The sequence below is a fragment of the Planotetraspora phitsanulokensis genome, assembly GCF_016863295.1.
GTDB lineage: Bacteria > Actinomycetota > Actinomycetes > Streptosporangiales > Streptosporangiaceae > Planotetraspora > Planotetraspora phitsanulokensis.
The window spans coordinates 166,917-224,587 of the sequence record NZ_BOOP01000019.1 but is presented as its reverse complement, the minus strand read 5'-3'; the positions used below and the strand labels follow the sequence as shown (position 1 = coordinate 224,587).

49 protein-coding genes, 1 tRNA gene and 1 pseudogene (2 of these 51 cut by a window edge) are annotated in these 57,671 nt (G+C 69.1%); 37 read left to right on the top strand and 14 right to left on the bottom strand.

Translation table 11 applies throughout. From position 1 onward, the window contains the following. Positions 1–1,743, top strand: partial view of a chaplin family protein gene (locus Pph01_RS42865; protein WP_239116885.1) — the 3' portion only. It extends 42 nt beyond the left edge of the window; only the last 1,743 of its 1,785 coding nucleotides appear in the window; its start codon lies beyond the left edge, outside the window; its stop codon occupies positions 1,741–1,743. A 330-nt stretch (positions 1,744–2,073) separates the two neighbouring features. On the opposite strand, the gene Pph01_RS21000 is transcribed toward Pph01_RS42865, so the two are convergent. Continuing rightward, the gene (locus Pph01_RS21000; protein ID WP_204074817.1) at positions 2,074–2,259 is read right to left on the bottom strand and encodes a DUF5703 family protein; all 186 of its coding nucleotides are present in this window, start codon (positions 2,257–2,259) and stop codon (positions 2,074–2,076) included. A gap of 283 nt (positions 2,260–2,542) precedes the next feature. Between Pph01_RS21000 and topA the strand changes: the two genes are divergently transcribed. From topA to Pph01_RS20965, 7 genes are all read left to right on the top strand, one after another. Then, a complete protein-coding gene (topA, locus tag Pph01_RS20995; RefSeq protein ID WP_204074816.1) occupies positions 2,543–5,218 on the top strand; it encodes a type I DNA topoisomerase in 2,676 nt (891 codons plus the stop codon). A gap of 83 nt (positions 5,219–5,301) precedes the next feature. Continuing rightward, positions 5,302–6,648, top strand: a complete 1,347-nt coding sequence (locus Pph01_RS20990; RefSeq protein ID WP_239116884.1) for a metallophosphoesterase — start codon at positions 5,302–5,304, stop codon at positions 6,646–6,648. 181 nt (positions 6,649–6,829) lie between these two features. Beyond that, the gene (gene tmk, locus Pph01_RS20985; protein ID WP_204074815.1) at positions 6,830–8,887 is read left to right on the top strand and encodes a dTMP kinase; all 2,058 of its coding nucleotides are present in this window, start codon (positions 6,830–6,832) and stop codon (positions 8,885–8,887) included. Between the two features lie 108 nt (positions 8,888–8,995). After that, complete coding sequence (locus Pph01_RS20980; RefSeq protein ID WP_204074814.1) at positions 8,996–10,180, top strand: DNA polymerase III subunit delta'; 1,185 nt, start codon at positions 8,996–8,998, stop codon at positions 10,178–10,180. Between the two features lie 203 nt (positions 10,181–10,383). Then, a complete protein-coding gene (locus tag Pph01_RS20975; protein ID WP_204074874.1) occupies positions 10,384–11,211 on the top strand; it encodes a PSP1 domain-containing protein in 828 nt (275 codons plus the stop codon). Continuing rightward, positions 11,208–12,749 (top strand): alpha/beta hydrolase, encoded by a 1,542-nt coding sequence (locus Pph01_RS20970; RefSeq protein WP_204074813.1) that lies wholly within the window; start codon positions 11,208–11,210, stop codon positions 12,747–12,749. The genes Pph01_RS20975 and Pph01_RS20970 overlap by 4 nt, the downstream gene beginning before the upstream one ends. Before the next feature lie 90 nt (positions 12,750–12,839). Further along, positions 12,840–12,916: transfer RNA gene (locus Pph01_RS20965), tRNA-Thr, on the top strand. 67 nt (positions 12,917–12,983) lie between these two features. Here Pph01_RS20965 and Pph01_RS20960 read toward each other — a convergent pair. Further along, the gene (locus tag Pph01_RS20960; RefSeq protein WP_204074812.1) at positions 12,984–13,127 is read right to left on the bottom strand and encodes a hypothetical protein; all 144 of its coding nucleotides are present in this window, start codon (positions 13,125–13,127) and stop codon (positions 12,984–12,986) included. Positions 13,128–13,862: 735 nt separating this feature from the next. Here Pph01_RS20960 and Pph01_RS20955 point away from each other — a divergent pair. The 3 genes from Pph01_RS20955 (at position 13,863) to Pph01_RS20945 (ending at position 17,244) form a co-directional block, all read left to right on the top strand. After that, complete coding sequence (locus Pph01_RS20955; RefSeq protein ID WP_204074811.1) at positions 13,863–14,198, top strand: hypothetical protein; 336 nt, start codon at positions 13,863–13,865, stop codon at positions 14,196–14,198. 718 nt (positions 14,199–14,916) lie between these two features. Next, positions 14,917–16,539 (top strand): purple acid phosphatase family protein, encoded by a 1,623-nt coding sequence (locus Pph01_RS20950; protein WP_203958165.1) that lies wholly within the window; start codon positions 14,917–14,919, stop codon positions 16,537–16,539. Between the two features lie 372 nt (positions 16,540–16,911). Then, complete coding sequence (locus Pph01_RS20945; protein WP_204074810.1) at positions 16,912–17,244, top strand: hypothetical protein; 333 nt, start codon at positions 16,912–16,914, stop codon at positions 17,242–17,244. 978 nt (positions 17,245–18,222) lie between these two features. On the opposite strand, the gene Pph01_RS20940 is transcribed toward Pph01_RS20945, so the two are convergent. Beyond that, positions 18,223–19,155, bottom strand: coding sequence for a DUF1963 domain-containing protein (locus Pph01_RS20940; protein WP_239116883.1), 933 nt, complete (start codon positions 19,153–19,155; stop codon positions 18,223–18,225). Positions 19,156–19,214: 59 nt separating this feature from the next. Here Pph01_RS20940 and Pph01_RS20935 point away from each other — a divergent pair. After that, positions 19,215–19,423 (top strand): annotated as a pseudogene (locus Pph01_RS20935) (transposase family protein); the annotation flags it as partial. Positions 19,424–20,139: 716 nt separating this feature from the next. On the opposite strand, the gene Pph01_RS20930 reads toward Pph01_RS20935, so the two are convergent. Further along, a complete protein-coding gene (locus Pph01_RS20930; protein WP_204074809.1) occupies positions 20,140–21,627 on the bottom strand; it encodes a DUF1349 domain-containing protein in 1,488 nt (495 codons plus the stop codon). A gap of 87 nt (positions 21,628–21,714) precedes the next feature. Between Pph01_RS20930 and Pph01_RS20925 the strand changes: the two genes are divergently transcribed. Together Pph01_RS20925 and Pph01_RS20920 are read left to right on the top strand one after the other, a co-directional pair. Next, a complete protein-coding gene (locus Pph01_RS20925) occupies positions 21,715–22,863 on the top strand; it encodes a sensor histidine kinase (RefSeq protein WP_204074808.1) in 1,149 nt (382 codons plus the stop codon). Next, on the top strand, positions 22,860–23,516 hold the full coding sequence (locus Pph01_RS20920; protein WP_204074807.1) for a response regulator transcription factor: 657 nt from the start codon (positions 22,860–22,862) through the stop codon (positions 23,514–23,516). The genes Pph01_RS20925 and Pph01_RS20920 overlap by 4 nt, the downstream gene beginning before the upstream one ends. A gap of 82 nt (positions 23,517–23,598) precedes the next feature. Here Pph01_RS20920 and Pph01_RS20915 read toward each other — a convergent pair whose 3' ends face one another. Further along, positions 23,599–24,390 carry a GNAT family N-acetyltransferase gene (locus tag Pph01_RS20915; RefSeq protein ID WP_204074806.1) on the bottom strand — a complete coding sequence of 264 codons (792 nt, stop codon included), beginning with the start codon at positions 24,388–24,390 and terminating at the stop codon, positions 23,599–23,601. Positions 24,391–24,690: 300 nt separating this feature from the next. On the opposite strand from Pph01_RS20915, the gene Pph01_RS20910 reads away from it, so the two are divergent. Further along, positions 24,691–25,353 carry a DUF4097 family beta strand repeat-containing protein gene (locus Pph01_RS20910; RefSeq protein WP_204074805.1) on the top strand — a complete coding sequence of 221 codons (663 nt, stop codon included), beginning with the start codon at positions 24,691–24,693 and terminating at the stop codon, positions 25,351–25,353. Positions 25,354–25,934: 581 nt separating this feature from the next. Next, positions 25,935–26,489: an EF-hand domain-containing protein gene (locus Pph01_RS20905; RefSeq protein WP_204074804.1), complete on the top strand. Its 555-nt coding sequence runs from the start codon at positions 25,935–25,937 to the stop codon at positions 26,487–26,489. Positions 26,490–26,564: 75 nt separating this feature from the next. On the opposite strand, the gene Pph01_RS20900 is transcribed toward Pph01_RS20905, so the two are convergent. From Pph01_RS20900 to Pph01_RS20880, 5 genes are all read right to left on the bottom strand, one after another. After that, positions 26,565–26,831 (bottom strand): Rossmann-fold NAD(P)-binding domain-containing protein, encoded by a 267-nt coding sequence (locus Pph01_RS20900; RefSeq protein ID WP_204074803.1) that lies wholly within the window; start codon positions 26,829–26,831, stop codon positions 26,565–26,567. Positions 26,832–26,849: 18 nt separating this feature from the next. Then, the gene (locus tag Pph01_RS20895) at positions 26,850–29,297 is read right to left on the bottom strand and encodes a DUF8508 domain-containing protein (RefSeq protein ID WP_239116882.1); all 2,448 of its coding nucleotides are present in this window, start codon (positions 29,295–29,297) and stop codon (positions 26,850–26,852) included. A gap of 353 nt (positions 29,298–29,650) precedes the next feature. Then, positions 29,651–30,166, bottom strand: coding sequence for a hypothetical protein (locus Pph01_RS20890; protein ID WP_204074802.1), 516 nt, complete (start codon positions 30,164–30,166; stop codon positions 29,651–29,653). A 431-nt stretch (positions 30,167–30,597) separates the two neighbouring features. After that, positions 30,598–31,398 (bottom strand): N-formylglutamate amidohydrolase, encoded by an 801-nt coding sequence (locus Pph01_RS20885; protein WP_204074801.1) that lies wholly within the window; start codon positions 31,396–31,398, stop codon positions 30,598–30,600. Between the two features lie 156 nt (positions 31,399–31,554). Beyond that, positions 31,555–32,478 (bottom strand): LysR family transcriptional regulator, encoded by a 924-nt coding sequence (locus Pph01_RS20880; protein ID WP_204074800.1) that lies wholly within the window; start codon positions 32,476–32,478, stop codon positions 31,555–31,557. Between the two features lie 71 nt (positions 32,479–32,549). On the opposite strand from Pph01_RS20880, the gene Pph01_RS20875 reads away from it, so the two are divergent. Then, complete coding sequence (locus Pph01_RS20875) at positions 32,550–33,437, top strand: SDR family NAD(P)-dependent oxidoreductase (protein WP_204074799.1); 888 nt, start codon at positions 32,550–32,552, stop codon at positions 33,435–33,437. A gap of 129 nt (positions 33,438–33,566) precedes the next feature. On the opposite strand, the gene Pph01_RS20870 is transcribed toward Pph01_RS20875, so the two are convergent. Beyond that, positions 33,567–34,571, bottom strand: coding sequence for a DUF2278 family protein (locus Pph01_RS20870; protein ID WP_204074798.1), 1,005 nt, complete (start codon positions 34,569–34,571; stop codon positions 33,567–33,569). A gap of 217 nt (positions 34,572–34,788) precedes the next feature. Between Pph01_RS20870 and Pph01_RS20865 the strand changes: the two genes are divergently transcribed. From Pph01_RS20865 to Pph01_RS20855, 3 genes are all read left to right on the top strand, one after another. Then, positions 34,789–35,079: a YiaA/YiaB family inner membrane protein gene (locus Pph01_RS20865; RefSeq protein ID WP_204074797.1), complete on the top strand. Its 291-nt coding sequence runs from the start codon at positions 34,789–34,791 to the stop codon at positions 35,077–35,079. A gap of 183 nt (positions 35,080–35,262) precedes the next feature. Further along, the gene (locus tag Pph01_RS20860; protein ID WP_204074796.1) at positions 35,263–36,225 is read left to right on the top strand and encodes a YncE family protein; all 963 of its coding nucleotides are present in this window, start codon (positions 35,263–35,265) and stop codon (positions 36,223–36,225) included. A 130-nt stretch (positions 36,226–36,355) separates the two neighbouring features. After that, positions 36,356–36,910 (top strand): DinB family protein, encoded by a 555-nt coding sequence (locus tag Pph01_RS20855; protein ID WP_204074795.1) that lies wholly within the window; start codon positions 36,356–36,358, stop codon positions 36,908–36,910. Positions 36,911–36,989: 79 nt separating this feature from the next. Here the strand turns inward: Pph01_RS20855 and Pph01_RS20850 are convergent, their stop codons facing one another. Further along, the gene (locus Pph01_RS20850) at positions 36,990–37,823 is read right to left on the bottom strand and encodes a helix-turn-helix domain-containing protein (protein WP_204074794.1); all 834 of its coding nucleotides are present in this window, start codon (positions 37,821–37,823) and stop codon (positions 36,990–36,992) included. A gap of 148 nt (positions 37,824–37,971) precedes the next feature. Here Pph01_RS20850 and Pph01_RS20845 point away from each other — a divergent pair, with 148 nt between their 5' ends. Beyond that, the gene (locus Pph01_RS20845) at positions 37,972–38,694 is read left to right on the top strand and encodes a GNAT family N-acetyltransferase (RefSeq protein WP_204074793.1); all 723 of its coding nucleotides are present in this window, start codon (positions 37,972–37,974) and stop codon (positions 38,692–38,694) included. Positions 38,695–38,716: 22 nt separating this feature from the next. Here the strand turns inward: Pph01_RS20845 and Pph01_RS20840 are convergent, their stop codons facing one another. Further along, a complete protein-coding gene (locus Pph01_RS20840) occupies positions 38,717–39,832 on the bottom strand; it encodes an alpha/beta hydrolase (protein ID WP_204074792.1) in 1,116 nt (371 codons plus the stop codon). A gap of 272 nt (positions 39,833–40,104) precedes the next feature. Here Pph01_RS20840 and Pph01_RS20835 point away from each other — a divergent pair, with 272 nt between their 5' ends. The 5 genes from Pph01_RS20835 (at position 40,105) to Pph01_RS20815 (ending at position 47,378) form a co-directional block, all read left to right on the top strand. Further along, a complete protein-coding gene (locus tag Pph01_RS20835) occupies positions 40,105–41,718 on the top strand; it encodes an ABC-F family ATP-binding cassette domain-containing protein (protein WP_239116891.1) in 1,614 nt (537 codons plus the stop codon). A 231-nt stretch (positions 41,719–41,949) separates the two neighbouring features. After that, positions 41,950–42,741, top strand: coding sequence for an FxLYD domain-containing protein (locus tag Pph01_RS20830; RefSeq protein ID WP_204074790.1), 792 nt, complete (start codon positions 41,950–41,952; stop codon positions 42,739–42,741). A gap of 85 nt (positions 42,742–42,826) precedes the next feature. Then, positions 42,827–43,930: a saccharopine dehydrogenase NADP-binding domain-containing protein gene (locus Pph01_RS20825; RefSeq protein ID WP_204074789.1), complete on the top strand. Its 1,104-nt coding sequence runs from the start codon at positions 42,827–42,829 to the stop codon at positions 43,928–43,930. A 202-nt stretch (positions 43,931–44,132) separates the two neighbouring features. Beyond that, the gene (locus Pph01_RS43390; protein ID WP_204074788.1) at positions 44,133–46,016 is read left to right on the top strand and encodes a sigma factor; all 1,884 of its coding nucleotides are present in this window, start codon (positions 44,133–44,135) and stop codon (positions 46,014–46,016) included. Positions 46,017–46,223: 207 nt separating this feature from the next. Next, a complete protein-coding gene (locus Pph01_RS20815) occupies positions 46,224–47,378 on the top strand; it encodes a C40 family peptidase (RefSeq protein ID WP_239116881.1) in 1,155 nt (384 codons plus the stop codon). An 81-nt stretch (positions 47,379–47,459) separates the two neighbouring features. Here Pph01_RS20815 and Pph01_RS20810 read toward each other — a convergent pair whose 3' ends face one another. After that, positions 47,460–47,981, bottom strand: a complete 522-nt coding sequence (locus Pph01_RS20810; protein ID WP_204074787.1) for an inorganic diphosphatase — start codon at positions 47,979–47,981, stop codon at positions 47,460–47,462. A gap of 89 nt (positions 47,982–48,070) precedes the next feature. Here Pph01_RS20810 and dacB point away from each other — a divergent pair, with 89 nt between their 5' ends. From dacB to Pph01_RS20755, 11 genes are all read left to right on the top strand, one after another. Further along, positions 48,071–49,462: a D-alanyl-D-alanine carboxypeptidase/D-alanyl-D-alanine endopeptidase gene (gene dacB / locus Pph01_RS20805; RefSeq protein ID WP_204074786.1), complete on the top strand. Its 1,392-nt coding sequence runs from the start codon at positions 48,071–48,073 to the stop codon at positions 49,460–49,462. A gap of 76 nt (positions 49,463–49,538) precedes the next feature. Continuing rightward, entirely contained in the window at positions 49,539–50,609 is a 1,071-nt protein-coding gene (locus tag Pph01_RS20800) for an Rv3626c family coenzyme F420 biosynthesis-associated protein (protein ID WP_204074785.1), read from the top strand. A gap of 189 nt (positions 50,610–50,798) precedes the next feature. Then, entirely contained in the window at positions 50,799–51,779 is a 981-nt protein-coding gene (gene tilS, locus Pph01_RS20795; RefSeq protein ID WP_204074784.1) for a tRNA lysidine(34) synthetase TilS, read from the top strand. Positions 51,780–51,791: 12 nt separating this feature from the next. Next, positions 51,792–52,349, top strand: a complete 558-nt coding sequence (hpt, locus tag Pph01_RS20790; RefSeq protein ID WP_239116880.1) for a hypoxanthine phosphoribosyltransferase — start codon at positions 51,792–51,794, stop codon at positions 52,347–52,349. Between the two features lie 267 nt (positions 52,350–52,616). Further along, a complete protein-coding gene (gene ftsH, locus Pph01_RS20785; RefSeq protein ID WP_204074783.1) occupies positions 52,617–54,620 on the top strand; it encodes an ATP-dependent zinc metalloprotease FtsH in 2,004 nt (667 codons plus the stop codon). A gap of 2 nt (positions 54,621–54,622) precedes the next feature. After that, entirely contained in the window at positions 54,623–55,207 is a 585-nt protein-coding gene (gene folE, locus Pph01_RS20780) for a GTP cyclohydrolase I FolE (protein WP_239116879.1), read from the top strand. A 153-nt stretch (positions 55,208–55,360) separates the two neighbouring features. After that, a complete protein-coding gene (gene folP, locus Pph01_RS20775) occupies positions 55,361–56,236 on the top strand; it encodes a dihydropteroate synthase (RefSeq protein ID WP_204074782.1) in 876 nt (291 codons plus the stop codon). Then, positions 56,233–56,655 carry a nuclear transport factor 2 family protein gene (locus Pph01_RS20770; RefSeq protein ID WP_204074781.1) on the top strand — a complete coding sequence of 141 codons (423 nt, stop codon included), beginning with the start codon at positions 56,233–56,235 and terminating at the stop codon, positions 56,653–56,655. The genes folP and Pph01_RS20770 overlap by 4 nt, the downstream gene beginning before the upstream one ends. Continuing rightward, positions 56,652–57,041, top strand: coding sequence for a dihydroneopterin aldolase (gene folB, locus Pph01_RS20765; protein ID WP_204074780.1), 390 nt, complete (start codon positions 56,652–56,654; stop codon positions 57,039–57,041). The genes Pph01_RS20770 and folB overlap by 4 nt, the downstream gene beginning before the upstream one ends. After that, positions 57,038–57,538 (top strand): 2-amino-4-hydroxy-6-hydroxymethyldihydropteridine diphosphokinase, encoded by a 501-nt coding sequence (gene folK, locus Pph01_RS20760; RefSeq protein ID WP_204074779.1) that lies wholly within the window; start codon positions 57,038–57,040, stop codon positions 57,536–57,538. The genes folB and folK overlap by 4 nt, the downstream gene beginning before the upstream one ends. Positions 57,539–57,551: 13 nt before the next feature. Beyond that, on the top strand, positions 57,552–57,671 hold the 5' end (the start) of the coding sequence (locus Pph01_RS20755) for a DUF3180 domain-containing protein (protein WP_204074778.1). The gene runs 330 nt beyond the window's last position; the window shows 120 of its 450 coding nt (coding positions 1–120); its start codon is at positions 57,552–57,554; its stop codon lies beyond the right edge, outside the window.

Below are 57,671 nucleotides of genomic sequence, written 5' to 3'. Positions count from 1 at the left end.
GCGGCCGGCGTCATGGCCCTCGGCAGCGGCACGGCTCACGCCGACACCGTGGGCGACGGCTCGATCGGTGGCGGCAACCAGCTCAACCTGCCGATAACCGTGCCTATCGACATCAGCGGGAACGCCGTGGCCATCGCCGGCGACGCCGACGCGTCCTCGAAGGGCGGAGCGTCGGTCCAGGGCGGGAACGGCGGAGGCATCTCGGGCCGGACCTCGGGCGCGCACAGCATCCTGGGCGGCAACCAGGTCAACGCGCCGATCACGGCGCCGATCAACGCCTGCGGCAACTCCGTGGCGATCTTCGGAAACGCCGACGCGGGCTGCAAGGGCGGCGCGTCGGTCCAGGGCTCCGGCAGGGGTGGAGCGGGTCACAACGTCACCTCGGGCCGCTCGTCGATCCTGGGCGGCAACCAGATCATCGCTCCCATCACCGCGCCGATCAACGTCTGCGGCAACTCCGTCGCGGTCCTCGGCAGGTCGTTCTCCGGCTGCCAGGGCGGCGCGTCCGTCTCCGGCGGCGGCCACGGTCACGGCGGCTACGGCGGCTGGAAGGGCGGCGGTCACGGGGGCTGGAAGGGCGGTTGGAAGGGCAACGGCGGCTCGACCGGCCGCAACGTCACCGACGGCCGTTCCTCCGTGGGCGGCGGCAACCAGGTGGTCGCGCCGATCACCGCTCCGGTGAACGTCTGCGGCAACGCGATCGGCAACGGCAGCGCGAGCTGCGGCGGCGGCGCCGGCGTCAAGTACCCCACGCCCGGCGGCTGGAGCGGTCGCAACGTCACCGACGGCCGTTCCTCCATCGGGGGCGGCAACCAGGTGGTCGCGCCGATCACCCTGCCGATCAACATCTGCGGCAACGCCGTTGCTCTGCTCGGCGACGCCTTCGGCGGCTGCAAGGGCGGCGCGTCCGTGAAGGGCGCCTGGTGGGCCCAGAGCGGGTCGGGCCACAACGTCACCTCGGGCGGCTCGTCGATCCTTGGCGGGAACCAGGTCGTGGCGCCCATCACCGCCCCCGTCAACCTCTGCGGCAACGCCGTCGCGGTGCTGGGCCGGTCGAACGCGAACTGCGCCGGCGGCGCCTCGGTGCTCGGCGGTGTCGGCGGAGGCCGCAACACCACCTCGGGTCGGTACGGAATCCTCGCGGGCAACCAGATCATCGCCCCGATCACGGCTCCGGTGAACGTGTGCGGGAACGCCGTCGCCGTTCTGGGCGACGCCGCGGCAGGCTGCCTGGGCGGCGCCCAGGTCGGCTCGAACCACGGCCGGTACGACCACCGCGGCTGGGGCCGTCCCCAGCACCAGGCCGCGTCCCGTGACGGGATGTCCGCGCTCCCCGCCGTTCCGGCCCTGTCGGGGCTGAAGGAGGCCAACGGCGTGCGGCAGATGAGCGCCGCGGCGACTCCGTCGGCGCCGGCCGTCGGCGACCTGCCGAGCATGACGGGCCTCCCGGCGCTGCCGGGCGCTCCCGACGCGCTGCCCAGCGGCAGCCTGGACAAGACGGCGCGGACCCTCACGGGCAAGAACACCGTCAGCGGCGTGACCGACACGCTGCCGACGGGCGACCTCGACGAGACGACCGACGCGCTGCCCCTCAAGAACCTCGGTCTGATGAGCGCGGAGCAGCCGGTCGGCGTGACCGGCATGAACTCCGGTTCGCTCGCCGCCCTGCTCCTTGGTGCCATGTTCGCCGCTTCGGCGAGCCTGTTCGCCGTGACCCGGCGCGTCCGCGTCGGCCGGAAGTGACGTCTGTCCGAAGCGACTCCGGCCGGGGACGACCCGGCCGGAACTGATCCCAGCCGGAACTCGTTCCGGCTGGATGTGGCGCCAAGCCCTTCACAGCTTTTCGCCGGAAGCACCCTCGGTAGAGGTCGTACTGGCGGAAAGTAACAAATATCACTCGTCCACGTCAGGGTGAGGGACGGCACATCAGCCGCCCGTTCCGCCCCTGGCGCGGACGACCAGAGACGCTCCCCCGCCGCCCAGGCGGTGGTGAGCAAAGATGCTTTGCCCGTTCCGGGGGCGCGGCCCGGGGCGGGCAAAGCGCATTTGGCCGGTCCGTCGCGTGAGTATTACTCACATGGTGCGAACTGCGCGGATGACTTTGCGCCGCAGGCGGACACGTCTGCTCCCATCGGGATACAGGCGCAGCCGGTCGATCTCCCAGCTTCCGTGCTGGGCGTGCTCTGTCAGCATCTGCCTGGCTATCTCCCGCGGGGTGCCGCGTGGCAGATAGATGTCCATGTAGGAGTAATCCAGCACAGCGATTAGTCTCCGAGGGGCGTGCTAGGGAACCCGAACGGCTCTATTCTGCGTCCTCGTGGATAACGGGTCCAGGCGGGTTAGATCCCCGGACAGAACCGGGTAGCCCGAGGGGGAAGGACTTGCGGATCCAGGTACCTTCAAATCGGCTCCCTGACCGGGGACGAACGAGGCGGCAGGCGCCGGGCCGCCCGGGGTCAGAGGGACGAAGGACGCCAGTGGTCGGGAACGCAAGGCCCGAAAGCACGGGGAACGAACAGCGAACAGCGAGGTAGGAAGCAGCGTGCCAGCCAATAACGGCAACGCCGGCGGAACCCGCCTGGTGATCGTCGAGTCGCCTGCCAAGGCGAAGACGATCGCCGGGTACCTCGGGCGCGGCTACATCGTGGAGTCCAGCATCGGGCACATCCGTGACCTTCCGGAGAAGGCCGATGACATCCCGGAGAAGTTCAAGGGTGAGGCCTGGGCGCGTCTCGGTGTCAACGTCGACCATGAGTTCGAGCCGCTGTACGTCGTCAACCCTGACAAGAGGTCTCAGGTCTCCAAGCTGAAGCAGCTGCTCAAGGAGGCCGACGAGCTCTACCTCGCCACTGACGAGGACCGCGAGGGCGAGGCCATCGCGTGGCACCTCCGCGAGGTGCTCAAGCCCAAGATCCCGGTGCACCGGATGGTCTTCCACGAGATCACCCCGCACGCCATCCAGGACGCGGTGTCCAACCCGCGCGACCTCAACCTCCGGTTGGTCGACGCCCAGGAGACCCGCCGCATCCTCGACCGTCTCTACGGCTACGAGGTCAGCCCCGTCCTGTGGAAGAAGGTCAAGCCGAAGTTGTCGGCCGGCCGGGTGCAGTCGGTGGCGACGCGGCTCGTGGTCGAGCGTGAGCGGGAGCGCATGGCGTTCACCGCCGCCAACTACTGGGACCTGCAGGCGCTGTTCGACACGGGCCGCTCGTCCGACGACCCGAGCACCTTCACGGCCTCGCTGACCGGGGTCGACGGCAAGCGCGTCGCCCAGGGCCGCGACTTCACGTCGCAGGGCACGCTGAAGGGCACGGGCGTCCTCCACCTCGACGAGGCGTCCGCCAGAGCCCTGGCGGGCAGGCTCTCCGCCACCTCCTACGCCGTCCGATCCGTCGAGCGCAAGCCGTACACGCGAAAGCCGTACGCGCCGTTCCGGACCACGACGCTGCAGCAGGAGGCGAGCCGCAAGCTGGGCTTCTCCGCGAAGTACACGATGCAGATCGCCCAGCGGCTCTACGAGAACGGCTTCATCACCTACATGCGTACCGACAGCATCACGCTGTCGGAGACGGCCGTCGCCGCCGCGCGGGGCCAGGCCATCAAGCTGTACGGCTCGGCCTACGTGCCCGACAAGCCGCGGGTCTACACGAGCAAGGTCAAGAACGCCCAGGAGGCCCACGAGGCGATCCGCCCGTCCGGCGAGGAGTTCCGCACGCCCGGTGAGACCGGGTTGTCCGGCGACATGTTCCGCCTGTACGAGCTGATCTGGCAGCGGACGGTCGCCTCCCAGATGAAGGACGCCGTCGGCGAGTCGGTGTCGGTCAAGGTCGCCGGCGCGTCCAGCACCGGGGAGAACGTCGAGTTCAGCGCCACCGGCCGGACGATCACGTTCTACGGGTTCCTCAAGGCGTACGTCGAGGGAGCCGACGACCCGTCCACCGACAGGGACGACTCGGAGAAGCGCCTGCCGAACCTGACCGAGGGCGACCGCCTGACGGCCAGGGACCTGACCGCGCTGGGCCACTCGACCAAGCCGCCCGCCCGCTACACCGAGGCGTCGCTGGTCAAGGAGCTGGAAGACCGCGAGATCGGCCGCCCGTCGACGTACGCGTCGATCATCGGGACGATCCTCGACCGGGGGTACGTCTTCAAGAAGGGCACCGCGCTGGTGCCGTCGTTCCTGGCCTTCGCCGTGGTCAACCTGCTGGAGCAGCACTTCGGCAACCTCGTCGACTACGACTTCACCGCCGACATGGAGAAGGTCCTCGACGACATCGCCAACGACCGGGCGGAGCGGGTTCCCGAGCTGCGCCGGTTCTACTACGGCGAAGAGGGCGACGAGGGACTCAAGGAGATGGTCACCGACCTCGGCGAGATCGACGCCAAGGAGATCAGCTCGTTCCCGATCAGGGGCAGCGACATCGTGATCAGGGTCGGCCGGTACGGGCCGTACCTCGACCGCGAGGGCGCCCGGGTGAACATCCCGGAGGACATGACCCCCGACGAGCTGACCGCCGACAAGGCCGAGGAGCTCTTCTCGCGTCCGAACGGCGATCGCGAGCTCGGTGTCGACCCGGCCACCGGCCGCACGATCGTGGCCAAGGACGGCCGGTTCGGCCCGTACGTCACCGAGATCCTGCCGGAGGAGCAGCCGCCCGCCGACACGAAGAAGCGGACCAGGAAGGCCGACGTCGTCAAGCCGCGCACCGGCTCGCTGTTCAAGACGATGTCCCTGGACACGATCACTCTTCAGCAGGCGCTGATGTTGCTGACGCTTCCCCGCGTGGTCGGTGAGATCGACGGCGAGGAGGTGACCGCGCAGAACGGCAGGTTCGGCCCGTACATCAAGAAGGGCACGGACTCCAGGTCTCTCGCGTCGGAGGACGACCTGCTGACGGTCACGATCGAGCAGGCCAAGGAGTTGTTCGCACAGCCGAAGCCGCGTGGGCGCGGCCGTGCGGCGGCCGCCCCGCCACTGCGGGAGCTCGGCGTGGATCCGAACTCGAAGAAGCCGGTCGTGGTGAAGGAGGGCCGCTTCGGGCCCTACGTCACCGACGGGGAGACCAACGCGTCCCTCCGCAAGGGCGACGGTGTCGAAGAGATCACGATTGAGCGTGCGGCCGAACTGCTCGCCGAGCGCAGGGAGCGGGCGCCGGCTCCGAAGCGGACCTCTACCAGGGCGAAGACGACCACGAAGAAGCCCGCCGCCAAGTCCTAGGGCGGCGGCGGGTCCGCGTGTGCGGCGCGCTTGTCGGCGGTAGCTCGTAGCATCGTCGTCAGCCGGGTCGAGGGGAGTCCGTCGTGGGGTTTGGGATCGCCATCGTGGTGGCCGTGGCGGTCGTGCACTACTACCTGTGGCGACGCGTGATCCGGCCGGCGACGGCGCCGGGATCGCGTACGCGGCGGGTGGCGGTGTGGGCCTTGTTCCTGCTGGCCGCCCCGCTGGTGCTGACCCGTGCCGGCGGCCGGATCTTCGGCACCGGATTCGAGCACTTCATCGCCTGGCCGGGATACCTGTGGCTGGCGATCATGTTCTATCTGCTGGTGTTCTCGCTGGTCCTGGAGATTCCGCGCGCCCTCGCCCTGCTGGTGGTGCGGCGGATCGAGCGCCGCGAGGCGTCTGCGGCCGGTGCGGCCGCCCCTGCCTCCCAGAACGAGTTGCCGGTGGCGGCCCTGGCGGCTTCCGGAGCGTCCACTTCAGAGGTCGCCTCGGGGGCCTCGTCTCCCGCCTCCGCTGACGTCACATCGCAGGACGGCCGCCAGGAAGACGCGGCTCCCGCCGTCCCCGCGCCCGGCCGGATCGACCGGCGGATGTTCATCGCCCGCACGGCCTCCGCGGTCGTCGGCGTGGGCGCGCTCGCCACCGTCGGATACGGCGTGGCCACCGCTCTGGGCGACCCGGTCGTCGAGCGGGTCCCGATCCGCCTGCCCCGGCTGGACCCGCGGATGAACGGGCTGCGCATCGCCGTGGTCAGCGACATCCACCTCGGCCCGCTGACGGGAATCGGCCACACCGAGCGCATCACCAGGATGATCAACGGGCTCCAGGCGGACGTGGTCACGATCGTGGGAGACCTGGTCGACGGCAGCGTCGCCGAGCTCGGCGCGCTGGCCGCCCCGCTCAAGGATCTGGAATCCCGCTACGGGGCGTATTTCGTGACCGGCAACCACGAGTACTACACCTCTGAAGGGCCCCAGGAATGGATCGAGGAGCTCGACTCCCTGGGCGTACGGTCGTTGCGCAACGAGCGAGTTGAGATCAGCCACAACGGGGCCGTGCTCGATCTCGCCGGGGTCAACGACCTCAACGGCGCGTCGTACGGAGACGGCCCCGACTTCGACAAGGCGCTGGCCGGCCGGGACGCCGCAAGGCCGGTCGTGTTGCTCGCGCACCAGCCGGTCCAGGTCGAGACGGCCGCCGGCCACGGCGTCGACCTGCAGCTTTCCGGGCACACCCACGGCGGCCAGATCGCGCCGTTCAACCTGGTCGTCAAGCTGCAGCAGCCCGTGGTGGCGGGTCTGGCGGCGTTCCCCCGGACGGGCGGTGGCGAGACTCAGGTGTACGTCACCAGGGGAGCCGGTTACTGGGGACCGCCGGTCCGTGTCGGCGCTCCGCCCGAGATCACCCTCGTCGAACTGCACGCCTGAGTCCCCGGCGGGTTAGGCCCTGGGCATATCTGTAGGAAAGGGATAGAAGAAGGTGACCGTTCCTCGCGTCCACAGTGCGGGACACGGCGGGACGTAATACCCTCAGGCGACGAGCAGGCAGGGCCTGTCCGGCCCGCTCGTCCCCCATACAGCCCAGCGAGCACCTGGATACGCTGACATCATGAGCACCCCTGGCCGGGCAGCCCAGCGACGCAAGACGTCGCACGTTCTGGCGATAGCGCCGTTCCGCAGGCTTTGGACGGCGATGGGGGTGTGCAGCCTCGGCGACTGGCTCAACATCATCGCGCTGACGGCCCTCGCGGGTAACCTCACCCAAGGCTCGGGCTTCCAGGCGCAGAGCCTGGCCGTCGGCGGCGTCTTCGTCGCCAAGATGTTGCCCGCGATCCTGCTCGGGCCGATCGCCGGGACGGTGGCCGATCGCTTCGACCGGCGCCTGACGATGGTCGTGGCCGACATCGTCAGGTTCGCCGTCGTGTTGTCGATTCCGCTGGTCGGCAGCTACCAGTGGGTGCTCATCGCCGCGTTCCTGGTGGAGTGCGTCAACCTCTTCTGGGTGCCCGCGAAGGACGCGACCATCCCCAACCTCGTGCCCAAGGAGAGGCTGGAGGAGGCCAACCAGTTCAACCTCCTGGTCACCTACGGCACCGCCCCCGTCGCCGCGGCCCTGTTTGCCGTCGTGTCGGCCCTGACGACCATGGTGGCGACCGCGTTCCCGGCCTCCGGCGTGCAGCCGACCGATCTGACGCTCGGCATCAACGCCGTCGCGTACCTGGCCTCGGCCGTCCTGATCTTCACGTTGCGGAGCATCCCCAAGGACCACACCCGCCAGGCCTCCACCGCCTCGATCCTCGGGCAGATCGTGGACGGCTGGCGCTTCGTCGGCGGCAACCGGGTCGTCAAGGGCCTGATCATCGGAATGCTCGGCGCGTTCGCCGCCGGTGGCGCGGTCGTCGGTGTCGGAAAGGCCTACGTCAGCGCCCTTCACGGGGGCGACGCGGGATACGGCGCGGTCTTCTGCGCGGTGTTCCTCGGCATGGGCCTCGGGATGTTCTTCGGGCTGCGCCTGCTCGGCGGGCTCTCCCGGCGCCGCATGTTCGGGCTGTCCATCATCGTGGCCGGGCTGACGCTCGCGGCCATCGCGTTGATCCACGACCTCGTGATCGTCGTCATGCTGACCGTGCTGCTCGGAGCGTGCGCCGGCATCGCCTGGATCATCGGTTACACGATGATCGGGCTGGAGGTCGAGGACGCCCTGCGCGGCCGGACCTTCTCGTTCCTGCAGTCGCTGGCCCGCGTCGTGCTGCTGGTGGTCGTGGCCGTGGCCTCGGGTCTGGCCGCGGTCTTCGGCATGCACGTCATCACCGTCGGCGGGATCAGCTACCAGTTCGACGGCTCCAACGTGGTGCTCCTGCTCTCCGCCCTGCTGGCCGTGATCGTCGGTCTGCTCGCGTTCCGGCACATGGACGACCGCCGGGGGATCCCCATCGGCGTCGACCTCATGGCGGCGCTGAAGGGCGAGAAGTTCGTTCCCGAAGCCGAGGAGCAGCCCCGCGGGTTCTTCGTGGCGTTCGAGGGCGGCGAAGGCTCGGGCAAGACCACCCAGTCGCGCCTGCTCGCCATCTGGCTGCGCGACCAGGGCTTCGACGTCGTCCAGACCCGGGAGCCCGGTTCGACCAAGGTCGGCATGCGGCTGAGGGCCATCCTGCTCGACGCCACCCACCAGGGCCTGTCCGCCCGCTCCGAGACCCTGCTGTACGCCGCCGACCGGGCCGAGCACGTCGAGAAGGTCATCCGGCCGGCTCTTCAGCGGGGGTCCACCGTCGTGACGGACCGTTATGTCGACTCGTCCCTCGCCTACCAGGGGGCCGGCCGGGCTCTCGAGCCCGAGGAGGTCGCTCAGATCAACTCATGGGCGACGGGCGGGCTGCTGCCCGACCTGACCGTCCTGATCGATGTGCCGCCGTCGGTCGGGCTGCGCCGGATGGCCTCCCCCGCCGACCGGATCGAGGCCGAGCCCATGGAGTTCCACGAGCGGGTCCGGCGGGAGTTCCGGGCGCTGGCCGCCGCGGCCCCGGACCGGTATCTCGTGGTCGACGGAACGCTCGCGCAGTCCGAGGTGTCCCGCCTCATCCAGGATCGGGTCCGGGAGATCCTCCCCGACCCCGTCCCTCACGAGGCCGAAGCCGCCACCGGCACCATCCCCGCCATCCGCGACTGACCCCCTCCCCTTGCCAAAACCCCTCGGCCGTGATCATCCACGAACCTGTGCATGATCACGCGGGAAAGGGTGGAGGCTTGGGCAAGATCAGGAGGGTAGGTTGATGGGGTGAGTGTCTTCGGCGATCTGGTGGGGCAGGAGCGGGCTGTCGCCGTACTCCAGAAGGCGGCCGCGGCTGCGGCCGACGCCCTCGCCGGAGGACGTGGCGCCGGCATGACCCACGCCTGGTTGTTCACCGGGCCGCCCGGATCGGGACGCTCCAACGCCGCCCGAGCCTTCGCCGCCGCGCTTCTGTGCCCGGACCAGGGTTGTGGCCACTGTGACGCCTGCCATCAGGTCGACGTCGGCTCCCATCCCGACGTGACCTGGGTCCGCCCTGAGGGGCTCTCCTACAGTGCGAAGCAGACGCGCGACCTCGTGCTCAAGGGCGCCGGGGCGCCGACGCTCGGCCGCTGGCGGATCGTGCTCTTCGAGGACGCCGACCGGGCGACGGAGGCCGCGGCCAACGCGTTGCTGAAGGCCATCGAGGAGCCGCCGCCGAGGACGGTCTGGCTGCTGTGCGCCCCCTCGCCCGACGACATGATCATCACGATTCGCTCCCGCTGCCGCGTCGTGACCCTGAGCACCCCTTCGACCGAGGCCGTCGCCCACATGCTGATGACCAGGGACGACGTCTCTCCCGATACTGCTCTGTTCGCCGCGCGCGCGGCCCAGGGGCACATCGGGCGGGCGCGGCGGCTGGCCCTCGACGACGGGGTACGGCGGCGTAGGGAGGATGTGCTCTCGATCCCCCAGTCGTTGTCCGGCGTGGGGGACTGCATCGTCGCGGCGGAGCGGCTGGTGAAGACCTCGACCGCGGACGCGGACGCGGCGACGACGGCTCTGAACGAGGTCGAGACGGCCGAGTTGCGCAAGGTGTACGGCGAGGGCTCGTCCGGCAAGGGGCTCAACAAGGGCCTGGTCCGAGGAGGGGCCGGAGCGCTGAAAGAGCTCGAGACCATGCAGAAGTCGCGGGCCACCCGGATCAAGCGGGACTCTCTGGATCTCGCCCTGCTCGACCTCGTGGCGTTCTATCGCGATGTGCTGGCCGTCCAGTTCGGGGCGCAGGTCGAGTTGGCCAACGAGGACCGGCGGCACGAGGTGGAGGCGCTGGCGCGGAAGTCCTCGCCCGTCGACACGCTTCGCCGTACGGATGCGATCATGTTGTGCCGCGAGCGACTGGCGGCCAACGTGAACCCCCAGATCGCCGTGGAGGCCATGGCCCTGGCGCTCCGCGATCCCCATCTCGTCTGATTCAGGCGGATCTCCACCTCGGAATATCTGGACTGCCCGGAATCCGACTGATCGCGCGGTCGGAATCATGCGGATCTGGGAGCTTTCGCCACGATGATTCCGGAGGGAGTCGACCGGAGGCCCTGACCGGTTGTGGTGAGCGCCACGTATGGTGGGGGGCACGGCGGAAGCCGTACGAGATCGAGGAGGGCCGGCTCTTGGGCATGATCATGGCCGTGAGCTTCACCCGTTACGGTCGGCTCTACTATCTCGACCCCGGTGGCCACAGCCCCAAGGTGGGCGACAAGGTGCTGGTGCCGACCGACACCGGCCCCGAGGTGGCCGAGTGCGTGTGGGCGCCGCAATACGTGAGCGAGGACGTCGACGGCCTTCCGGTCTGCCAGGGGATCGCCGGCTCCGAGCATCTGAGCCGTGACGAGGGGAACCGCCGCCGCCGGGCCGAGGCCCGGAGCGTCTCCAAACGACTGATCAAGCGGCACGAACTGCCGATGAAGGTGGTCGGCGTCGACTATCTGGACGCCGACAACGTCTACACCGTCTACTTCTCCGCGCCGCACCGGGTCGACTTCCGGGCGCTCGTCCGTGATCTCGCCAGGAACCTGCGCGCCAGGGTGGAGTTACGCCAGATCGGCCCGCGAGACGAGGCGCGGCTCCAGGGCGGCATAGGCCCGTGCGGCCGCGATCTGTGCTGTGCGACCTTCCTGAAGGACTTCGAGCCCGTGTCGGTCCGCATGGCCAAGGATCAGGATCTTCCGGTCAATCCGCTCAGAATCGCGGGAGCGTGCGGCCGGCTGATGTGCTGTCTGAAGTACGAGCACCCGCTCTACCAGGAATTCAGGGCTTCTGCCCCACGTACCGGGCTCGCTGTGGACACGCCGGAAGGCCCGGGAACCGTCGTCGGCCACAACGTTCCGTCAGACTCGGTGATCGTACGACTGAACGACGGGGGTCGGCGCTGTGCCTGTTCCAAGGCGAGTGTCTGCGCTCCGCGCAAGGCGTATGACTCGGCCTACGGGACGGATGAGGCGTGACCAACCGAATCTTGGCCGCTGGCACAGCGGCCCTGCTGACCGCTGCGCTCCTGGGCGCGTGCTCGACGAGCCAGGAAGCTCCGGCGAAGACCGGGAACGACGCCAGGACGGCGCCGACCCCTGCTCTGCAGTCCTTCTACAGCCAGACGCCCGACTGGGCGGACTGCGGTGAGGGCTTCGAGTGCGCGAAGGTGAAGGTGCCGCTCGACTACGCGAAGCCGTCCGGGGAGCAGATCGAGATCAGTGCGATCCGGCTGCCCGCATCGGGCGAGCGCATGGGGTCGCTGTTCATCAACCCCGGCGGGCCGGGCGCGTCGGGAATCGAGTACACGCGGGCGGCCCCGTTCCTGTTCACCGACGACCTGCGCGCCCGGTTCGACATCGTCGGCTTCGACCCGCGCGGAGTGGGGGAGTCGGCCCCGGTCAGGTGCATGTCGAGCCAGGAACTGGACTCCTATGTGGGTCTGGACGGAAGTCCGGACACGCCGGGCGAGATCGCGGCTCAGGAGAAGGGCTCGAAGTCCTTCGCCGACGCCTGCCAGGCGAAATCGGGGAGCCTGCTCCCGTTCGTCGGCACGGCCAACGCGGCCAGGGACATGGACGTGCTGCGTGGGGTCGTCGGCGACACCGGGCTGACGTATCTCGGCAAGTCCTACGGCACCTACCTCGGCGCGCTGTACGCCGATCTGTTCCCGAAGAGGGTGCGAGCCCTCGTCCTGGACGGCGCCGTCGACCCGGCGGTCTCCTCGTTCTCGGCCAACAAGGTCCAGGCACAGGGGTTCGAGGTGGCGCTCAAGGCCTTCACCGAAGACTGTCTGCGGGCCAACGGGTGCCCCTTCACCAGCCGTACGGTCGACGGTGCGATGGCTGAGGTCGCGGGCCTGCTGCAGAAGGCGGACGAGCGCCCCTTGCGCAACGATCTCGGGGACGGCCGCGTGATCGGCGAGGCCTGGACGGTGCTCGGCATCGTCACCCCGCTGTACGACCACCAGCAGTGGCCGAGGCTACGGGCGGCCCTCGGGCAGGCCTTCAAGGGGAACGGTTCCGATCTTCTCCGGATGGCGGACGTCCTGGTGGACAGGGGGCCGAATGGCGTCTACTCCAACCAGACCGAGTCGAACATGGCGATCAACTGCGTGGACCATCCGTACCCGAAGGGCACGGCCACCTATGAGAAGGCCGCCGTCGACGCCGCCAAGGCGGCTCCGCATTTCGGGTCCTTCGTGATGTGGGGGTCGTTCCCCTGCTCGTTCTGGCCGGTGAAGGCGGCGGGTGCCGACGGCGCGGACAGTGTCAAGCCGCTCAAGGCCGAGGGGGCCCCGCCCATCCTCGTCGTGGGCACGGTTCGTGATCCCGCCACGCCGTACGAATGGGCGAAGGGGCTGGCCTCGGAGCTGTCCTCGGGAGTCCTGCTGGGCTACGACGGCGACGGGCACACCGCCTATCGGACGGGCTCGGCCTGCGTCGACAAGGCGGTCGACGACTATCTGATCTCGCTACAGGTGCCCAAGAAGGGCATGGTGTGCCCGGAGGCCTGATAGCTCTGAAATCCTTCGGTCGGCGGGGGCGATCAGGGTGCACGAGAACCCCCGCCGAACCTGTAGACTTGCCCTGCCGTTCTGCGGCATGCCGCCTTAGCTCAGTCGGCCAGAGCACTTCACTCGTAATGAAGGGGTCAAGGGTTCGATTCCCTTAGGCGGCTCCAGTTCAGAGGCCCTCATGATGATCATGGGGGCCTCTTGGGTGTCTATCTGAGTGACTACCCTTTTCGATCATGATTTGAAGATGCGGTCCATGACGACCGCGCCGCCCTGGAGCACGGGCCGGATCTGCTTGCGGTAGACCAACTCGGTTACGGCTGTGCTGCTGTGGCCGGCCAGCCGGGAGATCTCTTCAAGCCGCCTTCGGCGGAGCATCGGTGCGCGGAGGAGAGACGCGGTAAAGGAGGGGGCAGGCTCGACGATCCGATTGAAGGCGGCCCGCGAGGAGGACGGGCACGCCGGGAGATGGATCGGTGGAGGAGCTGTTTGGTTTGCTGCTTCCGGCAGGCACCGCGGAGGGGTCGAACGAGGAAAGCACAGCGCTGACCAGCTTGTCATCACGGCCCGCACTCACGAGATGGGCACGGACACAAGGTCTACCTGTTGGCCGCGCGCCCGCCCACCGGCTGGCTGCGGCTCTTCGGCCGGTCCCGCCGGTGGCGGCGCGCACCACGCCGACAAGCGGCGTGAGCATCAGATTGACGGCATTACGGCTTGTGCGGATGAAGGTCTCCCGACTTGGCGGACAGTCATAGCCATCGGCACGCGCAGAGCCGATGAGACCCGGAAACCGACAGGCGCCGATGAGCGAAGGGGGAGGAAGAGAGGGGCGGCGGAAGCGAGCTGGTGGCCGGGGTTCACCGAATCGTTTCGGAGCCAAATCGACGGGGACCCCTCCAAGATCAGCTTGGGGGGCATGGGAGGGAGAATCGCGGGCAGGGGCGGTGCCCCTCCCGAATTGGCTGGCCAGTGTAATTGCCCCCCCAAATTGATCTTGCCCCGCCGATTCTGCACCACCGCAACGATTCGTCAAACCCCTCACGCGCGTAGGTTCGACGCGTGACCAACTGAGTGAATTGCGGCAGCGCTGCTTTGTGTATCGTGCACGCTGTGACTCCCGGACAGCACCCGCACCTGGTGGATGTGTTTCCCGACCTCACCGCTGACATCATCGCGCTGCTGCGAGTCCAGAACGAGAACGACCCCCTGGCGGACGCGGTGGAAGACCTGCTGTTCTACGGCGTGTGCACCTGTAGCGCCACATGCACCAACCTCTTGACCGCTCCACCGGGTTCGTCGAATTCCTGGATGGTGGAGTTGGAACGCGACGGCGAGTCCGTCATCTGGCTGAGCTTGAACCCGACCGCGACGGCCATCACCGACATCGAGTTACTCGACGGACGTGACCTCGGCCCAGCGAGTCGCAGAGGGGATGTCTCTGCGTGACGAACTGCGTGACAACGCCAACGGACGACGCTGGACAGTGGCGGAAGATGATGGACGCTCAACGCAGGTTGGCAACGTAGCCGGGCAGTTCCGGCGTCCCTGTTCCCCGATAAGGAAGAGGTTCCTAGGGAGCGTTCGGCTGGCTTGGGCGGTTCCCCATCCGGCTGCCCTCTCCGGCGGGACGATCAGGCCTGTGGCCATGTCAGTTGGGGCAGCACCAGGCCTACGGGGGGAGCTGCCGGGGCATGGCCGGGGCTCCGTCCGCGCCTTGCGGTACGTGGGTGGTTGCGCAGGGCCATCCCGCCAGCCGACGACCCTGGCAAGCCGAGCAGACCCCCGCCCGGCCCGCCAGCGTCAGAACGTGCGTCAAGGTCCGCTTGACGTGGCGGACCGGGCGGCGGCCCGCTCCCCGGAGAGCGGGTCGGCGGCAGACGGGATGGCAGCCAGGTCTGCGGGTTGGGTTCGCATCCCCTCCCGCCTTATCAACGGCACGGATGTTGCGAGCGTCAGTGGCCATCGGTAATGGCCCAGGGCGTGGCCTGTGCTGCTGTCCGTTGCCGTGACTGCCATCTGTCGTTCATGCCTGCGTAGCCGTGTTAATCAGCCTGCTCCCTAGCATCTGCGACGTGCGCCGCTGGCCTCCCGCGGCCCTCTCGGGCTCGGACTGCTGCCATCCCTCGGTGCTCGATTAGCCTCCGACGACTGATAGGCCACGGGAATGTCCGAAGAACGAAAGCAGACTCGAATCTCGCGCCGCAACGCGCTCGGCGTGTTCGGGGCGGCAGCCTCTGGTGTCGCGGCCGGGCCGATGCTGCTCGGTGCACGTGCCGCCGAGGCCGAGGCGTACCCGGCCTCGTCGGCGGTACGAAGCCTCAGGAACGGCTCGGGCTCCACGCCGGTCCAGGGCCTGCACCTCCAGTTCGGTGGCGACCCGCGCAGCCAGATGGTGGTCTCGTGGATCACCGATGAGGAGGTGAAGAACCCGCGGGTCGTCTACGGCACGCTCAACGGAGGCTTCGGGTCCACGGCGTCCGCGGTCACGAAGTCCTACACCGACGGACACTCGGGCAAGACCGTCTGGGCGCACCACGCGCTGCTGAGCAAGCTCAAGTCCGACACCGACTACCTCTACGCCGCCCAGCACGACGGCGCGACGCCGGACGCGGGCACGTTCCACACAGCGCCGTCGGGTCGAGCGCCGTTCACGTTCACCAGCTTCGGCGACCAGGGTTCGCCGACGGTGACGTGGAAGAACGGTTCGAACCCGGTCGACGCCTCGGGCCGCGACTTCGAGCCCAACGCCACTCCGGCCGCCGGTGACATCGTCACGGGCGTGGAGAAGGTCGGTCCGCTGTTCCACCTGCTCAACGGCGACCTGTGCTACGCGAACAGCGGCCCCGACCGGGTTCGCACATGGAACCACTACCTGACCAACAACAGCCGCTCGGCGCGGTTCCGTCCGTGGATGCCGTGCGCCGGCAACCACGAGATCGAGGCCGGCAACGGCGTGCTCGGCTTCGACGCGTTCCAGACCTACTTCGAGCTGCCCTCGACCGAGACCGACCCCGAGCTGGACAACCTCTGGTATGCCTTCACGGTGGGCGCGGTCCGGGTCATCGCCCTGCAGAACGACGAGATCGCGCTGCAGGAGGGTGGCGACATCTACAACCGCGGCTACTCCGGCGGTCGTCAGCTCGCCTGGCTGGAGAAGGAGCTCAAGGCGGCTCGTGCCTCCAAGGACATCGACTGGATCGTTGTCTGCATGCACCAGGTGATGATCAGCTCCGCGACCGCGGCGAACGGCCCCGACCTGGCGCTGCGTGCGGCGTACGGCCCGCTGTTCGACAAGTACGGCGTCGACCTGGTCGTGTGCGGCCACGAGCACGACTACGAGCGCTCGCTGGCCGTCCGTGGTGTCGTGCCGGGCAGCGCAACCCTCACGCCCAACCCGAGCCAGAGCGCCACCGACGTCGTCGAGAGCGAGTTCGGTACCACGCACATGGTCCTCGGCGGCGGCGGCGTCTCCGGCGTCACCAACACCAGCTTCACGATGGACGACTTCGACGGCCACGGCCACCACTCGGCGTACGTCCAGACGGAGCACGTCGGCAAGTTCAACTCGGTCAAGGAGCAGGAGGCCGCGGTCTGGATCGGTGTCCGCGACGACATGCACCCCTACGGCTTCGCCGAGTTCGCCGTCGACCCGGGCCGCCACCCGGGCGACATGACCCGGATCTATGTCACCTATTACAACGTGATCACCCCGACAGGTGAGCTGAAGGTGTTCGAGCAGTTCACGCTGCAGCGCCGGCGCAGCGACGGCGGCAACCGCCACCACTAACCCCTTCGCCAGCAGCCTCAATCGTCGGACCCCCCAGGGGCCGGGACCACGTCCCGGCCCCTGCTCGACAGTCGAAGAGATCGCAGCTGACGCCCTCGTCCGGGGTGGCAGGTTCGGCGAACCGCCGGTGCGGCGTTGAACACCAGTTGGTGGCTAGCGGCGGGCTGCGTGCTGATCGAGTCGCGCAAGAAGCGGGTGACCAACTGGGTGACAATCGGGACGGACACCAGCGGACGAGCGGGGACCGTGGTGGACGGTTCCGGCAGTTCAATCCCTATGAGGTGCCAGGCCAGAGGGCTGCGTTGGTTGCCTGATAACGAAGCGGTCCGCACATGAGCATCGCCGCCCATGCGGCATAGAGTCTGGCGCATCATGACCGACCACCACACTTACGGCACCAGCGCCCACACCGCCAGCGAGCTGGTCCGGCTCGTCAGTGACCGCCTCGGGCTGGTCTTCACCGAGCGTGAGAGCGACTACCGGGGCGTCTACCTTCGCGCCGAGAGCTACGACGGGAAGATCGAAATCCAGCCCAACCCGATTCCCGGCGACGACGAAGAAGACGACCTCTATGCGCCGGAACCCGATGACCGAGGTGCTCCTGCTCACCATCAGCCCAGCCCCCGACCCGGTCCTGCAGGACCGCCTGAGCTCCATCGAAGGGCTCATTCACCTGAACCACGAGTCATGGTGAACAGCTACTGATCCACAGCTATTGACAATTGCTCGTTGTGCGGCTTGCCCAGGCACTGCTGTACAGCAGGAAAGTACAGCAACAGGGCCGCACAGCATCTCACGCTGGCATGCACCACCACACGACCGAACAGGGCGAGGAGCCCTCTACGTCGTGACTGGCGCTGGTTTGCAAGCAGGAAGTCGGGGTGCGCGAGTAGCTCCAGCGTGGATACGTGCTATCGGGCAAGGCCGGCGAGTAGCCGACTCCACCACATGTAGGCGTCCAAGCGGCGCCACCACCCGGCGTACGAAACCGAAGGCACGTCCCGTCGTTCGGTGGTGCGTCGGATCCTGCAGACCCCGCCGTACGACATCAGTTCGTAGACCGTCATCACGCACATGCAGGTGTGTTCGAGAGACCGCCCGTCGCCCGGGGAGTCGTCGCACCAGGACAGCTCAACCCGTCGAGCCTGCGGTGTGGCAGCGTGTGGCGAGACGCCTGGGCAGTCCTGCCAGTCGTCGTCCGAGCCGAAAGCGATCGCCGCGAGCCACGGGTGTGTCTTTCTCAGTTCCCGCGCGACGGCTTCCACATCCCGCCGAGGTCGGCAACGGGGTTGTCCGCGCGGAACTCGAACTTCGCCCGGCCTCGGAGGCGCGGCGCACGACGCCCATCGACGGCGCGGGTGTTCTGTGGCCGATGTGGGACATCGGGAACCGGACGCCGACAGAGGAGCCGGCATGGAACATCGCCGGCCTGTGGGTGGAAGGGCAGCCCACCCTCGAACCTGGTGGCCGTGCCACGGTGCGGCTCGTGCCGCTCACCCCTGCTCAGTGGGTGCATGTCCAAGGTGCGGCTGGACAGATCGATCGAGGATGGGTAGACAAGCACGCGTAGCTCCTGACAGACACGGGTGATCTTGGTCGACACCCCGTCTACCAGGAGCTTCGTCGTCGTGCGGGACTGTCCAACTCGCGGTCACACCGCCAGCTCGGAAAGGGCTCGGTGTTCTAATCGCTGAACGTGGTTAGGCAAAGCGCCTTGTCCACCCGAGCGGCGGCCAGGTCGTCGTGGCGGATCACAAAATGCGCGGTGTAATAGGCCGACGCGAAATCCACGGTAAAAACAGCGAGTGACATCCATTCGCTCGTCAGCCGGTGCTTCTCCTTCTCCACATGGGAATACCATTTCGCCATCGGGATGACGATCTCGCCGGCCTGCTCGCGCCCCGCGAGGGTCTGCTCCGCAATGTCGTTGATCACCTCATCGTTGACATACCCGCCGATGTGGGCACGGCCTCCGCCCGGCCAGAGGTCGTGGGCCAGGGCACGGAGTTCGTCCAGATGCGGCACGTCACGCTCCAGGTCACGGGCCAACTGCTGCTGGAAGGGCGACAGGTCGTCCCAGTCCTCGTCCTCGTCCTCGTCTTCGTCCGTCCCGAACCAGGGGGGCAGCTCGGCGCGGAGCGTGGCGCTGACGTCGTACTGCTCGCCGACGATCCCGGAGTCCGGGCATTCTGCGACCACGGTATCGGTGCCGTCCTGTACGTACACGACTCGCGCGTACCTCCCGGTATCGTCCAGATGGTCCTTCTCGTGGGCCAGGAAGAAGAGCAGCGTCCCGTCTGCCGGCAGGTCGAAGCCGTCGACTCTCGGCAGCGCCCCACAATCGACGGAAAAGACGAACGGCAACGGACAGTTTCCGGCGGACGGCCAGTTCATGCCCACCGGCAGCCGGGGCAACCCACCGAACTGCCCGACCGGAAAGCCACCGGAACCCCCGCCCAACCGGATCGTCAAACGGAGGTGCTGGCTGAACCTGCTGATCTCGTCGTCCGGGATGCCCAACTCAAGCGCTGCACGCCGAAACTGCCCCTGATGATCCATGCCCAACATGATGAGCCCTTTCCAACCTGGCTGTGCCGTCGGGGTGTTGGTGGGCATGGGCTGTGCCTGGTGGATGGGTTCTCGACCAAGATCACCGTGTCCGCCAGAAGCTTCGCGTGCGTGTCTACCCGCCGTCGATCGACCTGTCCAGCCGCACGCTGCGGCACCTGATGAGGCAACTGGCCGCACACCGCGGGAGATCGGCACGCGATGGCGGCGTCTGCCCGTCGGCCGTCAGGCCCTGCTCGCCCTGGCCCACCTGCGATGCGGCGACACGTACGCCCAGCTCGCCGCAGGGTTCGAGATCGGCATCGCGACCGTCTACACGGCAACTCCGGACAGCGACGCCGTCACTCGCCGGAGTGACCTCTTGTGGGAGTTGGCGGCTTGTGCGACCGCAGCAATCGCAGGGGTGGGCCTCGAACGCCGCGGGGTTACGGGAAGTGCGTGCCCAGCCAGCGAGGGCTTCTGTTGTCGCTCCAGGCCACAGCCCGGATCGCGCGTAGGCGACCGCAGTCGTCAGTTCGATCTCAAAGATCTCTTGCTGGGCGTCGCCGGGCTACCCGGCGACGTGTGGGGTGTTGTGCCATCGAGGGCGGTGGCGGCGTAACCGCCGAAGATCGTGAGGCCGCCTGCGCGGCATTGGCGCCCTTTTGAGGTCGTGAGCCGAACTATCGCGTAGGTCCTAACCTGGACCCGCATGCCGAGCTTGACGCTGGCGACGGTTCCACGGAAGACGGCCCTCCTGAGATGCGCGACGAGTTCCTCGAAGGATCCTGCTAACGCGATTGCTAACAACGGCCGTGGACGGTTCTGGATCCTCATGGACTCCGAAGCTGGTTCCATGCGGCTTGAGCAGGCTTTTCTGACGCCGGTGGATGGCCTTGGACGCTCGTGTTCTAACTCGTAATGAAGGGGTCAAGGGCTCGATTCCCTTAGGCGGCTCCAGGCCAGAGGCCCTCCCGGATGATCCGGGAGGGCCTTTTTCGTGGGCGTACAGCAGTTCGTACAGCAACGGGACCGGGCCCCCGGCACCGTCCACTATCGCCAGTCGGTCTTTTCGGCCTGCTTACGGTCGACGGCGATCAGCATGCTGATTACGGTGTACGCGCAGAGCAGGGTGAGCCCCGCCCACCAGGGGAGCGGGAAGTACCCGGCCGACGGCGCGTAGTGTTCCGTCACCTGCGGATACTCCACTGTCGTCTGCTTGACCGCGAATCCGGCGGCCGGCGTGAGCTGCAGCAGCCAGTCGGAGACCGCGTCGGGGAGCAGCGGGAACGCCGTGACAGCATACGGTAGAGCGATCAGCGACACTCCGATGAGGATCGCTGACCAGCCGCGGTGCAGCCGCACGCCGAGCCCGTATGCGACGACGGCGCAGAGCGCGAGCACCGCCGCGAGGCCGACGATCACCCGAGCGCCGGTCAGCACCGGCAGCGACGGCACCACGATGCCGTTGCCTTTCAGGCTCGCTATGCCCGCCGGGAGGACGATGCCGACCGCCACCAGACCGGTGACGAAGTTGGCCCCCGCGACGACGAGTGCCCGGGCGACGATCACTCGCCGGGATGCCGCCTCGCCGGCCGTGCGGGTGCCGTAGCGAGCCGCGACGATGACCACGATGATCAGCGCGACCGGCAGGCCGAGCAGCGTGTTCTCGACGCTACGCGTGCCCTCCTCACCGAGCGGCCCGATGTCGCCGGTGCCGCTGATCGTGATGACGCCGTCCTTCTCCACGGCTCCCGATGGGTTGTGGTATTTCTCCCAGTCGGTGTGGTTCATCTCGCCTACCGAGTCGCTGTCCCACTTGCCGGTGGCACCGCCCTCGACGGTGACGTTGTCGAAGACGCCGACGGCCTGGGTGAACCGGACCTCCTCGATCGCGCCGCCGAGGCCGATCTTGCGGAGCGTGAGGTCGCCGGGGGAGGTGGCGAAGAGGCCGACCTGCACGGTGTCCGGCAGCCCGTCGAGTGTCGCGGCTGCGACGGTGTGCCACTCGCTGCCGTCGGAGGACTCGGAGCCAGTGATCATGTTGCCTGAGCGGGTCAGGCGCAGCCAGCGGGGGGACTGCGCCGAGACGTCTCCAGCGCTGCCGGCGACGTCGTTCCGGTAGTCGTGCTGGAAGCGAACGCCGTGGCTACCGGTCATCATGAGTGCCGCGTACTGCGAGCCCTGCCGCACGCCGTCCTTGACGATGATCCCGGCTTTCGCCCACGGCACCAGCCCGGACACGATCTGGTCATGTTTCGGCGGTGGATAGGTGATCGTCCCGGTCATCGAGGTCATCCGGACAGTGATGCTGCCCTCGCGGCTCAGGTCACGATGCAGGAACCAGAATTCGTCACTGACGATGGAGCCGTCACCGGCGACCGGCACGGCCGGGCAAGGACCCGGGCAGGACGAGTGGCTGTTGAGCGTGAACAGCAGACCCAGTGCGATGACGGTGAGGGCAGCGGCAGCCAGGGCGATCAGGCGCCCCGGGCGGCGGAACGCGGTCCATTCCCGCCGGAGGAGTTCGGTGGTCGACATGCCGTCGGTTCTACGGATCGGTGCGTAACACGACCCGAAGCGGTGCTGTCATTCTGTTGTTAGCTTTCCCAGGGCATGCTGGGCAGCATGATCGGGCTGCGCAGTGGGACCGTGGGAGCACGGTTCACGATGTTGTACGCCGTTGTGTTCCTCCTGTCGGGTGTCGGGCTGCTGGGCCTGGTCTTCCTGCTCTCCGGCGGCAGCCTGAGCAACGTCTCCCCGGCTGGAAATCTCCCCGACCAGGGCAGCGTCACTGCGGCACAGCAGCGCGTCCGGGAGTTGGAGGACCAACTGGCCGCGGTGCATGCGCAGCAGTCCAGCCAGCTGCTGGCCGGCTCGCTGCTGGCGCTGATCGTGATGGCAGTCGTCTCGTTGCTGCTCGGCCGGGTCCTGGCCAAGCGGGTCCTGCGGCCGCTGCGGCTCATCGCGGCTGTCACCCGGCGCATCTCCGCCGACAGCCTGGGTCAGCGGCTGGCCGTCACCGGTCCGGCGGACGAGGTGAAGGACCTCGCCGACACCATCGATGAGTTGCTCGGACGGCTTGAGGCATCGTTCACCGCGCAGCGGCGCTTCGTCGCCAACGCGTCCCATGAGCTGCGTACGCCGCTGGCGACGATGCGGGCGTCGCTGGACGTCGCGGTCGCCAAGCCCGACCCTGCCGCCTCGACGGTGGCGCTCGCGGACCGTCTGCGTCGGCAACTTGACCGGGTCGATCACCTGCTCGACGGGTTCCTCGTGCTGGCCCGGGCGCAGCATGGCGCGCTGGCCGACGCCGCACCGGTCGACCTCGGCGACCTCATCGACGCCGCACTGCGGGAACGGTCCGCAGACGTGCGGCGGAAGGGGCTGAGTTTGACGGTGGACGTGCCGCCGGCAACGGCGGCCGAGGGCAGCCCGGCGCTGCTGGCGCGGCTGGTGGGCAACGTCGTCGACAACGCCGTGACCCACAACGCGAACGGCGGATGGATCGAGATCACCGGGTTCGCGAAAGCGCAGGAGACGGCGCTGATCGTCGAGACCGGCGGGCCCGTCCTCGACCAGCGGAAGGTCGACCGGTTGGCGCAGCCTTTCGAGCGGCTCGGCGGCGAACGTACCGGCTCCTCGGGTCTGGGCCTGTCGATTGTGGCGGCCGTGGCCGCCGCCCACGGCGGCCGGCTCGCCCTGCTTGCCCGGGCAGAGGGCGGCCTACGCGTGTCGATCACCCTTCCGGCCGCGAAAGTGCCAGTGGGGACGTGAGGATCCTGGTGGCCGAAGACGACGACGCCCTCGCCGAGGTCGTCGCCGAAGGGCTACGCGACCAGGGGATGGCCGTTGACCTGGCGTACGACGGGCTTACCGCCGCCGCCAAGCTGGACCTCACCGCGTACGACGTGGTGGTCCTGGACCGGGACCTGCCCAGTCTGCACGGCGATACTCTGTGCCAGATGATCACCGAGCGGCCGGACCGGCCGATGGTGCTGATGCTGACCGCGGCCAGTGCGCCCGGCGACCGGGTCAGCGGGTTGACCCTGGGCGCGGACGACTATCTCGCCAAGCCGTTCCACTTCCCGGAGCTGATCCTGCGCATCCAGGCGCTGGCCCGCCGCAAACCGGACGCGCGGCCCCGCATGCTGCACGTGGCCGGGATCGCGCTGGACCCGGTACGCCGAACCGCTGTTCGTGACGGGCGGCAGCTTGACCTCTCAGTGAAGGAGTTCGCCGTGCTCGATGCGCTGCTGCGGGCAAGCCCGGGCTTCCTGAGCACCGAAACCCTGCTCGAGCAGGTATGGGACGAAAACGCCGACAGTTTCACCAACACCGTCACGGTCACGGTAGGCCGGCTGCGGCGCAAGCTCGGCGACCCGCCGGTCATCGCGACGGCGCGAGGAGTCGGCTACCGGATCGCCTGATCACCGACTGCGGACGCCCGCGAGAGGCTGCGCCGCATCGCCTCTCCTGGTCGGATGAGCACTCCCCGGCCGCCGGACGACTTCAGGCGAGAGACGGTGACAGGACCCGGTCGGAGCCGATGATGTCGGCGACGCTCGACATGTGGTGGTCGTAGGTGTCGATCCGCCAGCGGGCTCGCAAGAGGTCCTCGACCGCCGGATGGGGGCCGGGCAGGCAGAGCCGTACCGTCGGGGCGTCGAAGACGGTGAGGGCGCTCCGCAGGGCGGCGGCGGGGTCGTGGCTGCCGGCGGTGGTCAGGTGGATCAGGTTGTCGGGCCCGGCCACTCCCGCGGCGGCGACCGCGCCGCCGTCGTCGTACACGAGCACTCCGTTCGTCCCCGGCGTGACGGCCCAGTAGGCGTAGTCGGCCGTGCGGTCCACGCCGGTGAGCAGCGACTCGGCGGCGCCCGCGTCGACGACGTCGACTCTGCGCGCGGACGGCTCCGCGCCGCGGCCTGGCGGGCCGCTGAGATAGAGCAGCGGCCATCGCGGCCGCATGCCGTGACGCAGGTACAGGGGCATCGCCCGAGGGTCCTGCGAGGCGAAGGTGAACCTCGCTCCTGAGCCAGGAAATGCCGCCTCGAGCAGGCTGCGACCCACGCCGCGGCCGTGCCGGGCGGGGTCGACGAACAGGTCGCACAACATCGTCGCCCCGGCGAACCGGCGGGTGGCGCAGTATCCGGCCACCTCGCCCCCGGTCACCGCGACCAGGAACCCGCCGTTACCGCGGAGATGGGCGACATACCGCGGATTCGCGCCGTCGCCGTCCCCGTTGGCGGTTGCGATGCGGGCGATTTCGGCGACGTCACCGTCACCGGCCAGGCGTATCTCCATCCTCGGGACGCTATCGCGGGCCACGCCGTCATCCTCCGCCGGGCCGAACGTGCGCAACCCTGTGGTGGGTGAGAGCAGGCCGGGATCATGCCCCGGGGCCGAACTCCACTTTCATCGACTGTCTGCACTACGCGGCCACGGGGTCATGCCCGGCCGGCTACTTCCCGCCGTATATCAGCGGCGGCGTCAGGACGGCGACAGCCCAGTATCAGTGCGGTCGGCGATGGTGAATGCCATGAACGGTTCAGCGACGCGGCCTCGGGGTTGCGAACTGGGCCACACCAACACAAGGAGCACATGATGCAGACGTTCGACACCCCCGCCCCGATCTTCGCCCTCCTGCACATCCCCGCGGGACGCGTCCAGTTCATCGCCGCCGACCGTACCGACACCACGGTCGAGGTCCTGCCCGCGAACGCCTCGAAGAGCCGCGACGTGAATGCGGCGGAGCAGACCACGGTCGCGTACGCCGACGGCGTCCTGCGGATCGAGACCCCGGTGAAGAACCAGTACTTCGGCCCGTCTGGGTCCATCGAGGTGACGGTCAGGCTGCCTGCCGGGTCCCGCGTCGAGGCTAAGGCGGCCAGTGCTGAACTGCGGACCGTCGGCCGCCTCGGCGACGTCGACTTCGAAGGCGCGTACAGCCAGATCACGATCGACGAGGCTGCGGGCATGCGCCTCACCGCGGTCGACGGCGATGTCGAGGTCGGCCGGTTGGGCGGCCCCGCGCAGATCAGCACCGCACGGGGCGACATCCGGATCGCCGAGGCCACGGGCGGCAAGGTCGTGCTGCGCACCCAGTCCGGCGACATCTCGGTCGGCGCCGCCGCCGGAGTCTCGGCGGCTCTGGACGCCGGTACCAGCCACGGCCGTATCGCCAACGCTCTCAAGAACGACGGCACCGCTGAACTCGAGATCCAGGCCACCACCTCGAACGGTGACATCACCGCCCGCAGCCTGTAACCCGTGGCCTCTGAAGGGAGGTACCAAGCTGGGATGTCGTCGCGACGCCGATACGCGGCCAGGATGGGGTGGTTTTGAGAGAAATCGCAGGTCAAGACGTGACCGCGACGGGACTGTAAACCGTCGGCTCAACCTACCCAGGTTCGGACCCTGGACCTGTCACACAAGCCTGAAGAGGCCCGTCACCTGCGGAAACGCGGCGGCGGGCCTCTTGCTATGTGTCCGGCTATGCATGGTCATCCCCGGCCCTCTACGGCTGCTCGCGTCGCATCCGCGTCGGCGGCGGCATCGGCGGAAAGATTCGGGATCATCGGAGATGATGTGCTGAGGCGTGGATGACGATCCACATGGCTTGACACCCATAGTCGCCCGTCCTGGTATCCGGGCGTAGAGCCTCTGGTGTCGGACTCTCTCCCTGAGGCCGGTCCTTCGTGAACACCGGCGTACTACTCGCACGCGGTCTCTCAAGGCACATTAGTGTTGCCGCGTCGCTACCACGACACCATCTGTCACTGAACGGAGCCATCCGGATACTTAGGGAGCGGTCCTGATCCACGCCGTTCGATCCGGGAGGTACTCCTGTGACCCGTTCTCTCCGTGAGTCCAACGTCGCTGCCCTGTTCGCCCTGCTTGACAGCACTGGCGACGGGCAGATCGCTGCCGATGACTTCAAGCGCATCGCGGACGGGGCATGTGCCGCGTTGGCCCTCGACCCGGGCTCGCGTCAGCATCAGGCCCTTCAGCAGTTGTGCGCGGACTGGTGGGAACACGTCCGCGAGGACGCCGACCTCGATGGCGATGCCGCGGTGAGCGAGGCGGAATTCGTCCAGGCGGTGGACCACTTGGTCGCGGGCCATCCGCAGTTCCAGCAGATGACCCTAGCGCTGTCGTGCGCCGGCTTCGACGCCGCCGACATCGACGAAGACGGTTTCATCTCGGCGCCGGAACTCGATCGCCTCTTCAGCGCGTTGGGTGTCCCCCACGGGGTGGCCGAGGGTGCTTTCGCTCAACTGGACACCGACGGCGACGGCAGGATCTCCCGCCAGGAGTACGCCGAAGGCGTCTGGGTGCTGATCACCAGTGAGGACCCTGATGCTCCTGGATCGGCGATCATGGGGCAGACGCGGGCGGGCTGAGCCGTCGTGAATCTCCCGCTGCAGGTCACGGCCTGTGAGTAAAGTCGGCCCCGGCGGTCGACCCCGGTGAGTCTCTCACCTGCCGCCCCTCGGATCGGTCATGGACAGCGCAACCGGGAAAGAGGTGCCGGTGAGCTCCTCGGAACTCTGCCAAATGCGGTTGGTGTCGTCCTCGCTGCGAAGCCGGGAGTAGACGGTCTGTTCGGCGGGCGCGCCGGACAGGTTCCCGAGACCGCTGGGACCGTAGAGGCGAGCGCCGCGTGCGTCGGGGGAGGTAGCGGCCAACAGGGCCGGCAGCACCGCCGTCGCGTGAAGACCGCGAGAAAAGCGCCCGCCCTTCATGGGCGGGCGCTTTGTGGGTTACTCGTCTACTACAGGGCTACCGGGGAGGCAGCGGGCGGGGAGCCGGTGTCCGTTGCAGCCGGCGAGGATGCGGACGATCTGGGGATCGTGGTCACTGGCCTGGTCGGAGAATTCGGCGTTGATGTGGACGACGCCGTAGGAGTAGCCCTTGATGGCGGGGCTGATGAGGATGTGGTCGAGGACCTGGGAGTTGCCATCGAAGATGTAGCTGTAGCGCTGGTCGGCGGGCAGGGTGTCGATCAGGGTCTTCAGGACGGTGCCGTTGCCGGTGAGGGTCTGGATGGCGGGGCTGAACTGGTAGTCGTTGAGATCGCCCAGCACGATGACCTGGGCGCTGCCGCCGCTCTTGTCGGACAGGTCCTTGACGAAGTTGTGGACCTCGGTTGCCTGGGCGATGCGCTGGACTTCGCTGCTGCGGACCGGGGGCTGGACGGCGGCGCTCAGCGGGGCGTCGCCGCCCTTGGAGTTGAAGTGGTTGGCGATGACGAACAGTTGCTGGTTGCCGTGGTAGCGGAACTCGCCGACGAGTGGCTTGCGGCTGGTGGCCCAGGCGTCGCTGGTCGGGTTGATCCGGCCGGGTGAGACCGACAGGGAGATCTGGTTGCCGGCCCCGTGCTTGCGGATGACGGACACGGCTGTGTCGGCGTCACCGCCGGGGCGGTCGACGAATGTCACCTGCCCGGGATTGAACAGGAACCCTTGGCGGATGTTGCCACCGGGTGCGCCGCCGTCGGTGTCGTTGTTCGGGTCGATGGAGCGCCATGCGTACGTGGGGCCGCCCGCGGCCCGGATGGCCGCGGTGAACTTCGCGATGGTCTGGTCGGCTGCGACGACGCCGTTGTCGGTGGTGCCGTTGTTGTCCTGGATTTCCTCCAGGGCGAGGATGTCGGGCGCGCCGAGGTTGGTGACGACCGCCTCGGCCAGTCGCGTGAACTTGGTGTCCGGGTCGGTGGCGGTGAGGTTCTCGACGTTGTAGGTCGCGACGGACAGGTCGTGCTTCTTCGTCGGCGGGAGCACCTTCTGGCGCTTGAGGCCGCCCTCGGTGATCGTGCCGAGCTGGGTGGCCTGCACGACGTAACCGCCGAACGACTGGTAGTCCACCGGTCCAGTGGTGCCGACGGCCAGCGTGGAGCCGACGTTGGCGGCGGGCGCGCCGTTCAGTGCGACGATCATCAGGCGGCCGCTGTTGGGATCGTCGTAGGTCTTGTAGATGGAACCACCGCGCGGGGTCGGGTTCTGGCCCGGCTTGAGGGTCACCCACAGCTCGGAGAACTCCGTGTTGACCGGGCTGACCAGGCGGGTGTCCTGGGCGATGGTGACCCGCATGCCCTCGTGGATCTCCAGCCAGTCCAGCACGTAGGAGGACGGCTCCAAAGGTTGGGCCTCGAGGCTGCCGCTCTTGGTGTAGGCGTCGGGTAAGGCGACCGGTACGGCCGCGGGCAGCGCGTTGCCGCTGCTGAGCTTGGTGGTGGTGATCGTGCCGCCGAGTTCGGTGAGGCTCTGCGCGCCGGCGGCAGGGCGGAACTCGGTGACGCGGCCGGAGACCAGGACGGAGTCCCCGATGGCCACCGCCGGCGACGTCGAGCCCATGAAGACGAACATGCCCTCGCTGGACAGGGCGTCGGCGTCGGCGCCGGGGTCCTGGAACCAGAAACCGCGCGCGTTGCCGGTCACCCGGACGGCCGTGACGATGCCCGGGACGTTCGTGACGTTCTGCCCGACGATCGGGGAGATCCGGCCCGTGCCCTGGATGTCATGGATGCGCACGGTGCCGGGGGTCGGGTCGCCTGGGCCGCCCGAGTCGTCCGCGGTGACCGTGGTACCCGCGGAGTTGGTGGCCTTCGGCACGCCGGCGGTGAAGTCGGCGGCGTTGTTGTCGGTGTCGATCAGCGCTCCGCTGCGGGCGTTGGCCGTGGTGTTCGTGAGCCCGGGCGCGGCGGCCGTCTCGACGTTCGCGGTCGCGCCGTAACCGACCAGGTCCTTGACGTTCGGAGCAGTCGCGCAGCTGATGCCGCAGCCCACCAGCAGGATTTGGGCCGTGACCAGCGCGACGACACCAGAGGTCGCGGACATGGGGATCGAGCCGATGGCGTCGGGCGTGGGCAGCGCCAGGGTGCCGCCGGCGCCCGCAGCCTCCTGGACCAGGTACCTGCCGTGCGCGGGGATGCTGCCGGTCAGATTGGTCATCTGAAAGACGGCGCCCGCGGCCGAGGCGTACTGAACGCTCCAGGCCGAGACGTCGATGGGGTGGTCGGTGGTGTTGGCCAGCTCGATGTAGTCGTTCTTGATGACGGCTTGGGCATTGCCGCCGCCGCCGTACACAGCGGAGATGACGACGTCGGATGAGAGGGCGTTCGCGGTGCCGGGTTGTAGTGCCATGGTCGCCGCGACCATCAGCGGCAGACTCGCCGCCGCGACAAGCCGACGTGTTCTGGGGATTGCCACAGGACTTTGCTCCTAGATCGAACATCAGGGGCATTGGGATCGGGGGCGCCAGGACTCTCTCTTCTGCGGGGAAGGGCCTAGGGAAAATCGCCTAAATGCCGCCACCTGTTACGTGTACGTGCAAGAGGGACACGCTGCGTTAGCGGAATGTTCAGGAGGGTGTCAGGGGTCGCCTCCCGCGACCGCCGCGATCTCACGCGGGGATGGCCTCCACCAGGTCGGCGCAGGCGGCGTTCTGGCCATCGATCTCGATCATGTGGACCGCTCTGCAAGTGGTGTCGAGGTACGGCAACGGACGCGCGTACGACTCACGACCAGCGGGAAGCCCAGGATGGATGTGCCTGAGGGGGATTTCACGGCTGTGCGGGATATGCGCGGGGGCCCGTACGGTCACAGTCCGCAGTCGGAGATCTCCCGGAGCCGCCGACCTTCATCAGGACGAGCCCCTTGTTGTCGGTCATGTCGGACGCGGCGCGCGAGCGCAGGAAGGTGGTCTTCACCTTCGGCGTCGGCTTGCCCTTGCGCGTGTTCGTGGGCGTCGGCCGTCCCCGCTCCCCGATGTCCTGCGTACGCACCTCAACCGTGTCCTTGCCGGTGTCGATGGCGCGTCTCACGGTCGCGTCGTCCAGGTCGGCTTGTTCCGTGCTGGTGAGGTTGTCGTGCTGGCGTTCCAGGGCGGTAGGGCAGTCGTGGAGCTTGACCTTCAGGCTGTCCGTGAGCAGTTGGCACGCGCCCGCGTAGTCGCGATGGCCCACTCGCTGGAAGTAGCTGGTCGCCACTCCGGTCGAAGTGTGGTCGGCCGTGCCGCTGCACGCTCCGAGGGTCGCCACCGCGAGCGACGCCACCGCCGCCGTCCATACCCACCGCATCAGATTCACCTGCTTGATCTGGCTGAGCGCCATTACCTGCCGTCACTGCTCAGCGCGATGACGAACCCTGTTGAGCCGACCCGTTCCGCAGCCACACCGCCCCAGGCCCGGTCGACGGACGGCCATTGCCGTCGTGTCAGCGCCGTGCCACCCGTACAGCGCCATGCCCCGCGTCCCGGGCGTACGGATGGAACGGTCCATACTTCCGGCCGTGTCCCACCCCGAATATCGGGATTCGGCTGATCGCGCGGATGGCAGCGGTTTTGGAGTCGGAGCTCCGCACGGAGCAGATCTTCGACGACTCCTACCGAAATGTCTAGATCGCGTATGTCCACGATGGACGATCAGAACACGGCCTGAGTGCGAGCATGACCCGAAGGGGTCGACGACAGGAGCCGGGACCATGCTGCAGTCGGGACCGTGATGATCGTCTAGGCGGACGACACCGCGTCGACGAGGTCGGCCAGTGCCCTGGCGAGGTGGTCGACGCCCTCGCGCAGTGGGCCGCCGGGTTCGCTCATGTAGGTGTCGCGGCGGATCTCGACCATGAGCGCGCTGACCGAGGGTTGCTGCCGGTAGTGCTTGAGAGGCACGTAGCAACCGGCGAAGGGGGTGTTCAGCTTGATGTCCCGGAAGCCGGAGAACGCGTCGCGGGCGGCCTGCACCAATTCGGCAGGGGTGTGGAAGGAGTCCGTGCCGAGGCAGATCGCGGGGCGCGGGCCGTCACCGTGCAACTCGTACGGCAGCGGCCGGCTGGGGTAGGAGTGGACGTCGATGATGACGGCGTGGCCGGTCGCGGCAAGTCGTGCGTCGACCAGGCCGGCCATGGCGGCGGCGTACGGCCGGTAATGCCGGGCGAGGAGAGCCTCGTCGCGGGCGTCGTCGTCGGGGCGAAGCCGCCGGCCGTGCGCGGTGCGGGTGTAGACGGCGCCCATGCCCACGGCCCGCATCTCCTCACGCTCGTCGGGGAAACGTTCGGGATCCACGACCAGCCGGGAGTAGCGGTTCTCCAGCAGCCACGGAGTCAGGGCGGAGGCGTTCGCGGCGCGGGCGGCGATGAGCCCGGTATGGGCGTCGGTCATGTGGTCCAACTCCACGGCCAGGGCGTCGTCGTCGAGGACGATGCTCTGACGGGCGGCGGCGGTGAGGGCACGAGAGCCGTGCGGCACGTGCAGGACCACAGCGGAGGCCGGCACGCCCGCCCGTACGCGGTAGATCGGCTCGTCGGACATGTCTGCTTCCACCTGGCGTCTCGCGTTCTTGGGATCGTGATCGAGTCCCCCACCGGATCATCCGGGAGGGCGGTTACCGCGATATTTCGGTAAATACGCCGTCGACTGGCGGGCCCGTCCGGAAGGCCGGACGTCCACACAGAATTCCCGGCCGTGCTACCCGGGTGTGCCCGACTCGGCCGCCGCCGCGTGCAGGGCGTCGGTGAGCCGGGCGACAGGCTCTGTCAGCGGGCGGGACAGCCGCGCCAGCACGACGCGTCGCAGTTCCTGAGGGCCGCCGTGCACCGCCACGATCCGCACCCCCGGAGGCGCGGCGGGCGCGAGTGAGGGAGGCACGGTGGTCAGTCCGCATCCGGCGGCGACGAGATGGAGCTTGGCCATCCAGTCGCGGGCGGTGTGGGCGATCTCGGGTCGTTCGTCCAGCCCGGGCCAGACTCCCATCAGCTGCTCATCGCCCGAGGACGCGCTCGCGATCCAGCGCTGGCCCCTCAGGTCGGCGACGTCGACGGAATCACGCCGGGCGAACGGATGGGCGGCGGGCACCGCCAGGCGGAGACTGCGCTCGGTGAGCGTCTGCACCTCCAGCGGAGGCGACTCGGCGTCGGGCGGGCGGAACGGCGGCGCCGAGGCCAGCACCGCGAGATCCACAGTACCGGCCCGCAGCGCACGGATGAGCGCGGGCGTGCTGCCCTCCCGCGTGACGACCCTGATGGCGGGGTGACTGCGGCGCAACCCGGCGACGGCCCGGGGCACCAGGACGGCGCCCGCGCTGGTGAACCAGCCGAGGCGCACGGTGCCGGCCTCGGTGGGCAGGCCCGCGAGTTCGCGTGCCGTGGCGTCGATCTGGTCGAGCACCGTCGTGGCCCGCCGCAGCACGATGTGCCCGGCGGCGGTCAGCCGTACCCCGTCATGGCGCCGCTCCAGCAGCGGGACCCCTGCCGCCCGTTCCAGTGCGGAGATCTGGCGGGAGACGGCGGACTGGGTGTAGCCCAGCGCGGCGGCCGCGGCGGTGAGCGTGCCCCGCTCGGCCACCTCGCGGAAGACCCGGAGCTCGGTCAGCGAGGCGTCGGTGAAGTCCATGAACTTTACGCATACCAGATGTGCATAACTTTCGTTGGACGCATGCCTGAAACGCTTCCTAGCCTGGGCGCATGGAGATCGCACGTATCGCCCTGGTCACCGGGGCCAACCAGGGGATCGGCTTCGCACTCGTCGAGGGGCTGGCCGCCCGGATGGGGCCCGGCGACACGGTCCTGCTCACCGGACGCGACGGCCGGCGGGTGGCGGACGCCGTGTCGCTCGTCGCCGGGGCTCCAGGAACGAGGAGCCGGGTGGAGGGCCGGGTGCTCGACGTGACCGACGCCCGGGCGGTGGCCGCGATGGCCGCCGAGCTCGACGAACGGCACGGCGGAGTGGACATCGTGGTGTCCAACGCGAGCGCCCTGCTCACTCCCGAGCGGTCGCAGTCCGAGCAGGCCGACGAGTTCATCGCGGTCGCCAACGGCGGCACGCACGCCATGCTGCGCTCGTTCGGCCCGGTGTTGCGCTCCGGCGGACGGATGGTCGTCGTGGCGAGTTCCCTGGGCACCCTCGGCCATCTGGACCCTCGGCTCCACCCCTTGTTCGACGGCACGTCGCTCGACGAGGTCGAGCAGGCCGTCGAGTCCTGGCGCACCGCCGTCCACGCCGGTACGGCCGAGGATCTGGGCTGGCCGCGCTGGCTCAACGTGCCGTCCAAGGTGGCCCAGGTCGCAGCGGTGCGCGCGGTCGCGGCGCAGCGGCGGACACGTGACGTGCCCGAGGGCACTCTGATCGCGGCCGTCTGCCCCGGGCTCGTGGACACGCGGCTGTCGCGGCCGTGGTTCGCGGACTTCAGCCAGGCCCAGACCCCGGCGCGGGCCGCGAGGGCGGTGCTCGACCTGTTGCTCTCCGAGCGGGTCGACCCGGAGTTCTACGGCGAGCTCGTCCGCTTCGGCGGCGTGCTGCCCTGGTACGGCGGCACGCCTCTCCACGAGCAGGACGGGCAGCTCATCGCGTGATCCGTCTCGGGAGGCCGTGGATGCCCATCACTCGAAGCCGCTCGTGGGTCCGAGCGGTGGTGCGGTGCCCGGGAACGAGACTCCCGCGAGCACCGGCTCAGCCTGGCAAGCTCTTCCTCCCGCCGGGGCTCAGAAGGTGATCGTCCATCCTTCCCGGGCCGCCTGCTGTTTGGTGTAGGAGACGCCGTCGGCCTTGAGACCGGCGGGGTCGAGCAGGGTGATCGCCCCGCCGCCGTTGGCCAACTGGAGTCCTGCGGTGACGGGAAGACAGAGGGCCGCCCCCGGGCCGATGAGCCCGGTGAGGGGGAGCGTACGTCTTCCCTGGTCGGTCAGGCGCCAGCCCTCGAGGTCGATCGGCTCGGGTGAGGTGTTCAGGAGGGTGACGGTCTCGGGTTCGGGGGCGGGGCCGTTCGGATTGACGAGTGCGGCGAGGATGCGGAGCGCCCGGTCGCCCGGAACCGGCCGTGGCGGCGCCTCGTCGACGGCGTGCCCGGTCGTGTCGTCGGTGTGCCAGGCCTGGGACTGGAAGGCGAGGAAGATCGCGATCCACCGTTGTTCGGCGGGCAGGTGGATCAGCAGCCCCCCGTCCTGCCAGACGCCGTCGTCCCTCCGGAAGCTTGCGCTGTTGCCCTGGTTCATGTGCACGTCGTGGACGCCGTTGCCCGGCAGGAAGCCGAACACCTTGTCGCGGGTGGAGGGCTCGGGACCCCATCGCTCGCCGAAGACGTACACGCCGGCGGCCGGGTCGCCGATCGCCCGCTGGACGTAGTGGTCGAGTTTGTCGGCCAGGTCGTTGTCCTGGCCGGGAAGCTCCGGCGGGAGCGGACGCATGAGCGCGGGGTCGAACAGGTTGCCGCGGATGAAGTCCAGGCTCGCGCCGCCCGGTCGTGACGCGAGCGCCGACCACCCGCTGCCCACCTCCGGCAGGAGCGCCGTGACGGGGTGGGCGAAGTCCTCGTCGGCGAGGTAGAGCAACTCGGAGGGGGCCTGCTGCGACTGGACGTTGACCGCGGCCCGATAGGCGGTGCCGCCGGCGTCGAGCAGATGGATCTGGAAGTGCGGGGTGTCGGTGGTTCCCTCACGGCGGCGGTCGACGGCGCGAGCCGCCAGCACACCATAGGACCTCAGTGGCATCGGCGATGCTCCAATCACCTGGCTTCGGGTCACATCGGCTCGTGTGCGATTTCGACAGTAATCTCAGCGCCGGTTGAATGGCCGACATTGCGGCATTTGGAAAACAAGTCCGGTATTCGCGAGTCGCACTGGATCGGACACCGGAGGGTGCACCTACTCACGTCGGCTGAGTAGCCGCACTCAGGACACGCTCATCGGCGGTCCCGACGATGGCCATATGACACCAACAGTGCAAACGCGCCAGACCACGACGACCGCGTTCTACGTGCAGGCTGTGATCTCGTTCGGGGTCTCGGTGACCGCGCTCGCGGTGGGCATCGCGTACATTCCGGTGAGCGGCTGGGTCCGATCGTTCCTGGGCCTGGGCCTGCTCTACGTCGTGACGTCGACGTTCACCCTCGCCAAGTGCGTCAGGGACCGGCAGGAGGAGAGCACCCTCGTCGGCCGGGTCGACCAGGCCAGGCTCGACAAACTGCTGGCCGAACACGACCCCTACAAGGTCGACTGACGGTGCGGCCCTTCCTGACGGGTTCACCGATCGGTTGAGTCGTGTTCGCGCACAAGAACATCACGACCGGAAAGGTCATTTCGGTCTGAGTCAGGCGTCTCGTTCGCCCGGTCCGCACCGCTCGCCGGTCGCGACCGGGTGATCGTCCGCCCTCCCTCACGCGAAGTGCCCTTGGAGGAAATGATGTCCACCCGAGCGAAGATCGCCACCGGACTGGCGGCCTCGATCACGGTCGGCGCCCTCGCCCTGAGCGCGGGCCTGACCCCCGCCCAGGCCGCCCAGCCGGCGCATGTCCTGACCGGCGCGTCGGCCGCCGCGGTCGTCGAGCCCCCGGTGTTCACCGCCACCCTCGCCAGGTCCTACGACACCTTCGACGCGAACCAGGCCGTCGCCGTCGACAAGAAGTACTTCTACGTGGTCGACAACCGTAAGATCACCAAGCACGACAGGGCGACCGGCAAGCCGTTGCTGCAGTTCGTGTCCGACCCCGGCGGCCCGATCATCCACATGGACAGCGCCGTGGTGGTCGGCGACAAGCTGTACGCCGCGCACTCCAACTACGACGAGTCGCCGATGGAGAGCTCGATCGAGGTGTTCGACACCAAGACGATGCGGCACGTCGACACCTACAGCTTCGGCATCTACCGCGGCTCGCTGACCTGGCTGGACCGGCACGACGGGGCCTGGTGGGCGGGCTTCGCCAACTACGACCAGGTGCCTGACGGCGAGACCGAGCCGTACGGTGAGACCTACAACACCCAGATCGTCAAGCTCGACGACCACTTCCAGGTCGTCGAGTCCTGGAACATCCCCAAGGCGATCCTCGACCGGTTCAAGCCGATGAGCAACTCCGGTGGATCGTGGGGACCCGACGGCCGCCTCTGGCTCACCGGGCACGACCTCGGCGAGGCGTACGTCATGAACCTCCCGACCGCCGGCCCCGAGCTCGAGTGGGTCGCGACGGTCACCCTGCCCGACGTCGAGGGCCAGGGCATCGCCTGGGACCGCTCGGGCGGCACGCCCACCCTGTGGGCGATCAAGCGCTCCACCTCGCAGGCGTTCAGCTTCGCCGCGCCGTATCGCTCGATCAGCGACCCGAACGGCTCCTCCTGGAAGGTGCTCGGCCCCGGCCACTTCCAGCAGTGAGCCCCACACCCTGATCGGCGGATGATCGATGGAGTCCCACTGCGAGGCGGCTCCATCACGAGGCCCTTCCGGTTCGCCGGAAGGGCCTCACGCGGTTGACCCCCCGAGCGGACCTGAAGAAGACTGCGGCATGGCCGACATCGGAAACTCGCTGGAGAAGGCGTTCGACTTCGTCTGGAGTCGCTTCCTCGATCGCCTCGACGGCCTGACCGACGACGAGTACTTCTGGGAACCCGTTCCCGGCTGCTGGTCGGTGCGCCAGGACGACACCGGGCGATGGCGGATCGAGGGCGACGGGGCAGGTCCGACGGGCGAGCCCACCCCTGACCCGCCGCCCGTCACCACGATCGCGTGGCGCATCGGGCACATCGGGGGGACCTTCATCGGCTTCGGCGACCGGCTGTTCGCCGACGGGAAGATCACGGTCGACGACATGCGGTACGCCTCCTCGGCGACGGACGCCCGCGCCTTCCTGGACGCCGCCTACCGGGACTGGCGCGAGGGCATCGGCGGGATCGACGAGCGGCGGTGGTGGAGCCCCATCGGCCCGGCCTTCGGCTTCTACGCCAAGGACTCGACGGTCGACCTGGCGCTGCACGTCTTCGACGAGATCGTGCACCACGGCGGGGAGGTCGGCGTCCTGCGTGATCTCTACCGCCGGAAAGACGAGCTCGGCGGTTCCTGAGCGGCGCCACCGCACCGAAGGCTGCCGATCGCTCTTGAAGGACGGCGCGCCCCGGAAGGGACGCAGACCACCTGAGGACTCAGGCGGAGGCCTTTATGAGCGATCTGTTCAGGTGGGCGAGCGCACGCTCCGACGTGCTGTCGGGCTCGGCGCCCATGACGATGAGCTGCTGACTGGGGGCGCTGTTCACCGTGAACACGTCCCAGTGCAACGTCACCGGGCCGACGTCGCGGTGGTAGAACTGCTTGACCTGGTTGCGCCTGGTCCGCACGTCGTGGCGCGCCCACAGGACGCGGAAGTCCTCACTGTGCGCGGACAGCTCCTCGACGAGCTCGACGAGGTCCGGGTCGCCGGGATTCCTTCCGACCGCCGCGCGCAGCTCGGCCACCTTGTACGCGGCGGCCTCCTCCCAGTCCAGATAGAGGTCCCGCGACTCCGGGCAGAAGAAGACCAGCTTCAGGCAGTTCTCCTTGTGGTCCACTCTGTCGTAGAGCAGGACGGTCAGAGGCGTGGCGGCCAGGACGTTCAGGCCGCGCCCGATGACGAACGCCGGATTGTCGCGCCACCCGGCCATGAGCTGGAGAAGGGCCGGGCTGACCTGCTCCGGTCCGCGGGTCTCGGGCCGGGGCGGCCACGCGCGTGTGTGCACGAGCTCGTACATGTAGTCGGCCGCGTCGGCGTCGAGGCGCAGGGCGTCGGCGAGGGCGGTCAGCACCTGCTGGGACGGATTGCGCTCGCGCCCCTGCTCCAGCCGGATGTAGTAGTCGGTGCTCATGCCGGCGAGCATCGCGAGCTCTTCGCGACGCAATCCGGGGGTGCGCCGCCGGCCACTGGGCGGCAGGCCGACGTCCCCGAGTGACGTCGCCTCGCGCCGGCTGCGGAGGAAGTCGCCGAGGAGCCTGTCGTTTTCCATGCTCATCAGGCTATTTCGCTTGACCTGCGACGACAGTGGGTGCGTCACACCCATGCTGGGCGCTCGTCCGCCGGCGACGCGCAAGTCGCGCCGGGCCGTCGGGTGGAAATCCGTTGCCCGGAGGCTCAGGCTGCGCGACTCTTCAGCTATGGAGGACGAGCGGCGGATCCTGGCCGGCGACGACGGAAGCCCCGTGCTCGGCTACGTGGAGGGCACCCGGGACGGCAGCCCGTGGGCCGGTGTCCTGGAGGTGCTCGGGTCCAGCGCGGCCGATCTCATCATGGCGCGGTGGCCCGGCTGGTTCGTCTCGGCGTCGGAGGACCTGTCCGGCGAACTGCTCGAAAGGGGCGCCCGGCTCGTACGGCACGCGCACACGATGTCCTGCGATCTGCGCGGCAGGACGCCGGCGAAGGTCCGGCCACCGAGCGGGTTCCGGTTCGTGCCGTGCGACCGCTCACCGGAGGACCTGCTCCCGACGTGGATGGCGGCCTATCCGCCGGGCCATCCCGATCATCAGCCGCGTGACGAGGCGCGGACATTGTCCGAGCATCTGGTGCCGCTGCTCAGCGGGGAACTCGTGGGTGACCTGCTTCCGTGCAGCAGGCTCGCGGTGGACGCGGACGACACGGTGGTCGGAGGTGTGCTCGTCAACGACTGGCGCGGCACCCCCATGGTCTCCGACATCGCCCGCCATCCGGCCGGCTCGCCCGCGGGCCTCGGCTCCGCGCTGCTCGCGACCGCGATGGACGCCGCGGCCGCCGACGGGCACCGCGCCGTCGACCTCGCGGTCACGCACGCGAATCCGGCCAGAAGGGTCTACGAGCGGCTCGGTTTCACCGTGGTCCGCACCGGGATGACCGTCATGATCTGACGTGCCCCCGGAGCGCGGCCGCTCACAGGCCGGACACGAACGTCCGCACGGCGCCCTCATACTGCTCCGGGTCGACGTTCCACGATCCGGTGTGCCCCCCGCCCTTCGTATGGACGAGGGTGACGAGGTCGGGCCGGCTCCTGGCGAACTCCAAAGCCGGCTCGACGGGCACGGTGGCGTCGTCCGAGTCGACGAAGACCAGCGCCGGGATCGAGAAGTCGCGGGCGTGGCGTACATGGTCGAGGCCGTCGAAGGACAGGCCGGTACGCCGCTCGATGACCCAGTCGGCGACGGAGACGAGGAAGCCGGGCACCCCCATCTGGCGGCCGCCGTACGCGATGGGCGAGCGCCAGTCCAGGACGGGGCTGTCCAGGATCATGCCCTTGATCGGCTCGTCCGGAAGCTTTCGCACGGCCATGGGCACGATCGAGCCGCCCATCGACCATCCGTAGAGCACCACACTCTCCGCGCCCTGGCGCCTGGCGTAGGTGATGGCCGCGGCCAGGTCCTCCCACTCGGTCGCCCCGAGGTGGAGCTTCCCGTCGGGGCCCGCGGGCGCGCCGGCGTCGTTGCGGTAGGTGATGCCGAGCACCGGCATCCCGAACCGGCGGAGGGTCGGCAACACCCGGAGCGCCTCGGCGGCGTTGCCGTTCCGGCCGTGTACGGCGATCACCCACGTCGACGAGGTCCCCTCGGTCCGCCACGCGGGGAAGGCGCCGAGGGGCGAGGGGACCGTCACGTCCTCGTACGGCACGCCCACGGCCGACGGGCGGACCCGCCCCCACAACGACCGGTCGAGAAAGGCGCGCACACCCGGGCGGAGCGCGCCCCGGGACACCTTCTCCACTTTCCGCGTCACCGTGCCCACGCCGGTGGAGACCACCGAGCCGAGCAGGGCGTTGCCGTCCGCCCAGGTCAGTCCGTACGTTCCGGGAGCCGCGGTGTCCGTGCCGCCCTTCAGCGTGACCTGGTCGCCCTCCACCGCCGTCACCTCGAGCGGATATTCGGAGGAGTGGGAGGGGTCGATGACGAAGCCGGAGTAGTACCACCCGGCGCCCCCGAGCGCGATCACTGAGAGGAGGGGCATCCCCGCCGCGGCCCAAACGAGACGACGTCTCCACGGGGGATTGGCACGCATGGCCCAGAACCTAGCGTGAGATGCCGTGATACCTACCCGTATCAGGCCGAATCCGGATGTGGTGTGCGCCACGGCCGGCGCCCTGTGGCGGCGGCGGCGATTGACGGAGGCGGCCTGATCCGATGCCCGGCCTCGAGGGCCGTCTGTCAGGGCGACCGCCGATTATCCGGTGGCCAGGTTCGCGCTTGGCTGTTTACGCTTCGCGGGTGTCCTCTTCCTTCGACTGGCCTGCCACCAGGGCCCACAGTGTGCAAGTCAGCCACCTGACGCATGTGCTCCCTGACGGCAGGACGTTGCTGAACGACGTGTCGTTCCGGATCGGCGAGGGAGCCAAGGCCGCCCTGGTCGGTCCCAACGGAGCGGGCAAGACCACCCTGATCCGGCTGATCGCCGGCGACCTCCAGCCGGTCGAGGGATCGGTGACCAACGCCGGCGGACTGGGTGTGATGCGGCAGTTCATCGGCAGCCTCAGGGGCGCGGGCGAGGGCTCCGCGGCGGAAGACGGCCGCGACAGCCGTACGGTCCAGGAACTGCTGCTCAGCGTCGCCCCGGTGCGCGTGAAGGAGGCGGCCGCGCGGCTCAACGACGCCGAACTCGCCATGATGGAGCGCGAGGACGAGAAGACGCAGATGCGTTACGCGCAGGCGATCACCGACTACACCGACGCCGGCGGATACGACATCGAGGTGCTCTGGGACACCTGCACGATGGCGGCGCTCGGGGCGCCCTACGACAACGTGAAATATCGGGATCTCACCACGTTGTCCGGTGGCGAGCAGAAGCGGCTCGCGCTGGAGGCGCTGCTCCGGGGGCCCGACCAGACGCTGCTCCTCGATGAGCCCGACAACTACCTCGACGTTCCGGGCAAGATCTGGCTCGAGCAGGCACTCAGGGAGACGCCCAAGACCGTGCTGCTGGTCTCGCACGACCGCCAACTGCTCGCCAACTCCGTCGACCGGATCGTCACCGTAGAGGCGGGGAACGTCTGGATCCACGGCGGCGGCTTCGCCACCTACGCCGAGGCCCGCAAGGAGCGCAACGAGCGGCTCGACGAACTGCGCCGCCGCTGGGACGAGGAGCACGCCAAGCTCAAGCGCCTGGTCGTGATGCTGAGGCAGAAGGCGACCTACAACGACGGCATGGCCGCGCCCTATCACGCTGCCCAGACCCGGCTGCGCCGGTTCGAGGAGGCCGGGCCGCCCGAGCTCGCCCCGAAGGACCAGCTCATCAGCATGCGCCTGCGCGGCGGCCGCACCGCCAAGCGCGCCGTGATCTGTGAGAGTCTCGAGCTCAGCGGCTTGATGAAGCCCTTCGACCTGGAGATCTGGTACGGCGAGCGCGTCGCCGTGCTGGGCTCCAACGGCTCGGGCAAGTCGCACTTCCTGCGCCTGGTCGCAGGGGAGGACGTCCGGCACACCGGGGTGGCGCGGCTGGGCGCACGCGTCGTCCCCGGGCATTTCGCGCAGACTCACGCCCGGCCCGAGCTGCTGGGCCGCACGCCCTGCGAGATCGTGATGACCGAGCACGCGCGGCTGAAGAACGAGGCCATGAAGGCCCTCGCGCGCTACGAACTGGCCGGCGGCATCGCCGAGCAGCGGTTCGAGACGCTCTCCGGCGGCCAGCAGGCCCGGCTGCAGATCCTCCTGCTCGAGCTGTCCGGGGCCACCCTGCTGCTGCTCGACGAGCCGACCGACAACCTCGACCTGGCCAGCGCCGAGGCGCTGCAGGCCGGGTTGGACGCCTTCGACGGCACGGTCCTCGCGGTCACGCACGACCGGTGGTTCGCCGCCGACTTCGACCGCTTCATGGTGTTCGGAGCCGACGGCAAGGTCTATGAGTCGCCGGAGCCGGTCTGGGACGAGGCTCGGGTAGCGCGCCCGCGATAAAGCACTGAAGCCCGCTGAATACCGCTGAATCTCACTGAATCGCAACTAATCGCGATTCAGTGAGATGAATCGACTTCGTCGCCGCGGATTCGTCGTCGGGCGCACCCGGGCCGTGTCTGGAATGACCGGCTCGCCGCCGGTGGAGAAAGCGAAGAGAACGGCCGTTAAAAATAGCGCACGCATTGCGCGTGTCAGCGGTCGGGCCGTCCGGTTCCGGGTTATGACGGCTGAGTGACGCGACGCACCCGAATCACGATCGCCCTCGCCCTCGCCGGACTGGCGGCCACGGCGTGCTCCGGCGACGACATGTCGAACGGCCTCCGGCCGCTCTCGCTGAAGGAGCAGGCCTCCTCCGTCGTCAAGTCGGGCAGCGGGTACGTGGTGAGCTGGGCGGGCGTGCTCAGCAACGCCAACCGATGGCACTTCGGCGAGAACGCGGTCGCCGTGATCACCGCTGTGGACGCCGCCGGCAAGGAGGTCGTCCACATGGAGCAGCCGCTCGACGCGGTCGCTCCGGGCGCGTCGCTGCCCTTCTCCGGGCAGGTGACCTCCAGCGCCAAACCCGTCCGCGTGAAGATCGACTACAGGCCGGCCTCGTGGCGGGAAGCGACCCGCATACCGTCGGCCTTCCTGGCCTTCCCGGTGTCCGAGGTCTCGACCGACCGGTTGCCGGCGGGCTCCTACCTGGTGACCGGCTATGTCTCCGACCCGTTCCTGAAGGCGGCCGACGGCCTCGCGGTCACCGCGCTGCTGCGGGACGCCGCGGGCAAGCTGGCGGGAGGCGGCACCGCCTACGTCGACGACGTCCGCGCGGGTGACAAGCGCCGCTTCGTCATCACCGTGGACGGAGTGCCCGGAGCGGTCGCCAAGACCGACGTGCTGGTCACCACCTGGGGTGCTACGGCCAAGCCGTACGAGGACCTGGCCACCGCCGGCGCCGTCCCCATCCACACGGTCGCCCCCACCACCGAACCGTTCGTGAAGGACCGCGGCTACCAGACGATCAACGACCGGCGTCAGTGAGACGGCCCGTCGCCGGGTCCCGGCGCCAGGAATCCGGCGACACCCGCTGTCGATCTTGAAATCGGAGGCAGGTTACCGTAACGGCATGACGAGCCCCAGGATCGTGGTCTTCGGAGCCACCGGCTTCACCGGCGGGCTCATCGTCGACGCCCTGCTCGCGATCGGGGTCCGGCCACTGCTCGCGGGCCGGGACCGGGCCAGGCTCGACGCACTCGCGGCGTCACTGCCCGCCGAGGTTCCCACCGCCGTCGCGGACGCCAGGCGGCCCGAGTCGGTGCGCCGCATCGTCGGACCCGGTGACGTGCTCGTCTCCTCGGTCGGCCCGTTCGTCCGCATGGGCGACGCGGCGGTGACCGCCGTGACGGAGGCCGGTGCCACCTACCTGGACACCTGTGGCGAGCCGATGTTCATCAAGCGGGTCTTCCAGCGGTACGGCCCCGCCGCCGCCACCCGGGGGGCGGCTCTGCTCACCGCGTTCGGGTACGACTACGTGCCCGGCAACCTGGCCGCGAGCCTGGCGCTGCGGAAGGCGGGCGGGGAGGCGGTGCGCGTCGACGTCGGCTACTTCCTGAGCGGCAACATCGCCCGGCGTGCCAGCGCCGGCACCCGCGCCTCCGTGCTCGGCGTCGCCCTCGACCCCATGTACGGCTTCCGCGAGGGCCGCATCGTCCGCGAACAGGGCAGGACGAGGGTGTTCCACACAGGCGGCCGCCGGCGGCATGGCGTCTCGGTCGGCGCATCCGAGCACTTCACCCTGCCGCCCGCACACCGGGCGCTGCGCGAGGTGAACGTCTATCTCGGCTGGTTCGGCGGCCTCACCCGGGCCGCCGGCCTGCTGGCCAGGGCGGCCCCCGTGATCGCGGCCCTGCCGGGCGCCAAACGGGCGACGGACACCATGGCCGCCCGTGTGCTCCGTTCCGCCGACCGGACGCGTCCGGCGGGCAGGCCGCTCACCTCGCAGGTCGTGGCGGAGGCGTACGACGCGAGGGGCAGGTTGCTCGCCTCGGCCGAGCTCGACGGGGGCGATCCGTACGACTTCACCGGGCGCGTCGTCGCCTGGGCCGCCGCCACCGCGCTGGCCGGGGGCGTGCGGGGAAAGGGCGCCCTCGGCCCGGTGGACGCGTTCGGCCTGGACCTTCTCGCCCAGGGGTGCGCGGAGGCGGGTTTCGCCGCCAGGGAGACCGGGTGAGCGGGGTTTCCCGGCCCCGCGCAGCGATTTCACCGACGATTATGAATTGTCCGAATAAGGTGTCATAAAAGCCGTTCGCAGGTTCCGGTGATGACGGGTGAAATCGCCACTGATCGTCGATAGTTAAATGCGATCCATGTAGTTACGTGACTTCGGGTGAATCGGTGGAGCTTTAAGTTACAGAGCCTTTACGCTCGGTTATATGGACGATGGCATCCTGGTCGAGGCGTTGCGGGCACGCGATCCCGGCGCGCTCGCGGCTCTCTATGACACGTATGCCGAAGGGGTCTACCGATACTGCCGCGCGATGCTGGGCAGCCCCGACGGCGCCCAGGTCGCGTTGCGCGACACCTTCGTCGCGGCCGAGGCCCTCGTGGGCTCGCTCGCCGACCCGGCGAAATTCCGGCCCTGGATCTACGCCCTCGCTCGCGGAGAGTGCCTGCGCCGCCTGATCCCCGGCGAGGCCACGCCCGTCGACACCGGGCCGCTTCCCGTGATGACGCAGCCGCAGGCCGATCACGGCGACGCCGACCTGCGGGGCGTCGCGTGGAGCGCCGTCATGGGCCTCGAGCCGCGCGACCGCGAGGTGCTGGAGCTGGCCACCCGGCACGGGTTGTCCGGAGCCGAGGTCGCGGCCGTCCTCGGCACGGGGGAGCGATACGCCGAAGGGCTTCGGGAGGCCGCGGTGGCGCGGCTCCGCGACGCTGTCACCGCCGAGATCCTCGCCCGGCAGGAACCGCGCGGCTGCCACCGCCTCGCCGGAATCCTCGCCGGCTTCGGCGGCGACCTCCCGCGCGAGATGCGCGACCGGGTGACCCGGCATCGCGCACGGTGCGAGATGTGCTCACGACGGGGGATCAAGCAGATCTCGGCGGCGAAGGTCTTCGCCCTGCTGCCCGAGATCACACTGCCGGGCGCTCTGCGCGTTCGCGTGCTGAGCTGCTTCATCGACCCCGAGCTCGTGCCGTACCGGCGGTTCGTCGCGCGGAGGATCGGCCCGCTGGACATCTCCGGATTCCCCCGCTCGGGGATCAGAGGTGAGGGCCGGGTGGCCCAGGCGATCGCCGGCACGGTGGCCGCCGTCGCCGCCGCGGCCGCGGTCGTGCTCGTGCTCGCACAGGTGGTCGGGGCGCCGGAGGAGAGGATCACGACCATCACCGGGCGCCGCGTGCCCGTGCCCAGCGAGACCCCGGCGGTCGCGGCGCCCGCGGCGACGGAGAGCCCGAAGCCGAGCAGGACGCCGACGCTCATCATGCCCGTGGCGGAGGAACAGCCCATCGACACTCTCGGGCCGCGCAAGCTCGCCGCGGCCGTTCCCGGGATGCAGCGGCCGCAACCGACGCCCAAGCCCCTGCCCGCGCCGACATGGTCCAAGCCGCAGGGACCGAACCAGCCTCCCTGGCCACACCCGCCGACCACCTGGCCCACCACCCGGCCCACCACCCCGGTGCCGCCGACACCGACCCCGACGCCCACTCCTACTCCGACGCCCACCCCCACTTCTGAGCCGAGCGAGCCGCCTGCGTCACCCACGCCTCCGGCCGAGCCGCCTTCCCATCCCCGGCCTCCGCACGAGCACCAGCACGGGCCCGGTCATCCTCGGCCGCACCGTGAGCGGCCCTGCCCGCCCACCCCCACGCCGCAGCCCAGCACCGGGCCCACCACCGGGCCGACCACCGGGTCGCCGCCCGGACGGGAGCACACCTCCGGGTCGCATCCAAGGCCTGAGCGTCGCGCGTACCCGCGGCCCAGGCGTGAGCCCGCGCGGGAGCACACCGCGGGTTCACACCCCAGGCCGGAGCGTCGTGCCGAGCCGCGTCCCGAGCCGGGGCCTGGGAGAGAGCACACCGCCGGTTCGCGTCCAAGACCTGAGCGTGGTGCGGAGCCGCGTCCCAGGCCGGAGCCCGCACGGGAGCACACGTCCGGTTCACGCCCCGGACCGGAGCACGCCGCGGGTTCGCGTCCAAGACCTGAGCGTCGTGCGGAGCCGCGTCCCGAGCCGCAGCATCCCGCTCCATCGGCCCCACCCGCGCCGACCGCCTCGATCGAGCCCGCCGCACGACCGGAGTCGCCGTCGGAGGAGTGACATCGCGGCCGGCCGTCGAGGGCTCCGGAGAGCCCTTGGACCCCGGAGAGCCGGTTCGACCGGGCCCGCTTCCCCGGGGCGACGGCCGACGCCTATACGCCACATGCCGGGCGATCTACCCCATAACCAAATTACTTTCCGTGTTTTAGATGTGTACGGAGAGTAACCAGTGGGAACTGAGGGATGTGGAATTAGGGAAGGGGTAGCATGCCACTCCTCAGAGCGTCGGGCCTGGTCGCAGGCTTGGGTTCAGGAATCGTCCTGACCCTTGGCTGTCCGGCCGCGGCGGATCCGAGACCCTCGGCACATGATGTCGCCGAGGCCCGGCAGCAGGCTCAGGACCGAGCGCATCAGCTGGGCAAGGCCGAGGACGACCTGACCGCCGCGCAGACCCGGCAGGACGATCTCGCGGCCAACGCGGAGCGTCTCGTCGAGGCGTACAACGGTGAGCTCGTCCGGCTCGACAACGCGCGAACTCAGTACGAGCAGGCCGCCGGTCGGCTTCAGCAGGCCGCGGGCCAATATCAGCAGGCTCGCTCCGCCGCGGCCGCGGACGCCGCGCGTTCCTACAGAGACCTGGTCGCCTTTCAGCCGGCCACCGCGATGTTGTCCGCCTCGGGCGGTTTCGGCGCCTATTTGCAGCGGGCCAGCGTGCTCAGCCACCTCGGCAGCGAGCGCGCCGCGACCCTGCAGCAGTTGCGCGACGCCCAGGAGGTCTTCGGGATTCTGCGCGGCCAGGCCGCCGAGGCCTATGAGTCGCAGAAGAAGACGGCAGAGGAGGTGCGGGTGGCGCGGGACGCCGCCCGCGCGTCCGTCGACCAGCAGGTCCAGGAGACCGAGAAGATCAGGCAGCAGAAGATCGCGATCTCACGGCGGCTCGACGCCGCCAGGTCGCGGGTTGAGCGCCTGCGCAGCGCCCGTGCCCAGGCACAGCGCTCACGAGTAGGGCTGCGCGCCGGCCTGGCCGTACCAGGCTGGGCGGGATCGCTGGCCTCGGGCAGAGGCGGGCGCGCGGCGCAATGGGCGCTCAAGCAGCTCGGCAAGCCGTACGTCTGGGCCGCCGACGGACCGTCGAGCTTCGACTGCTCCGGCCTGACCATGCGTGCCTGGCAGCGGGCGGGCATCTCGCTCGACCACTGGACCGGAACGCAGTGGAGCTCCGGCCCGCACGTGCCGGTCAGGGATCTCCGCAGCGGCGACCTGGTGTTCTACGGCCGGCTGAGCAGTTATCCGGGCACGATTCACCACGTCGGGATCTACATCGGCCGCGGGCTGATGGTCCACGCCCCCCAGACGGGGGACGTGGTCCGCATCTCGAGCATCTGGCGTCACGACCTCGTGGGGGCGACCCGGCCGAGATGATCCCGCGCGACCGAGATCACGACTTCAGGCGGCTCGGCGCTCCGGAGTCCGGTGAAAGGCCCAGCGCTTCGAGCCGGCGACTCAGTGCTCCGAGCCCGGGTCCTGCTGCTCCTCGTGGTGTTCTTCCGCGAGGGCCCGCTTGGCGGAGGCCACGATCTCGGCCTCCGCCTCGGTGCGGCCCACCCAGTTCGCGCCCTCGACCGACTTGCCGGGCTCCAGGTCCTTGTAGACCTCGAAGAAGTGCTGGATCTCCAGCCGGTCGAACTCCGCGACGTGGTGGATGTCGCGGATGTGCTCCATGCGGGGATCCGTGGCGGGGACGCACAGAACCTTGTCGTCTCCGCCCTTCTCGTCCGTCATCCGGAACATGCCGACGGCCCGACACTTGATCAGGCACCCGGGGAAGGTCGGCTCCTGCAGAAGCACCAGGGCGTCGAGCGGGTCACCATCCTCACCCAGCGTGTTCTCGATGAACCCGTAGTCGGCGGGGTACTGAGTCGACGTGAAGAGCATGCGGTCAAGGCGGATCCGGCCGGTCTTGTGGTCGACCTCGTATTTGTTCCGTTGCCCCTTGGGAATCTCCACGACAACGTCGAACTCCACTGCGGTTCCTCCGCTCGCGCCCCCGGATTCCCGGGCTGGCGTTAATGTCTCGTATGCGTTTTATGGCTGGGGCGAATTGAGGTCTCGTGGTGCGACGTGAGCGATGGGTGGCGCTGGCCACACTCGCCCTACTGCAGATCTTCGTCGTCGTCGCGGGCAGCTACCTGCTCACCCATGACACCGCCGATAGTCCGGTCTCCATCGCGTCCCCGAAACCGACCCCGACCCCTCTCGTCACCGCGGGTCCGGTTCTGGCCGCGGCGGGGGACGGGGCGCTCCCCGCCAAGGGTACTTTGAGCTCTACCCTCGCCGAAGCGCTGGGTGACCCGGGGCTCGGGAAGAACGTCGGCGGCGTCGTGCTCGACGCGAAGACCGGCGCGACGCTCTTCGACGGCGGTGCGAAGACCCCGGTCACGCCCGCCTCGACGACCAAGGTGGTCACCGCGACGGCGGTGCTCGCCTCCGTCGGCGCCGACGTACGGCTGGCCACCACCGTGGTCATGGGCAAGGCCGCGAACTCGATCACGCTCGTCGGCGGGGGTGACCCCACGCTGGCCGGGCCCAAGACGGTGGCCGACGCGAAGAAATCGAAGACGGACCCGTATCCGAAGCCCGCCTCGCTCACCCAGCTCGCGTCCCGCACGGCCAAGGCGCTCAAGGCCGCGAAGATCGCCTCGGTCGAGCTGTCGTACGACGCGTCCCTGTTCACCGGGCCGATGACCGGTCCGGGATGGAAGCCCAACTACGTGCCGGAGGGCACCGTGGCTCCGGTCGCGGCGCTGACCATCGACGAGGGCCGCTCACTCGCCGGCCCTCGCTTCTCCGATCCGCCGCTCGCCGCCGCCCAGGCCTTCGCCACGCAGCTCCGGAAATCCGGGATCAGGGTCGACGCGCAGATCACTCAGGCCAAGGCCCCTGCCGGCGCCCGGGAACTGGCCAGGGTCGAGTCGGCGCCCATCTACGCGCTGGTCGAGAAGATGCTGACCGAAAGCGACAACGACCTCGCGGAGGCCCTCTCCCGCCAGGTCGCCATCAAGGAGGGGCTGCCGCACACCTTCGTGGGAGAGGCCAAGGCCGTCCACCAGGTTCTGCGGCGGCTCAACGTGGACGAGGGGGTCGAGGTGAACGACGGCAGCGGGCTGTCGACCCGGAACCGCATCACGCCGGCCGCGCTCGCGCGCCTGGTCGCCACGGCGGCCTCCCCGGCGAACCCCGATCTGCACTCTCTGATCAGCGGACTGCCCGTGGCGGGCTTCACCGGCACCCTGGACGACAGGTACGGCAGGAGCGACTCCAAGCCCGGCGCCGGATTGGTCCGCGCGAAGACGGGCACGCTCACCGGCGTGAACACGCTCGCAGGCATCACCTACACCGCCCACGGACGACTGGTGTCCTTCGCGTTCATGGCCGACGAGGTGGCCGACGCCGGTGCGGCCGTCGCAGCCCTGGACAAGATGGCGACGATCGTCGCGCAGAGCTGATGGTGCCTGTTCGCCCCACCCGCGGTCCGAGGTGCTCCTCGCGCGGCGGGAACGAGGAGAACGTACGGTGGTGGGTATGCAGGTGATCGACTGGGATCTGGCCGTAGCGACCGGCGTGCGCCTGGTGCGCCCCGGCCCTCAGGTGACCCGAGAGGAGGCCAGGCAGGCGGTCGCCGACCTGAGGACGCTCTCGCGCGAGGCCGAAGGCCACGTTCGGGAGTTCACCGGGATCGACTCCGCCCCTCCAGAGGAGGCCACCGTCGTCGACCGTCCGGGCTGGATCCGGGCGAACGTCGACGGGTTCCGCGTCGTCCTCGAGCCGCTGACCGACAAGATGTCGAGCATGCCGCCGATCGTCAGCGCGGTCGGCTCGCGGATCACCGGCGTCGAGGTGGGCGCGGTCCTGGCGTTCCTGGCGTCCCGCGTGCTCGGGCAGTACGAGCTGTTCCTCCCGCCGGATCCGTCGGGCAACGCGCCGGCCGGCCGGCTGACGCTGGTCGCGCCCAACATCGTCCACGCGGAGCGTGAACTCGGGGTGTCCCCCCGGGACTTCCGCCTGTGGGTCTGCCTCCATGAGGAGACGCACCGCGTCCAGTTCACCGGAGTCCCCTGGCTGAGGGAGTACGTCCGGAGCCAGATGACCGAGTTCCTCCTCGCGTCCGACATGGACCTCATGACCCTGCTGGAGCGGCTGCGCGCCGCGTCCGACGCGGTGGCCGACGCCTTCAAGGGGGGCGAGGGCAACCTGATCGAGGCCATCCAGACTCCTGAGCAGAAGGCCGTCCTCGACCGGGTGACCGCCGTGATGACCCTGGTCGAGGGGCACGGCGACTACGTCATGGACGCCGTAGGGCCGTCCGTCGTGCCGTCGGTCGCCGACATCCGGGCCAAGTTCCAGCGCCGCCGGGAGGGCGGATCCCGGATCGACCAGCTCATCAGGCGCTTCCTGGGCATCGAGCTCAAGATGAAGCAGTACGCCGAGGGTTCCCGGTTCGTCCGCACCGTCGTCGACGAGGCTGGAATGGCCGGGTTCAACAGGGTCTGGACGTCCCCGGAGACGCTGCCCGACCGGGACGAGATCGCCGAGCCCCGGGCCTGGATGAACCGGGTCCTCGGCACCCACGCCGTAGAACCCGGCCCGGCCTGACCGCCGCACCCGCCGCGGAACCCGGCGGGCGTGACCGCCCGCCGGCCCCGCCGTGATCATGCATGGGTTCGCGATCACGTGATCTGACCTGCGCCGAGTCCTCGCGTGATCATGCGCAGGTTCGTGATCAGGCGGGCCTGCCTGCGCGGATGCGTTCCGTGATCATGCGCGGGTGGACACAATGGGCCTATGGGCCCACATCCCGCCGTCGCCGACGTCCGCCGTGCCGTACGGCTGTCGCTGGGGGACCTCGCGCCCGGCGGGTTGGTGCTGGTCGCCTGCAGCGGCGGCGCAGACTCGCTCGCCCTCGCGGCGGCACTGGGCTTCACCGCGCCGCGGATGGGCCTCAAGGCCGGGCTCGTGACCGTCGACCACGGCCTCCAGGACGGGTCGGCCGCCCGCGCGCTCGATGTCGTACGGCTCGCGCCCTCGCTGGACCTCGAGCCCGCCGAGGCCCTGACGGTCATCGTGGGCAGGGCCGGGGGGCCTGAGGCCGCGGCCCGGGACGCCCGTTATGAGGCCCTCTCGGAGGCCGCTCACCGACTCGGGGCCGTGGCTGTGCTCCTCGGCCACACGATGAACGATCAGGCCGAGACCGTGCTTCTGCGCCTCGCACGGGGCAGCGGCAGCCGATCCCTGTCCGGAATGCCCGAGGTTTCCGGCATCTATCGCCGGCCGCTGCTGGGCCTGAGCCGTACGAGGACCCAGGAGGCCTGTGCGGCTCTGGGCCTGCGGCCGTGGGACGACCCGCACAACACCGACCCCGCCTACACCAGGGTCAGGGTCCGGCACGACGTGCTTCCGGCGCTCGAGACGGCGCTGGGCCCCGGAGTGGCCGAGGCCCTCGCCCGTACGGCACGGCTGTGCCGGGACGACGCGGACGCCCTCGACGCGTGGGCCGACGCGGTCTACGAGGCGTCGGCCGGGCCCGACGGGTCCCTGAAGGTGTCCGCGCTGGAGGAGGTGCCGGCGGCGGTGCGGCGCCGGGTGATCCGGCGGGCGGCGGTGTCGGCCGGCGCGTCCGCCTCGGCGTTGGGCGCGGTCCACATCGCGGAGGTGGAGCGCCTGGTCACCGAATGGCGAGGCCAGAAGGCCGTTCACCTACCCGGGGGGGTGGGCGCCGTCCGGCGCTATGGGACGCTGATATTCGCCACAGACAACCTCTCGTAAGGAAAACCCCAGGTGGACGCAGCCGACATGGGCCAGGACCTCTCGAGTGTCCTGATTCCGGAAGAAGATCTCCAAGCCAAGATCAAGGAGTTGGCGGGGAAGATCGACGCCGACTATGCCGGGAAGGACCTGCTGATAGTCGGCGTGCTCAAGGGTGCCGTCATGGTCATGGCCGACCTCGCGCGGGCCTTGCACGTCGCTGTGCACATGGACTGGATGGCCGTTTCGTCCTATGGGGCGGGCACCAAGTCGTCCGGCGTGGTGCGGGTGCTCAAGGACCTCGACACCGACATCGCCGGCCGCCACGTGCTGGTCGTGGAGGACATCATCGACTCCGGCCTGACGCTGTCGTGGCTCATGAACAACTTGAAGTCGCGTAACCCTGCCTCGGTTGAAATCTGCACTCTTCTCCGCAAACCGGACGCGGTAAAAGTGCCCATCGACGTGCGATACGTCGGCTTTGACATCCCGAACGAGTTCGTGATCGGTTTCGGCCTCGATTACGACGAGCGATACCGTAACTTGCCCTTCATCGGGACGCTTGCGCCTCACGTCTACGGGGGCGAGTAAGCCCTGAGCGAAGTGCCCTTCCAGTCGGGCGTTATTCGCTCCCAGGTAGGGGAACACGGGAACGGCTGACGTACGTTGGAAGGGCAAGCCGGAATCGCACGGGCAGTTACCGCCTGGGGCGGCCCGGTGTACCTTCGGAGATCCGTGGGAAGCCAGTAGGTTACCTGCGGGTAGTCAGAAGGAGCGGCAAGGGATGCCGCGACCCCGGGTCTTCCCGGGGCCAGGCCTTGGTCAGGAAGGGACGGGCCCGCCGGGGTTCCGCAACGGATGGATCTCAAGCGATTTACACGTGGGCCACTGCTGTGGATCCTGGGCATCGTCGTGCTGCTCCTGCTTGTCACCACGATGTTCAACGGTGGCGGCAACTACACGACTGCTGACACGTCAACCGTCGTCCAGCAGATCACGCAGGGCAACGTCAAGAACGCGACCGTGGTCGACAAGGACCAGCGCGTCGAGCTCACCCTGAACAAGCCGATCGAGGTCGCGGGCAAGTCGACCGACCGCATCCAGGCGCCGTGGGTCGAGGGCCAGGGCGTCAAGCTGACCGACGCGCTGCAGGCGGCCAACCCGCCCAAGGGGTGGACGGCCGAGGTGCCCAGGGAGAACTTCCTGGTCAGCCTGCTGGTCAGCTTCCTGCCGATCATCATCATCGTCCTGATCTTCCTGTTCATCATGAACCAGATGCAGGGCGGCGGCTCCCGGGTGATGAACTTCGGCAAGTCCCGCGCGAAACTGATCACCAAGGACACGCCCAAGACGACGTTCGCCGACGTGGCGGGCGCGGACGAGGCCATCGAGGAGCTTCAGGAGATCAAGGAGTTCCTCCAGGCTCCGGCGAAGTTCCAGGCCATCGGCGCCAAGATCCCCAAGGGCGTCCTCCTGTACGGCCCGCCCGGAACCGGTAAGACGCTGCTCGCCAGGGCCGTCGCCGGTGAGGCCGGCGTGCCGTTCTACTCGATCTCCGGCTCCGACTTCGTCGAGATGTTCGTGGGTGTCGGCGCCTCCCGCGTCCGCGACCTGTTCGAGCAGGCCAAGGCGAACGCTCCGGCGATCATCTTCATCGACGAGATCGACGCCGTCGGCCGCCACCGCGGCGCCGGCCTCGGCGGCGGTCACGACGAGCGCGAGCAGACGCTGAACCAGCTGCTCGTCGAGATGGACGGATTCGACGTGAAGGGCGGCGTGATCCTCATCGCCGCCACCAACCGTCCCGACATCCTCGACCCCGCGCTGCTGCGTCCCGGCCGCTTCGACCGCCAGGTCGTGATCGACCGGCCCGACCTCGAGGGCCGCAAGGGCATCCTCCGGGTCCACGGCCGCGGCAAGCCGTTCGCCTCGGACGTCGACCTCGACGTGATCGCCCGCCGTACGCCCGGCTTCACCGGCGCCGACCTGGCCAACGTGATCAACGAGGCGGCCCTGCTGACCGCACGTCAGGACCAGAAGCTCATCACGATGAGCACCCTCGAGGAGTCCATCGACCGTGTGATGGCCGGTCCCGAGCGCAAGTCGCGCGTCATGTCGGACCAGGAGAAGAAGATCATCGCTTACCACGAGGGCGGCCACGCCCTGGTGGCCCACGCGCTGCCCAACTCCGACCCGGTCCACAAGATCACGATCCTGTCCCGCGGCCGCGCTCTCGGTTACACGATGACGCTGCCGATGGAGGACAAGTTCCTGGCGACCAGGTCCGAGATGATGGACCAGCTCGCGATGCTGCTCGGCGGTCGCACCGCGGAGGAGCTCGTCTTCCACGAGCCCACCACCGGCGCGTCCAACGACATCGAGAAGGCGACCTCGATCGCCCGTCGCATGACCACCGAGTACGGCATGAGCGAGAAGCTCGGCGCCCGTAAGTTCGGCAGTGGCAACGGCGAGGTCTTCCTCGGCCGCGAGATGGGCCACGAGCGGGACTACTCCGAGCAGATCGCCTCGACCATCGACGAGGAGGTGCGCCGCCTCATCGAGACGGCGCACGACCAGGCCTGGGAGATCCTCGTCCAGTACCGCGACGTGCTGGACAACCTGGTCCTCGAACTCATGGAGAAGGAGACGCTCTCCCGCGACCAGGTCCTGGAGATCTTCTCGCCGGTCGTGACCAAGGAGAAGCGCCCCTCGTACGCCGGTTACGGCAAGCGGCTCCCGTCCGACCGTCCTCCGGTCATCACGCCGAAGGAGCGGGCGAACGGCAACGGGGCCGCGTTGCCCGCCGGCAGCCCGGCCGCTTACACGCAGGACCAGGCGACGACCCAGCGGGACGAGGCCTGACAGTGGTGCCACCAGTTCCGCAGTTCGACCACGGCCGGATCGAGAAGGCCGTTCGCGAGATCCTTTCTGCGATCGGCGAAGATCCTGACCGGGACGGGCTGCGGGACACCCCCGCCCGCGTGGCCCGTGCCTACGCGGAACAGTTCGCCGGTCTCGGACAGACGCCGGAGGACGCGCTGACCACGATGTTCGACGCCGACCACGACGAGATGGTGCTGGTGAAGGACATCGAGGTCATGTCCACCTGCGAGCACCACCTCCTCCCGTTCCACGGCGTCGCGCACATCGGCTACACGCCCAACGAGAAGGGGCAGATCACCGGCTTATCCAAGCTGGCCAGGCTGGTGGACGTGTACGCACGCCGCCCCCAGGTCCAGGAGCGGATGACGTCGCAGATCGCCGACGCGCTGATGCGCGTGCTCGAGCCGCGCGGGGCGATCGTGGTCATCGAGGCCGAGCACATGTGCATGACGATGCGCGGCGTCCGCAAGCCGGGAGCGAAGACGATCACCTCGGCCGTCAGGGGTGACTTCCGCTCGAGTGAGGCGACGCGCGCGGAGGCGATGTCGCTGATCCTCCGCGGCTGACCGCGGCGGGACCCGATTCGTTATGGCGGTGGGCGCACCCATGCGACTGATCGCGACCTGGCAGCACCTAGGCTTGGTTGCGAGCGAAGCGAGTGGGCCTTCCGACACCGGGGCCACGGTCATTCGCCGACGAGCCCCGGGCGAGGAGGGGGAATGACCACACGACATGTGCGCGGCATGCCCGCGCCCGGGCGGTGCCTGGTCATGGGCGTGGTCAACGTGACACCTGACTCGTTCTCCGACGGCGGCCAGTGGTTCGACGTGGACACCGCGATCAGGCACGGCCTCGACCTCGTCAGGGAAGGCGCCGACCTCGTCGACGTGGGCGGGGAGTCGACTCGCCCCGGCGCCATCCGGGTGTCGCTGGAGGAGGAGCTGCGCAGGGTCGAGCCCGTGATCCGCACCCTCACCGAGGAGGGCGTGACGGTCAGCGTCGACACCATGCGCGCGGAGGTCGCGGAGGCGGCCGTCGAGGCCGGGGCGAAGCTGGTCAACGACGTCAGCGGTGGCCTGGCCGACCCCGTGATGCCCCGTGTGGTGGCCGCGACGGGCGTGCCCTATGTGGTGATGCACTGGCGTGGGCACAGCCGTGACATGGACAGCAGGGCCATCTACGCCGACGTGGTGACCGAGGTGGCCGAGGAACTGCGCAAGCGGGTCGACTCGGTGCTCGCCGAGGGGGTCCGCGAGGAGCAGATCGTCCTTGATCCTGGTCTGGGTTTCTCCAAGCACGCCGAGCACAACTGGGCTCTTCTCGCCGGCATCGGCACACTGAACGAGCTGGGTTACCCTCTGATCATCGGCGCGTCCAGGAAACGTTTCCTCGGGCGCCTGCTCTCGGACGCGGACGGCACGCCCAGGCCGTTCAGCCGCAGTGACGACGCGACCCTCGCCGTCACCGCGCTGGCCGCCCAGGCCGGTGCCTGGTGCGTCCGGGTGCATCACGTCGCGGCCAACGCCGACGCCGTGCGTGTGGCCGCCGCCTGGACGGCGGCCGGCGATGGACATGCCGACAAAGGACGCGGATGAAGGACATCGAGGAGCTCAACGAGGCGTTCTACAACGCGATCGAGAGCGCCGACCTCGACAAGATGTCGGAGATATGGGTGGAGGACGCGGCCGACCGGGTCGCGATGTGCGTCCACCCCGGCTGGCCGATGCTCAGCGGCCGCTCAGAGGTGCTCAGGTCATGGGCGCTGATCATGGCGAACACGCCGTACATCCAGTTCGTGCTCACCGACGTCCAGACCACGGTCGTGGGCGACGTCGCCATCGTCACGTGCGCGGAGAACATCCTCACGGCGGCCGACACCGAGGAGCCGGGCTTCGCCGCCGGACGGGTGGTGGCCACGAACACGTTCCTGCGGACTCCTGCGGGCTGGCGGCTCTGGCTGCACCACGGATCGCCCGTGCTCCAGGGTGACGACGACGAGGAAGAAGAATCATGAGCGCGTCGACGGGCCGCGGGGCCCAGACGGACAGTGTGCGCCTCGTCGGGCTCAGGGCGCGTGGGCGGCACGGCTGCCTTCCCGCGGAGCGGGAGCTCGGCCAGGAGTTCGTCGTGGACGTGACCCTGTTCCTCGACACGGCTCCCGCCGCCGCGGGCGACGACCTGACCAAGACCGTCGACTACGGCGCGCTGGCCCTCCAGCTCGTCCGCACGGTCGAGGGTGAGCCGGTCAACCTGATCGAGACCCTCGCCGACCGGCTGTCGTCGGTCTGCCTGGCCTACGACCTGGTCGATGAGGTGGAGATCAGCGTGCACAAGCCGGCGGCACCCATCCCGCTGCCGTTCGGCGACGTGGTGGTGACCATCAGAAGGGCTCGCGGATGAGGGTCGTCCTGTCGCTCGGCAGCAATCTCGGCCGCCGGATCGACTACCTCCAGGGCGCGCTGGACGCCCTCTTCGACGCCCCCGGGCTCACGTTCGTGGCGGTTTCGCCTGTCTACGAGACGGATCCGGTGGGCGGACCCGAACAGGACGCCTACCTGAACGCCGTCGTGATCGCCGAAAGCACACTGGCTCCTCGCGTGCTCCTCGACCGGGCCAACAGCATCGAGAAGGCCTTCGGCCGTGAACGGCTCGAACGCTGGGGGCCGAGGACGCTCGACGTCGACCTGATCATGGTGGGTGGCGTGGTGTCCGACGACCCGGAGCTCACCCTTCCGCACCCCCGGGCGCACGAGAGGGCGTTCGTGCTGATCCCCTGGGCGCAGGCCGACCCCGCGGCGGACCTTCCGGGTCACGGGCCCGTCTCGGCGTTGCTCGCCGGCCTCGACCACAGTGGTGTGCGGCTACGCGCCGATCTCTCCCTCGAACCCCCTGTCTGACGAGGAGCCCTGCGTGAAGCCCTCCAATCCCGGCGTGCTCGTGGGCCTGATCATCGTGTTCGCCCTGGCCACCTGGGGAGTACTGCAGGAGCTCTACTCGGAGATTCCGACGGTTCCGTGGACGGCCATTCCC

Bases quoted from the DNA above. Each gene is read 5' to 3' on its own strand.
- tmk (WP_204074815.1), top strand. From the start codon at position 6,830: ATGAGCACCCCTGGCCGGGCAGCCCAGCGACGCAAGACGTCGCACGTT.
- Pph01_RS20975 (WP_204074874.1), top strand. From the start codon at position 10,384: ATGATCATGGCCGTGAGCTTCACCCGTTACGGTCGGCTCTACTATCTC.
- Pph01_RS20960 (WP_204074812.1), bottom strand. From the start codon at position 13,127: ATGCTCCGCCGAAGGCGGCTTGAAGAGATCTCCCGGCTGGCCGGCCAC.
- Pph01_RS20950 (WP_203958165.1), top strand. From the start codon at position 14,917: ATGTCCGAAGAACGAAAGCAGACTCGAATCTCGCGCCGCAACGCGCTC.
- Pph01_RS20945 (WP_204074810.1), top strand. From the start codon at position 16,912: ATGACCGACCACCACACTTACGGCACCAGCGCCCACACCGCCAGCGAG.
- Pph01_RS20940 (WP_239116883.1), bottom strand. From the start codon at position 19,155: ATGCCCACCAACACCCCGACGGCACAGCCAGGTTGGAAAGGGCTCATC.
- Pph01_RS20930 (WP_204074809.1), bottom strand. From the start codon at position 21,627: ATGTCGACCACCGAACTCCTCCGGCGGGAATGGACCGCGTTCCGCCGC.
- Pph01_RS20925 (WP_204074808.1), top strand. From the start codon at position 21,715: ATGATCGGGCTGCGCAGTGGGACCGTGGGAGCACGGTTCACGATGTTG.
- Pph01_RS20915 (WP_204074806.1), bottom strand. From the start codon at position 24,390: ATGGAGATACGCCTGGCCGGTGACGGTGACGTCGCCGAAATCGCCCGC.
- Pph01_RS20910 (WP_204074805.1), top strand. From the start codon at position 24,691: ATGCAGACGTTCGACACCCCCGCCCCGATCTTCGCCCTCCTGCACATC.
- Pph01_RS20900 (WP_204074803.1), bottom strand. From the start codon at position 26,831: ATGAAGGGCGGGCGCTTTTCTCGCGGTCTTCACGCGACGGCGGTGCTG.
- Pph01_RS20890 (WP_204074802.1), bottom strand. From the start codon at position 30,166: ATGCGGTGGGTATGGACGGCGGCGGTGGCGTCGCTCGCGGTGGCGACC.
- Pph01_RS20885 (WP_204074801.1), bottom strand. From the start codon at position 31,398: ATGTCCGACGAGCCGATCTACCGCGTACGGGCGGGCGTGCCGGCCTCC.
- Pph01_RS20880 (WP_204074800.1), bottom strand. From the start codon at position 32,478: ATGGACTTCACCGACGCCTCGCTGACCGAGCTCCGGGTCTTCCGCGAG.
- Pph01_RS20875 (WP_204074799.1), top strand. From the start codon at position 32,550: ATGGAGATCGCACGTATCGCCCTGGTCACCGGGGCCAACCAGGGGATC.
- Pph01_RS20870 (WP_204074798.1), bottom strand. From the start codon at position 34,571: ATGCCACTGAGGTCCTATGGTGTGCTGGCGGCTCGCGCCGTCGACCGC.
- Pph01_RS20865 (WP_204074797.1), top strand. From the start codon at position 34,789: ATGACACCAACAGTGCAAACGCGCCAGACCACGACGACCGCGTTCTAC.
- Pph01_RS20860 (WP_204074796.1), top strand. From the start codon at position 35,263: ATGTCCACCCGAGCGAAGATCGCCACCGGACTGGCGGCCTCGATCACG.
- Pph01_RS20855 (WP_204074795.1), top strand. From the start codon at position 36,356: ATGGCCGACATCGGAAACTCGCTGGAGAAGGCGTTCGACTTCGTCTGG.
- Pph01_RS20850 (WP_204074794.1), bottom strand. From the start codon at position 37,823: ATGGAAAACGACAGGCTCCTCGGCGACTTCCTCCGCAGCCGGCGCGAG.
- Pph01_RS20845 (WP_204074793.1), top strand. From the start codon at position 37,972: ATGGAGGACGAGCGGCGGATCCTGGCCGGCGACGACGGAAGCCCCGTG.
- Pph01_RS20840 (WP_204074792.1), bottom strand. From the start codon at position 39,832: ATGCGTGCCAATCCCCCGTGGAGACGTCGTCTCGTTTGGGCCGCGGCG.
- Pph01_RS20825 (WP_204074789.1), top strand. From the start codon at position 42,827: ATGACGAGCCCCAGGATCGTGGTCTTCGGAGCCACCGGCTTCACCGGC.
- Pph01_RS43390 (WP_204074788.1), top strand. From the start codon at position 44,133: ATGGACGATGGCATCCTGGTCGAGGCGTTGCGGGCACGCGATCCCGGC.
- Pph01_RS20815 (WP_239116881.1), top strand. From the start codon at position 46,224: ATGCCACTCCTCAGAGCGTCGGGCCTGGTCGCAGGCTTGGGTTCAGGA.
- Pph01_RS20800 (WP_204074785.1), top strand. From the start codon at position 49,539: ATGCAGGTGATCGACTGGGATCTGGCCGTAGCGACCGGCGTGCGCCTG.
- tilS (WP_204074784.1), top strand. From the start codon at position 50,799: ATGGGCCCACATCCCGCCGTCGCCGACGTCCGCCGTGCCGTACGGCTG.
- ftsH (WP_204074783.1), top strand. From the start codon at position 52,617: ATGGATCTCAAGCGATTTACACGTGGGCCACTGCTGTGGATCCTGGGC.
- folP (WP_204074782.1), top strand. From the start codon at position 55,361: ATGACCACACGACATGTGCGCGGCATGCCCGCGCCCGGGCGGTGCCTG.
- Pph01_RS20770 (WP_204074781.1), top strand. From the start codon at position 56,233: ATGAAGGACATCGAGGAGCTCAACGAGGCGTTCTACAACGCGATCGAG.
- folB (WP_204074780.1), top strand. From the start codon at position 56,652: ATGAGCGCGTCGACGGGCCGCGGGGCCCAGACGGACAGTGTGCGCCTC.
- folK (WP_204074779.1), top strand. From the start codon at position 57,038: ATGAGGGTCGTCCTGTCGCTCGGCAGCAATCTCGGCCGCCGGATCGAC.